Below are 55,837 nucleotides of genomic sequence, written 5' to 3'. Positions count from 1 at the left end.
GCAAGAAGGAAAACAAGTTCGGCATCTCCTGGGAGCGCGCCCGCGCCATCTATGCCCATGCCGCCAGGCTGCCGGGCATCGAGGTCACCGGCATCGACATGCATATCGGCAGCCAGATCACCGAGCTGCAGCCTTTCGACGACGCCTTCAAACTGCTGCACGACCTTGTCGCGACGCTGCGCGCCGACGGCCACACCATCCATCACGTCGATATCGGCGGCGGCCTCGGCATCCCCTACAAGGACGACAACAATCCGCCGCCGCTGCCGGATGCCTATGCGGCAATCGTCAAGAACCAGCTGCGCGGCCTGGACTGCAAGATCATCACCGAGCCCGGCCGCCTGATCGTCGGCAACGCCGGCATCCTCGTGACCGAAGTCCTCTATGTGAAGGATGGCGGCGAAAAGACCTTCGTCATCGTCGATGGTGCGATGAACGATCTCATCCGCCCGACGCTCTACGAGGCCTATCACGAGATCCGCCCCGTGACGATTTCGGCAGCCAACGCCCCCCGCATCCGCGCCGACGTGGTCGGTCCCGTCTGCGAGACCGGCGATTATCTGGCACTTGACCGCGAGATGGCAATGCCGAAGCCCGGCGACCTGATGGCCGTCAGCACTGCCGGCGCCTACGGCGCAGTCCAGGCCGGCACTTATAACAGCCGCCTGCTGGTGCCGGAAGTTCTGGTCAGGGGCAGCGATTTCCATACGATTCGCCCGCGCAGAACCTATGCTGAACTGATCAGCCTCGACTCCGTTCCGGCCTGGCTCGACTGAACAGGCCATCACTTTTTGGCGAATTAACGTGAAAAGCCGGTAATACCGGCCGCTCGCCCTCGCCTTCGCCACAAAGAGTGTTATCCTTTCGTTCATGAGCGTATTGCACTGCAATCGCCGGAAGCGCCCTCTGTTCCAGAACGCCAGATCGCGGAGACCGGACCGATGACAAGCCCCTCGCGGCAGAAGAAAGGTGCATTTGCGGTCCGTCCGTCGCTTGCCCGGCTGGTGACGACGAAACGCCTGCTGGCGCGCGTGGTGCTGTTTTTCGAGCAGCTGCTGCCGCCTTTGATGCCGGTACTGTCCGTCGTCGCCTTTTATCTCTGCGCTTCCTGGTTCGGCCTCTTCCGCAGCGCGCCGGACTGGCTGCGCATCCTGCTGCTGATTGCCTTTGCCGCCGCTTTTTTAGTTTCGCTTCTCCCGTTCCGCACCCTGCGCTGGCCGAGGGTGGGAGAAGCCGACCGCATGCTGGAAGAGCGCAACGGCCTGCCGCACCAGCCGGTTACTGTCCAGGAAGACGAGCCGGCCTTCGATACCCCCTTCGGCCGGGCGCTCTGGCGCGAGCACCAGACGCGCATGGCCGAAAAGATCGCAGCGCTCGATGCCGGACTGCCGCGGCCTGATATTGCCGCGCATGACCGTTTCGCGCTCCGCGCCGTCCCGGCGCTGCTGCTTGTCACTGCCTTCGGTTATTCGCTGTCGATCAACGGCGGCTCGATCCGCGACGCGTTGCAGGCAGCACCCGAGCAGGTGGTCAGCAATCCGGCGGTACGCATCGATGCCTGGGTGACACCGCCTTCTTATACCGGCCGCGCGCCAATTTATCTGACGGCCGATGGCAGCGAGCAGGCGCCGATCGGCATTCCGCAGTTTTCAGGCCTCACTGTCCGCGTCAGCGGCGGAAAGACGACCGAAAAGGTCGTGTTCCGCAAGGCGAACGGCGAGGCGCAGGATATTGCCGTGCAGGCCGATACCAAACCGCAACAAACGGTGGCATCAGGCAGCGAGCAACAGACGGCGGCACCCGTCGGACAAGCCCTCGCGCAGACGCATATGATGAAGCTGCAGGAGAACGGCGCACTCGAGGTCAATGGCCGCCGCTGGAGCTTCGACGTGCTCCCCGACAAGGCGCCGGAAATTGCTTTTGACGGCCTGCCGAAGCGCAGCGTCAACGGCGCGCTTGAAATCGGCTTCACCGTCAAGGACGATTACGGGGTCCAAGAGGCGCATGCGGAGATCGTTCCGGTCGAAACCGATCCGACGGCAACGCCGCTCTATCCGCTGCCGGAATACCGGCTGGATATTCCCCGCCGCAACGCCCGCGACGCCAAGGGCGTGACCAGCCGGAACCTGACCGAACATCCGCTTGCCGGCAAGCGCGTGCGCATCACCCTCGTCGCCAAGGATGCCGCCGGCCAGACCGGCCGCAGCCCACCGCACGAAATGACGCTGCCGTCGCGGCCCTTCAACGAGCCGCTTGCCGCAGCCGTCGCCGAGGAACGGCAGGTCTTTGCGCTCGATACGCGCAAGATGCCGCAGGCAATCGCGCTGAATGAGGCGCTGACCATCCGCCCCGAAGAGACCATCCCCAAGCTCACCAACTATCTGCTGCTCGAATCCGCCCTGGCGCGCATGAAGCTCGCAAAGAGCGAGGATGCGCTGAAGGATACCGCCCAATATCTTTGGGAGATCGCCCTCGGCATGGAGGATGGCGATCTTTCGCTGGCCGAGCGCAAGCTGCGCGAGGCCCAGCAGAACCTCGCCGATGCGTTGGATCGCAACGCTCCCGACGAGGAAATCAAGAAGCTGATGGATGAGCTGCGCAAGGCGATGCAGGACTATATGACCGAACTTGCAGAGCGCATGCAGAACGCGCCGATGCAGCAGAACCAGAATGCGCAGAACATCCTGCGCCAGCAGGATCTGGAACGGATGATGGACCAGATCGAGAATCTCGCTCGCTCCGGCAATCGTGACGCGGCCCAGCAGATGCTGTCGGAATTGCAGCGGATGATGAACAACCTGCAGGCGGGCCGTCCGCAGCGCGGCCAGCAGGGCCAGGAAAACAGCGAAGCCCGCAAGCAGATCGACAAGCTCGGCGAAATCCTGCGCGACCAGCAGAAGCTGATGGAACAGACCTTCCGACTCGACCAGCAGCTCAGGGACCGCATGCAGCGCGGTGAAACTGACATGGGCGAAAACGATCCGCTGCTCGACGAGATGAACCCCGGAGAGAACGGCGAGCCGCAGGACCAGCAGCAGGGCCAGCAAGGCAAGGAAGGCCAGCAACCCTCCGACCAGATGACGGCCGAGCAGCTGCGCGAGGCGCTGAAACAGCTGCGCGCCCAGCAGGATGCGCTCGGCAAGCAGCTCGGCGAATTGCAGAAGAGCCTTGGCGAGATGGGCATGAAGCCCGGCCCGGGCTTCGGCCAAGCGCAACGCGAAATGGAAGGTGCCGGCCGTGAACTCGGCCAGGGCCGCGGTCAACCGGCCGTCGAGGGCCAGGGCCGCGCGCTCGAAGCACTTCGCCAAGGCGCCCGCGACATGATGAACCAGATGATGCAGGCGCAGCAGGGTCAGCAGGGTCAAGGCCCGAACGGCCAGGTGGGCCAGGGCGACCAGAACGGTCGCGACCCGCTCGGCCGGCCACGCCGGACCCAGGGACCTGATTTCGGCGATAACGTGAAGGTGCCTGACGAAATCGACGTTCAACGGGCGCGAGAAATCCTCGACGCGATCCGCGAGAAACTCGGCAACAATCCGCCGCAGGAAATGGAACGGCGCTATCTCGAGCGGCTGCTGGACATCCAATAATCCTTCCGCCGCCGCACAATAGCAGGCGCGAACGGGATGGTTTTAGGCCGATCCGACCAAAATCTGAATCCCGTTCCAAATCAAGGAGGGTGAGCCGGATGCCGTCCGAAAACCGCTCACACTGTCGGCGTCATGCTTTAAGAGACGAGCGCCCGGGCGACTGCCTTGCGGATATCGGGAAGCGCGAATGGCTTGGCGACGACGTCGATGATCTTTTCGGCAAGATCGTCGGCCCGTTCGCGCTGTTCGGCATAACCGGTCATTAGCAGGATCTTCAGACCCGGGAAGGCGTCTTTTGCCTGATGGGCGAGTTCAATGCCGTCCATCACGGGCATGCGGATATCTGAAAGCAGCAGATCGTAGACCCCGTCCTTGAGCTTCTCCAGGCCTTCAGCCCCGTCGGCAGCCTCGTCGGTCTCGTGGCCGTCAAGCCGCAGGGCCCGGGCTACGAAGGACCGCAGGGAGTCCTCGTCTTCCGTAATCAGAATTCTTGCCATATGTGCATCGCTCCGTATCAGCCCCGTGACGGAAATCACCAGACTTTCCTTTTCGATCGGTAAAGATGAGGAAGCGATGGACGAGATGGTTAACAACCCGTCTCGAAGGCATTACAGCGCCGCGCGTCTTTAAGACGCGCAAAGGACGCTGTAACACTTTTAATTGCTGCATAATTTTATCCTTAAATCGATTCCGATTTAAGGAATTATGCAGTAGCTCAGGCGTCCCCGGTCACCACGCCGACGAAGGGCAGTTCGCGAAAGGCATAGGCGACATCCATGCCGTAGCCGACGACAAAATAGTCAGGGCATTCGAAGCCGACATAATCAGCCTCCAGCTTTTCCTTGCGCTTGACGCGCTTGTCGAGCAGCACGGCGATCGTGACGTTGCGCGCGCCACGTTCGAAGAGCAACTCCTTGGCAAAGAGCAGCGTCCGGCCGGATTCGAGGATATCGTCGATCAGCAGGACGTCGCGGCCATGCACGTCACTGTCGATATCCTTGACGATGCGCACGCCTTGCGAAACCGTGCCGATGCCGTAACTCGACAGCGTGATGAACTCGACCTCCGGGGCAAGCCCGCTATCATGCAGGGCGCGGATCAGGTCGGCGGCGAAGATGAAGGAGCCCTTGAGCACGGCAATGACGAGCAGGTCCTTGGTCGGGCCGCTGGCGATCTCCCGCGCCATCGAATGATTGCGCTCGGCGATCTGCTCGGCGGTGAAGAGCGGCTCGATATTTTTTCCGCGCACGACAGGCATAAGGGCTTGCTCCATGAAAAGAAGGGTAAGCCGTTAGCACATATGCGAGCCTGAAACAGCCTCGCCGGCTATGAAATTAGCGGGATTGGCGCGACCTGTGGCGCGAAAGTCGGCATTCCATGTCCTGTTACGTCTGTGGCAGGAAGGAAAGCCGGACTTCCGGCATTTTTCCGCCGGCATGCTGGACGCGAGCCGAGAAGCCCCGGCTCTGGCCGCCATAGATCACGTCGGCGGGCGGGTTGATGACGATGCTTGCGGTCAGCCGCTCGTCGGTCACGAGATCGGCACGGATCGGATGCACCGTTTGTGTGGCGCCGCTCTCGTTTTCGATGATGCCGTTGATGACGAGCACGCGCATGCCGTTCGCATCACGCGGCGTCACCGTGACATGGGTGAAATGCAGCGATGCTCCGGAGGTGGCTCGCTCGCCGGAAAGGCCGGAAAAACCACCCGCAAGCCCGAAGACGAGCACGACGAGCGCCAGCACCAGCGCTACGAAGCTCCGCATCGACGCGCGCTGCAGCCAGGATTCCACGGTCTGCAGAACGGAAGCAGCCATTGTCGGCATGAACGGCGGCGGTGCGGCGTTTGCGGCAGCCATACGCTTGCGGTTGTCGTTATAGGTCCTTGCATTGAATTCCCTGGGCCGAACTTTGCCGAGGGTGACGAATTCGGCGTCGGAGATATCGGCAGGACGCGCCGAGCGGTACCGACGGTTGGCAGGTTCCGGCGGCAGGAAATCATAGGCCTGGCCCGGCGTCCGGCGACTGAAGTAGGATGCTTCCATGGTGGCTGCCTCGCAGATGTCCACATGGTTTCGCTGCCAGGGGAAATCTTGGCATTGAAACGAATCCTGCTCAGTCGTAAATTTTAATAGTTAATGCTTCGCAAAGATCGCCATCAAACGGGCGTCTTTCCAGCAAAATTTACCGGCTGTTAACGGTGTTGGTTAACAAGTCGTGCGGTGAAACCCACAACAGACTGAGCTGCCCGTTGATCCACTTCGAGAATGTCGGTTTGCGCTATGGCATGGGCCCGGAAATCCTCCGGGACCTGACCTTCGACATTCCGAAGAAATCCTTTCAGTTCCTGACGGGTCCATCCGGCGCCGGCAAGACGTCGCTGCTGCGGATGCTTTTCATGTCGCTGCAGCCGACGCGCGGCCTGATCCGCATGTTCGGGCGCGACATTTCCGAAATCCCCCGCCCCGAACTGCCGCTGCTGCGCCGCCGCGTCGGCATCGTCTTCCAGGATTTCCGCCTCCTTGACCATCTCACCACCTATGAGAATGTCGCTTTGCCGTTACGGGTGCGTGGCAAGGATGAGAGCTCCTACAAGACCGACGTGCTGGAGCTTTTGAAATGGGTCGGCCTCGGCGAACGCATCAACGTGCTGCCGCCCGTACTCTCCGGCGGCGAGAAGCAGCGCGCCGCAATCGCCCGGGCGCTGATGGATCGGCCGGAAGTGCTGCTGGCCGACGAACCCACAGGCAATGTCGACCCGCCGATGGCCAAGCGCCTGCTCAACCTTTTCCTCGAGCTGAACCGCCTCGGCACGGCAGTCGTGATCGCCACGCATGACCTGGCGCTGATGGAGCAGGTAGAAGCCCGCCGCATGATCCTCTCAGAGGGACATCTCGATATTTATGACTGAGCCCCCGTCCAGAAACCCCGAGAGGGCGTCTGCCAAGACCCAGCAGAAGCGGCCGGAATTGCGCGTGCGCCCGACCGCGCCCATCCTGCCGCCTTCCAACATCCAGGGCAGCGCCTTGATGGTGGTGATATCGATCATGGCCTTTCTCGCCTGCCTGACGCTCGGCGGCGTCAGCATGGTGCGCTCGACGGCGGCAAGCTGGGAGAGCCAGATCTCCCGCGAGATCACCATTCAGATCAAGCCGGACGACAACCTCGACATGGAAAAGGCGCTGACCCAGGCGCGCGACCTGGCGCTGACCTTCGTCGGCACCAAGAGCGGCCAGATCGTCGACGAGGCGGCGACCGCTCGCCTGCTCGAACCCTGGCTCGGCCCCGGTCTCGATCTCAAGGATCTGCCCGTCCCCCGTCTCGTCATCATCACCATCGACGAGAGCAATCCGCCGGATTTCGCTTCGATGCGGGCGCTGCTGAAGGACAGTATCCCGCAGGCCACCCTTGACGATCACCGCACCTGGGTCGACCGGCTGGTGTCCATGGCGCACACGACTGTCATGATCGGCACCGGCATCCTGCTCTTGGTTTTCACGGCGATGGTGCTCACCGTCGTCTTCGCCACGCGCGGCGCGTTGTCGGGCAACCGTCACGTCGTCGAGGTGCTGCATTTCGTCGGAGCCGAAAGCTCCTTCGTCGCCACCGAATTCCAGAAGCATTTCCTGAAGATCAGCCTCAAGGGCTCGGCGATCGGCAGCGCGCTTGCCGCTCTCTTCTTCGCCACCGCCGGTTTCTGGCAAAGCCGCACCCTTGCCACCCCGGAGACCGACCAGGCGACCGCGCTTTTCGGCACCTTTTCCGTCGGCGTGCTCGGTTATGCCGGCATCTTCGCGACGATGATCGTCATCGCACTCCTGACCACCTTCACCGCGCGGCTGACCGTCATGCGGACGATCTACGAAATCGATACTCTACGCTCGGACCCGACACGCACCGACGGCATCGGAAGTTGATCGCGACCGTGCCGTTTTGCCATGAAAGCGTCTGTTCCGCGCCGCAATCAGCGTATAATCACGATTCATGACGATGGGACACACGACACCCAACCCGATTCATCAGGACCCGGAGCTTGATCGCCCGGCAGGTTTGCTGCCGCGGCGCGGGCCGATCCGCCGCCTGCTGCGCTGGGGCGGCTTTGCCTGCTTGCTGGCAATCGCCTTGGTGTTCGGGGGTTTTCTGCGTTTTGCCGATTCCGTGACGACGCTGAAGCCCCCGGCCGAACCGAAGGCGGATGCCATCGTGGTGCTGACGGGTGGTTACCAGCGCATCGACCAGGCCGTGGAGCTGCTGCAGCAGGGTGCCGGCAAGCGCTTGCTCATTTCCGGCGCCCACCCGACGACGACGCCGGCACAGATCCGCAAGATGACGCAGGGCCCGGCCGATCTCTTCTCCTGCTGTGTCGATATCGGCTACGATGCGATCGACACGATTGGCAATGCCGAGGAAGCTTCGAACTGGATTCACGCCAAGGGATACCGCAGCGTTCTGATCGTCACCAACAACTACCACATGCCGCGAAGCCTCGCCGAGCTCTCCTATGTCGATCCCGACATCGAGTTCATCGCTTATCCCGTGGTCAATTCGGATTTGAAGAGCCGCAACTGGTTCACCGACCCGAATGCGATGCGCGTCATGCTGGCCGAATATGTGAAGGTGCTGCTGACCGGCGCCCGCAACATCACCGGCTTCGGCCGCCACACCGGGCTGCGCTCGGCAGGCGTAGCCGCCTCAGACTGAGCTTTTACATCAGGGCAGCATCAAACGCTTTTTATGGCGGGCAATATCGTGTAGGCCGGTCGCGTGAGCATGCCTCGGGAAAGTTTCATGATCGCCCTGCGTTCCGTTCTCTTCAACACGATCTTCTACGCCAACCTCATCATCCAGATGATCGTGCTCTCGCCCTACTATTTCGTCGTGCAGCGCAAGATCGCCTATGCGATTCCCAAGAACTGGGCGCGCTCCAACCACTGGCTGATGCGGGTGATCGTCGGCACCACCTTCGAGATCGAGGGCCTGGAGAACCTGCCTGACGGCAGTTACATCCTGGCGCCGAAGCATCAGTCCTTCTGGGATACCTACGCACTGCTGCCCTGGCTGAAGGATCCGGTTTACATCCTGAAGCGCGAGCTGATGTGGATTCCGCTCTTCGGCTGGTATGCGAAGAAACAGCGCATGATCCCGGTCGATCGCGGCGCCCGCGGCAAGGTGATGGTGGAAGTGCTGAAGCGCACGAAGGAAGAGCTTTCAACCGGCCGCCAGCTCATCATCTATCCCGAGGGCACCCGCCGTCCGCCGGGCGCAGAGCCGCTCTATAAATACGGCATCGCCCGCATGTACCGCGACCTTAACCTCCCCGTCGTGCCGATCGCCATGCATCCCGGCCTCTTCTGGCCTCGGCGGAGCATTCGTCGTTATCCCGGCCATTTCAAGGTGAAGATCCTCCCGCCGATCATGCCGGGAATGGATCCGGACGCCTTTTTCGCCCATCTGATCGAGGTATCGGAGCGGGCAAGCGACGAGCTTCTGCTCGAAACCGTCGCGCAAAATCCGCATCTGCCGCTCCCGCCGACGGCGGCCGACAGACTGGTCGAGTTGCGCAAGCGGAACACGGCAACTGGCTGAGATCAGGCGGCGCGCAGCCGCTCCACTTCGTTGACGACCTGCTCCAGCCAATGGTCGCGAATGCCCATCTGCTTCAGATGCATCAGCGTGTTGAAGACATAGGCGTCATTCGGGCCAGACTGGCCTTTTGCTTCGTTCACCACCCGTGCCGCCGCAAGCGCATCGAGTGCGCCGGCATATTGCTCATGCTCGCGGTCGATGATGTAGGCGACCGCTTCCACCGGGCGCCGGCCGGCAAGCTGCAGCCGCACTCGGCGCTCCAGGTAGACATTGGTGACCAGCTCGCGGGCGCGGAGATAATCGATCACCTCATCCCATTTTTCCGGCGAAATGCGGAAAGCCATGCCGCGGCAGGCGCCACCCCTGTCGAGGCCGAGAACCAGGCCTGGATTGTCGCGGGTGCCGCGATGGACAAAGGAGCGGACGCAGAGCGAACGCCTGTAGCCGTATACCAGGGCCTCTGCCCGCTCCATGAACTCGAAGCCCGGATTCCACATCAGCGAACCGTAGCCAAATACCCAAAATTCGTCCATATCGCACGCCAGACCGGAATCACATTTGCGATTCACCATTGGAGAACATCATGGCAGCGTCAAGCCGATCCGGCAGCGGCAAGAAATTCTGGTTGCTGGGTGGAGGTATCCTCCTGGCGATCGCGATTTATACCGGCGGCTGGTTCTATGCGGCGTCGGCATTGAAGACCACGGTGCTGAAAGCGATTGCACCACGCGACCAGGCAGGCGTCAGTGGCGAATGCTCCGATATCGAATTCCGCGGCTATCCTTTCCGTATCGGCCTGTTCTGCTCCAAGATCGATGTCGACGACAATGTCAACGGCGTCTCCGCCACCTTCGGCGCGCTGCGCTCGGCAGCACAGGTCTATGCGCCCGGCGATATCGTCTGGGAACTGGATTCGCCGGCCGAAATCCGCACGAGCAACGGCCTTTCGATCTCGGCCCAATGGACGAACCTGCAGGCGAGTCTTGCGACCAGGCTGCAGGGCGTGGACCGCAGCTCGACCGTCATCGAAGGTCTGAAGGCGATGGCCGTCTCCTCCTACACCGGCCAGACCATGAGCTTCGATGCGGCTCGCACTGAAATCCATCTGCGCCAGAACGGCGCCGATCTCGACGGTGCGATCTCCGTGCAGAACGCCAACGCAGCGATCAAGGACAGGCCGCAGATCTTTCCGAAACTGTCGGCGAGCATCGATCTGACCGTCGTTGGCAAGGCCGGTCTGATCGACGGCAGCGACCGGAACGGCCTGAATGGTGCCACCGGCGACCTGCGCCGCATCGTCGCCGACATCGGCGACGGCAAGGTGATGACGCTCACCGGACCCTTCTCTTTCGACGAACAGGGCTTCCTCTCGGGAAAATTCAAGCTGGAAATCGAACAGCTCGGCCCCTGGGGGGACAGCCTGAAACAGGCCTTTCCGGATATCGCCTCGACCGTCAACACGGCGACGAAGCTCTTGAAGGCGCTTGCCGGCGGCGGCGACAAGGTCTCCGTCGATCTCGTCGTCGATCGCGGCAATGCCACCGTCAGCGGTTTTATCCCGCTCGGCCGGATTCCGCCGATCTGAATATCTCGCCTCAGGCTATCTGCTTGATGAAAAAGACTTTCGGCACCGCTTGCAGGCCGGGCAGCTCGATCGCGCCGGTTTCGAAAAATCCGTTGCGGCGATGCCAGTCCTGAGGCCGGCTTTCGTCGCATTCGCTCGACGTCATCAGCAGACGGGCGCCGTCGCCGCGCATGGCGTCTTCCCAAGCGAGAAACAGCGCCGTTCCAACGCCCGACCGGCGGTGGCCGGGCAGGACGCGGATCATTTCCATATAGGGAACCCTGCCCCAGAAACGGGAGAAGCGCAGGAAGCCGACGATCTCGCCGGCCTCCCTGGCAACCAGATATTCGCCGAGCGAGACACAGCGCGATACCCACGCTTCACCGGCGCTGGCATCCTCGCGTACCAGCCAGTCCATATCCGCCTGGCCAGCGCTTGCCACCTCCACCATCGCGGGCTGCTACTTCTTATCCAGCGCGTGGCGGCCGAAATCCGGCGCGTCGACATCCTGGCCGGCCTGGACGATCGAACGGCGGATGGCGCGTGTGCGGGTGAAGAGTTCAAAAATCTTGTCACCCTCGCCCCAGCGGATGGCGCGCTGCAGATAGGCGAGATCCTCCGAGAAACGCGCCAGCATTTCGAGGATCGCATCGCGATTATGCAGGCAGACGTCGCGCCACATCGTCGGGTCGGACGCAGCAAGGCGGGTGAAATCGCGAAAGCCCGAGGCGGAATATTTGATGACTTCCGACTCCGTCACCGTCTCCAGATCGTCAGCCGTACCGACGATATTGTAGGCGATGATATGCGGCAGGTGCGAGACGATGGCGAGCACCTTGTCGTGATGCTCGGCATCCATCTCGTCGACCTTCGAGCCCAGCGCTTCCCAGAAGCTGCGCAGCCGCTTCAGCGCCGCCTCGTCGGTACCGGCGACCGGCGTGAAGATGCACCAGCGGCCCTCGAAGAGGCCAGGGAAACCGGCATCCGGGCCGGATTTTTCGGTGCCGGCCAGCGGATGGCCGGGGATGAAATGCACATTATCAGGCATATGCGGCTGCATCTGCGCGATGACCGAGGCCTTTGTCGAACCGACGTCGGTAACGATCGCCCCGGGCTTCAGGCTTGCCGAGATCTCCTTCGCCACACTTTCCGAAGCGCCGACCGGCACCGAGACGATCACCAGATCGGCATCCCTGGCGGCATCCTGCGACGACGTCGTATAGCGGTCGCCGAGCCCGAGTTCTTCGGCGCGCTTCAGCGTATCGGCGCTGCGTGTGGCGACGACGATCTCCCTTGCAAGACCAAGCCGCCTGATGTCATAGGCGAGCGAAGAGCCGATCAGGCCGATGCCGATCAGCGCGATCCGATCGAACTGCACGCTCATGCCTGATGTCCCATGAATTCGGTGAGCGCGGCAATGACGCCGCGGTTGGCCTCTTCGGGACCGATGCTCATGCGCAGCGCGTTGGCGAAGCCATAGCCGCGCACGGCGCGCAGGATGTAACCGCGGCTCGTCAGGAATTCATCGGCATCCGCGGCGCGCTTGCCGTCGATCTCGGGGAAATGGATGAGGACGAAATTGGCAACCGACGGCGTCACCTTCAGGCCGATCGCTTCGAACGCCTGCGTGAGTCTCTCGACCCAAATCTGGTTGAAGGAGACGGCCTGCTGGATGAAGGCCTGGTCGCGGATGGCCGCGGCCCCGGCGGCAATTGCCGGTGCGTTCAAGTTGAACGGCGCGCGCACGCGGTTTAGCGCGTCGACAATCTCGGCCGGTGCATACATCCAGCCGACTCGCAGCGCCGCAAGGCCGTAGGCCTTCGAGAAGGTGCGGGTCATCACCACGTTGGCATTGGAGGACACGACCTCGATGCCGGCTTCATAATCATTGCGGCGCACATATTCTGCATAGGCGGCATCGAGCACGAGGACGACATGTTTCGGCAGTCCGGCCTGCAGGCGGCGGATCTCGCTGACGGAAACATAGGTGCCGGTGGGATTGCCGGGATTGGCGATGAAGACGATCTTCGTCTTCTCCGTCACCGCGGCAAGGATCGCATCGACATCGACGGTATAATCTTTCTCCTTGACGACGACGGGCGTAGCGCCTGCGCCCAGGATCTGGATCTTGTAGACGAGGAAGCCGTGCTCGGTGATGATGCCCTCGTCGCCGGCGCCGAGATAGACATGGCAGAGCAGGCCGAGCAGTTCGTCGGAACCGTTGCCGCAGAGGATGTTTGCCGGATTGAGGCCGTGCACAGCGGCGATCGCCTCGCGCAGTTCGATCGCCTGCCCGTCAGGATAACGTCCCAGATTGTCGGCAACCGCCTTGAAGGCCTCGATTGCCCTCGGGCTGGCGCCGAGCGGGGTTTCGTTGGACGACAGCTTGTAGACGCGGGCGACGCCCGGTGCATGTTCCTTGCCCGGCACATAGGCTGCGATATCGAGAATACCGGGACGCGGAACGGGCTTGCTCATCTCAACGCTCATGGGTTCGACCTTGGAATTGCCGGAAATCCGGGCTGAAAAACACCAAGTGGCATTAAAGCGGAATGCGATTGTTGTCGAGAGCTATGGGCGTGACACAAGCAGTTGGAGACCGCCGGGAGCAGCGTCAGCTTCTACATAATTCCTTAAATCGGAATCGATTTAAGGATAAAATTATGCAGCATTCAAAGTGCTACAGCGTCCTTTGCGCGTCTTAAAAGACCCGCGGCGCTGTCGTGCGTGTGGTCGGCACGCCATGCGGTGCGAGAACCGGCACGAAAACGCGGCGCGAGGCCCGCGCCGCCACCGGCAGCCCCTGATAGAGGCGCTTCTGCGCTTCGACGATGATGACGCCCGAGAATGCCGGCCACAGCGTTCGGCCGATCCGCTCGAAGGCGCGGCGAAGGCGCAATATGGTCCTGAGCTTCGAGGGCGGGAAGAACAGCGCTTCAGCCGTCGCGCCCGGCGTAAAATTCGTCTCGCGCAACAGATTTGTCAACTGACCGCGGGAATAGGGCCGGCCCGAACCGAAGGGCGTATGCTCCATGCGTGCCCAGACGCCGCGCCGGTTCGGCACGACGATGACCAACCGTCCGCCCGGCGCCAGCACCCGCCAGAGCTCCTTCAGCGTCTCACGCGGGCTTTCGGCGAATTCCAGCGAATGCACCATCAGCACCCGGTCGATCGAGGAGTCCGGCAGCGGCAGCTCCTCGTCGAAAATCAGCGCCGTCGTCGAGAGCAAGCCCATCGGCCAGTTCACCGCACCCTGCCCGGCCGGCATGAAAGCGAAGGTGCGTTCGGTATCGGCCTGGAAGCGGTCGAGGAAGGGCACGGCATAACCGAGGCCGACCAGACGCTCTTGCGGCAGCCGCACCCAGAGCGAGGACAGCGCCATGGCGATCGACTGCTCGGCAAGACGTCCGAGCTCGGAGTGATAGAACTGGCGTAAGTCGACGATATCGGCGTGCATTGCGACAAATGTTATCAGCGGGCGGTTGGACTTCAAGGCCGGAACCTCTACATTTCCGCGAGACTCCTGGGATAAGGGATTATTGAACGATGAAACCTTTGGAATTAGACGTTTTTCTCTGCCGCACCGACAATTTCGGCGTTCTCGTGCACGATCCGGAGACAGGCTTTACCGCGGCGATCGATGCACCGGAGGAGGCGCCGATCCTGGAAGCGGCGACACGTCGCGGCTGGAAAATCACCCATATCTTCACCACTCATCATCACACCGACCATGTCACCGCCAACCTGGCACTGAAGGAGCAGTTCGGCTGCGAGATCATCGGCCCGATCAACGAGGCCGTCGCCATTCCTGGCCTCGATCGGGCGATGGCCGATGGCGATAGCTTCCTGTTCGGCGATCACACGGTCAACGTCATCGAAACGCCCGGCCACACCGCCGGCCACATCTGCTATCACTTTGTCGACGATAAGCTGCTGTTTGCCGCCGACACGCTGTTTGCGCTCGGCTGCGGCCGGCTGTTCGAACGCCCGGCCGCCGATATGTGGCATTCCCTCCAGAAACTCGCCGTGTTGCCCGATGAGACCGCCGTCTATTTCGGCCATGAATACACATTGTCCAATGCCCGCTTCGCGCTGACCGTGGACCCCGACAATGAGCGCCTCAAAAGCCGTGCCGCCGAGATCGAGGCCTTGCGCGCCGACGGCAAATTCACCATCCCGACGACATTGGGGCTGGAAAAGGAAACCAACCCGTTCCTGCGCGCCGCCGACCCGGCGATCCGCCGCAATCTGATGATGGAAGGCAAGACCAACGAGGAAGTCTTTGCGGAAATCCGCAAACGCAAGGACCATTTCTGATGTCGCCCGAGAACATCATCCGCGAACTCGGCCTGCAGCCGCATCCCGAAGGTGGCTGGTACGTGCAGACATTCCGCGATACGGCGGGCGGAGAACGCGGCCATTCGACAGCGATCTATTATCTGCTGACCAGGGGACAGCGCTCGCACTGGCATCGTGTCCATGACGCGGCAGAGGTCTGGCACTATTATGCCGGCGCGCCGCTCTCGCTGCACCGCTCGGAAGACGGAACGGCGAGCGAGACCCTGACGCTCGGAACGAATCTTTCTGCCGGCGAGCGGCCGCAGGCAATCATTCCCGCCAATTGGTGGCAATCGGCCGAAACCCTTGGCGATTTCACCCTGGTCGGCTGCACCGTCTCGCCCGGCTTCGAATTTTCAAGCTTCGAGATGGCGCCACCCGGTTGGGAGCCCGGCGGTTGAGGCCTACTCCGCCGCAGCAGGCTGCGCCTGGCTCTTGCGACGGAACATGTCCTGTGCGGCGAGCACTGCCCCGCCGGTGACGAGCAGGCAGGCAAGGGCGATGCGCCAGTTCGGCTCGGCAAATCCGAACAGCACCAGAATAAGCGTCGAAAGCAGAGGTGCGGCATAACTTGCCGCGCCGAGAATCTGGATATCGCCGTTCTTGACGCCGTAGTCCCACGCGTAGAAGGCAGCACCGACCGGAAAGAGCCCGAGCCCGGCGACGGCGACCCATTCGAAAACCGTTGCCGGCCAGACGGTCGTCTCCAGGCCGAGATGGCAGAAGAACGACAGGATGGAGGTCGCAAGGCAGAAGCCGGTGACGACATCCGTGGAGACGGCGTCGAAACGCCGCGTCAGCAGCGAATAGCCGGACCATGTGAAGGCGCAGAGAAAGGCAGCGCCGTAACCGACGGCATAGGCGCCGTCGAAATCGATGCCGTTGCGGCTAACGATCAGGAAGGTGCCGCAAAGCCCGGCAAGCGCACCTGCCACATGATACCAGCGCAGCCGTTCGCCCGGCAGCAGCGCCGAACCGACGACGATCAGCAGTGGCCAGAGATAGGCGATCAGCCCCGCCTCCACTGCCGGCGCGTTCCGGAGCGCGGTAAAATAGAGGAAGTGATAACCGAACAGTCCTGAAATGCCCGTCATCCAGACCTTGGCCGGCTGCTTCAGCAGCGCCAGCCGCGAGGGATTGAGGGTAAGAACCACAAGGCCGGGAATGCTGCCGATCGCAAAGCAGACGGCCGAAAGCTGGAACGGCGGCATCTTGCCGGAGGCGGCGGTGAACAACGCCAGGAACGACCACATTAGAGTGGCCGTAAAACCGATCAACGTCGCGCGAAGCTTCACCTGTCCCCCCTTTCACGGAGGCAGAAGCCCCGTCAGCTGTTGCTGCCGTATTTGACGGCAGTGATCGTCACCATTCCATATTCGGTTGGAATGCGCACATAGACAGGAGCGTATACATTTGCCGCGTCCGACTTGGCAAACCAGATTTCCATCCGGTTACTCTTGCTGAGATAGTCGATGTCCTTGCGGCCTTTCTTGTAGCCCGAGCGCGGCACGAAGCGCACGCTGCAGACGGTTGCCTTGCCCTTGAAGCCATTGGTGGAAAAATCCTCGTCGCCCTTCGGCGACAGCACCAGATCCATGCGCGTCTCGCCGTCGAAGATCGGCAGCGTCTGCGAGCAGACCTTGGTATCGCCGGTGAAGACCAGGCCGGAGATCGGGTCGAGCACCGAGCGCATGTCGCGCGGCGAGACGTCGATCCAGTTCTTCGGACGCTTCGGCATCGGTGTCGTCGTCGCCGAGATGATGTTGCCGTTGCGGTAGCTGACCTCGTAGACGCGGGCCTTCCTCTTGCCGCTCTTGTAGTAGAGCGAATATTTCAACGCCTGCAGCCTGTTCTTGCGCACGACGCCGGTGACGCTGGTCTTGGCCGAAATCGTCGTGACGAGATCGGCAAGACCGGCAGAATTGATGTCGCCGGCGATCTTGTAGCTGTGGTCGTCCTCGATCTGCGTCAGGAACGCGGCGCGCGCGATCGGCAGGCCGGCGAGCGCCACCCGGTATTCCGTCCGATGCTGGATTTCGGCCGCCGATGCCGGTATGGCAAGAAGTGCGGCGATGGCCAAAATGAAAATCCGTCTGCCCGAATGAGCCATGGAAAAACCCTTGTCTTGCTGCGCGCTGGCGGGCCCTTGCTGAGCGCTCTATACTCCTGCCGCGAAGGGAAGAAAACAGCAGCTTTTTGACAGAATTGCGGGAAAGGCCAAGGTTTGGCTTGACGCGAGCAGCCTGTCTGACTATAGAACCGCAACTTTCCAATCATGCCCGTTGGATTGCGCGCCTGGCTTTGCCGGGAATGGCAATTCGATGGCCCGAGAAAAACAAGAATAGGTGTTCCATGTCCCGCGTGTGCGAATTGACCGGCAAGGCCGTCCTGACTGGTAACAATGTCAGCCATGCCAACAACAAGACCAAGCGCCGGTTCCTGCCGAACCTGTGCCAGGTAACGCTGATTTCCGACGCTCTCAACCAGCGTTATCGTCTTCGCGTTTCGGCTGCCGCTCTTCGCTCCGTCGAGCATCGTGGCGGCCTCGATGCCTTCCTGCTGAAGGCCAGCGAAAACGAACTGTCGATGCGCGCTCGCCTGCTGCGCCGTCAGATCGCCAAGAAGACCGCTGAAGCCGCTGCTGCTGCGTAAGCTTCTGCCCTTCTTTCATACGGCTTCAAAAGGCTTGAACGGATAATACCGGACAAGCCTTTTGCTTTGCCGGTTTGCTCCTCCAACTGGTGGCATCACCCAGAATAAAAAAATGCTGAAGACCCGCTATACCATTGCCTATGTCGCGCTGATGACGCTCGTCGTCGTTGCCTCCAACTTCCTCGTCCAGTTTCCGCTGAACGCCGAAGTCGCCGGCATCAACCTCGCGGACATCCTGACCTGGGGCGCTTTCTCCTATCCGATCGCCTTCCTCATCACCGATCTGACCAACCGCCAGTTCGGCCCGCAGGCAGCCCGCAAGGTCGTCTTTGCCGGCTTCGTCGTCGGCGTGACGCTCTCCTTCTTCACCTCGGTGCCGCGCATCGCCATCGCCTCCGGCTCGGCCTATCTCGCTGGCCAGCTGCTCGATATCGCCGTCTTCAACCGCCTCCGCCGCCAGGCCTGGTGGCGCGCGCCGCTGGTCGGCTCGCTGATCGGCTCGGCGCTCGATACGGTGATGTTCTTCTCGCTGTCCTTCGCCGCCTTTTTCATCTTCCTCGGCCCGAATGATCCCTTTGCGCTGGAAGCGGCCCCCATCCTCGGTGTCTTCGCCACCGAGGCTCCACGCTGGATTTCCTGGGCGATCGGCGATTTCGCTGTGAAGATGATCGTCGGCCTCGTCATGCTGCTGCCCTACGGCGCGCTGATGAACGTGCTGCGGCCGATGCGGGCTGCTCGCGCCAGCTAATTGAAGTTACGGACGCCGCCGGACCGCGCCGGCGGCGAGGGCCGGATGCAGCAGCACCTCTGCCGTCAGATCGTCGATACCTAGCGATGAATCGAGCCGCAGCACCGGCGCTGTCTGTGTTTCCAGCCATTGCTCATGTGCCGCAAGGCTGCGGCGTTCGGGACCGGCCGTATCGTAACTCGCCGCCCATTCCAGGAATTCCCCGCTTTTTACGGCCATGTCGCCGCCCGGCCCGATCCTGTTTCCATATCGGGCAATCTCCCGCGCGCGGATGCGCGCCATCCGCAGCTCCGCCTCGATCCTGAGGAATATGATCAGATGGTAAAGCGGCTCGAGCGGCCTTCCCCATTTCAGCGCCGATCCGGAGAGGATCCAGCCTTCGTGCCGCGCCACCTCATCAAGCAGCAGCTCGATGCGCTCGTCGGCGTTCCTCGGCGTCGTGAACGGCGGATCGGTCGGTAACCAGAAGAAATCGTCGGTGTCGAGATGGGCGATATCGAGCTGTTCGGCAAGCGCACGGCCGAGTGATGTCGTGCCGGAACCGGACGCGCCCATGACATGAATATGCACCACGAACTTCCCTCCGAGGCTGTTTTCCCGATGTCACGGGGATAGCCGAGGCATATGACAACGCTCTAACATTTTGAATCTACGCATCGTGCTTTCCGAAAATCGATTCCGATTTTCGGGCCGATGGCTAGGATCAATTCCGCTTCCGGGAATTCGGCGCTGACCACGCGGCCTCTTCCGAAAGCCGGAATTCCAGCATCAGATTGCGCTGCAGGATCGAATGATTGTCGTCCGACACCAGAATGATATGGGTCGTGCCGTCGGCGGCCTGGAAAGCATCGAGCCCTTCCATATTGTCGATCTGCGAGTTGAAATTGCCCTCCAGCAGCAAGTCGCCGTCAACGACGGCGCCGGGCCTGATGTCGGCGCCCTTGATGCGCCGAAGGCGCATGCCGATGCCTTCGGCCATGTTGAAGCGGCGCTCCAGCAGCAGCAGGTCGCCGTTCGGCAGGAAGGCACCGTCGGTGATGTCGAAGCTGCCGTCCCGCTTAACCGAGAAACGGCCTTTCAGCGGCCCGCTGAGAATGGCCGCCAGCCGGTTGCCGTCGCTGTCGAGACCCCGTTCGGAAACGACGACCACGCCGCCCCGTAGCGGGCTGGATGCCGGCGCCGCGGTGATCGTTTCGATGCCGCGGTTGTCGCTCAGCATTCTCCGCGGGATCAGGATCGGCAAAGTGGCGATCGCTCCCGAGCCGGCAAAGCCGGGATCGGGATAGACATCGACGCGATGAGCCTGCTCGAAGGAGACCAGGATCCGGTCGCCGTCGAGCGCCAGGCCCTCGGCATCCATATGTCCCTTGCCTTCGAAGCTGCGCCCAGCGCTGTTCTTCATCGGCGTGATCTCGACATCCGAAAGGCCGGAAAGCCTGCCCTTGACGTCGCGCTCGATGCCACCGGTCAACCACTGGCCGGTATCGAGCACGACGACGAAATGTTTTTGGTCCGGCCGGAAACGGATGGAGGAGAGCGAGCCGAACAGCGCTCTGCTGGAGACCATCTCCAGCCCGCCGAGAAATTCCAGCGATCCGAATTGCGTCTCCGAAGAGCCGATCCTGAAATCGGAGATTTGCCGGCTAATGACAGGCACGTCGTCGCCGGCCCATGACGAGGAAGCGCCGGCTGCGATACAGAGCGCGATCGACGCCGCACGGCAGAGGCGCTTGACCGTCATTCTTCCCGCGATGTCAGCCGGCACGGCGTATCCGGCCGCCGCGCGGCTGGACGGATTGGTCCTCGAACAGTGAAGCAAGCTGCTCGGTCATCGCACCTGCAAGCTCGTCCGCATCGACGATGGTCACGGCACGGCGATAATAGCGCGTCACGTCGTGGCCGATGCCGATCGCCAGCAGTTCGACAGGCGAGCGCGTCTCGATCTGTTCGATGACGGCGCGCAGGTGCCGCTCCAGATAATTGCCCGGATTGACCGACAGCGTCGAATCGTCCACCGGCGCGCCGTCCGAGATCATCATCAGGATGCGGCGCTGCTCGCGGCGCGCGAGCAGGCGATTATGCGCCCAGATCAGCGCCTCGCCGTCGATATTTTCCTTGAGCAGCCCCTCGCGCATCATCAGCCCGAGATTGGCGCGCGCGCGCCGCCACGGCGCGTCGGCCGACTTGTAGATGATATGACGCAGGTCGTTGAGACGGCCTGGCGTCTGCGGCTTGCCACCGGCAAGCCAATTTTCACGCGCCTGCCCGCCCTTCCAGGCCTTGGTCGTAAAGCCCAGGATCTCGACCTTGACGCCGCAGCGCTCCAGCGTGCGGGCAAGAATGTCGGCGCAGGTGGCGGCAACCGTGATCGGCCGGCCGCGCATCGAGCCGGAATTGTCGATGAGCAGGGTAACGACGGTATCGCGGAACTGGGTGTCGCGCTCCATCTTGAAGGAGAGCGCCTGCATCGGATCGATGATGATACGCTGCAGCCGCGCCGGATCGAGATAGCCCTCTTCCAGGTCGAAATCCCAGGAGCGGTTCTGCTGCGCCATTAGGCGGCGCTGCAGCCGGTTGGCGAGACGGCCGACTGCGCCTTGCAGATGCGCCAGCTGTTTGTCGAGGAAGGCGCGCAGGCGCTCCAGCTCGGCGGCGTCGCAAAGTTCCTCGGCGGTGATGATCTCGTCGAATTCTTCGGTGAAGACGTGATAGTCGACCTTTTCGTTGAAATCGGCGAAGGGCGTATTCGGCCGGCGGGTCTCGCCCGGCGTTTCCGAATCGTCCTCGCCTTCTTCCATCATGTCGTCGTCGGAAATTTCGGCGCCTTCGGTTTCGCCGTCCTCCATCTGCTCGTCGGCAACTTCACTGTCCTCGACGGGGGCGGCGTCGGTGCCGGCATCCTCGTCGACCTCGTCCTGGTCCTGTTCGTCGCCGCTCGACTGGTCTTCCTGCTCCGACTGGTCGTCATTGTCGGCGTCGCTGTCATCGTCGCCGTATTCCTCGGCCATTTCCATGGCCGACAGCATGTTGCGGATGACCTTGGCGAAGGCCTGCTGGTCGTTGATCGCGCTCGACAGATTGTCGAGCTCGGACCCTGCCTTGTCCTCGATAAAGTCGCGCCAAAGGTCGAGCACCTTGCCGGCGGAGGCCGGCGGGCGCTGGCCGGTCAGCTTCTCGCGCACCATCATCGCAACCGCTTCGCCGACCGGTGCGTCTTCCTGGCGCTCGATGCCGGTAAAATTCGCCTTCGAATATTTCTCATCCGTCATGGAGCGCAGGTTAGACGCCATGCCCTCCATGCGCAGCGCGCCGATCGATTCGACACGCGCCTGCTCGACCACATCGAAGATCGCCCGGGCATCCGAGCCCTGTGGCGCCATCGTCGCATGCACCTTCTCGTCATGGCAGGCGAGCCGCAGCGCCATCGAATCGCCGAGACCACGAGTGACCGCCAGCTCATGCGCTGTCGGCCGCTTGGAAAGTTCCGGCAGCCGAATGCGCTCGCCGGCCATCCCTGGCCGTTCATTGGCGAAGGTCACCTCGACGTCGCCGTCGCCGGCGATCGAGCGCACGCAGCCGGTTATCGCCCGGCGCAATGGCTCGACGTCGACAGGCGCGCCGGGTTTTGCTTTCGAATTGTCACCGCGAGCTGCCATGATCGGTCGGTCTCAAGCTCCGAGAACGATATTGGCGGCACTTTCCTTCAGCTCGACGCCGAAGGCCCGCTGATAGTGCTCGGCGACCAGCGGACGCTCCAGCTCGTCGCACTTGTTGAGGAATGTGACGCGGAAGGCGAAGGCGAGATCGCCGAAGATCTCGGCGTTTTCGGCCCAGGTGATGACCGTGCGCGGGCTCATCACGGTGGACAGATCACCGTTCATGAAGGCAGCGCGCGTCAGGTCGGCGACGCGCACCATCTTCGACACGGTCTCGCGGCCGCCCTTGTCCTTGCCGAAGCTCTTCACCTTGGCGGAAACGATATTCACTTCATGATCATGCGGCAGATAGTTCAGCGTGGTGACGATCGACCAGCGGTCCATCTGCGCCTGGTTGATCTGCTGCGTGCCGTGATAGAGGCCGGTCGTGTCACCGAGGCCGATCGTGTTCGCAGTCGCAAACAGACGGAAGGCCGGGTGCGGCCGAATGACGCGGCTCTGGTCGAGCAGCGTCAGGCGGCCGGAGGATTCGAGCACGCGCTGGATGACGAACATCACATCGGGACGGCCGGCGTCATATTCGTCGAAGACGAGCGCAACATTGTGCTGATAGGCCCAGGGCAGGATGCCGTCTTTGAATTCGGTGACCTGCAGCCCGTCCTTGACGACGATCGCATCCTTGCCGACGAGATCGATACGGCTGACATGGCTGTCGAGGTTGATGCGCACGCAAGGCCAGTTGAGCCGCGCCGCCACCTGCTCGATATGCGAGGACTTGCCCGTGCCGTGATAGCCGGAGATCATCACGCGGCGGTTATGGGCGAAGCCAGCGAGAATGGCGAGCGTCGTGTCGCGGTCGAACAGGTAGTCGGTATCGAGGTCCGGCACATAGGCGTCGCCCTTGCTGTAGGCGGGAACGCGGATGTCGGAATCGATGCCGAAGGCCTCGCGAACCGAAACGGTGGTATCGGGCAGTTCTGATATATCCAGGTCGATCTTGCTCATCATGTCTCCAAGGCGGGTGATGCCACCCGGCCATACTGTCTCAGGCCATGTCGCAACCCAGACGCCGCGTTTTTTATTCCGCGCCCGTCCAGGTCGGAACGTCGGCGATACTTCTCCGGGACTGAAACGAAACCTCGGCGGGATAATGACCGCGTGCGAGCATTCTTGAAAGAGTCCCGGACAAGAAACGCCGCGTCCGGAAGGTCGGCGGAGGCGATGTCGGGAAAACGCACAAATATGAGCCGCGTTTGCCTGCGGCCTCAGCCGATTGGGACCATACCCGATTGAAGCCCAAGAGCAAGGACGGGAATTAACAAAAACCGTTCTGCTTCAACAATTGATAGGCCTGGATGACCGCGCGGAAACGCTCCTCCGAGCCGCGGTCGCCGCCATTGGCATCCGGATGGTGTTTCTTCACCAGTTCCTTGTAGCGGCTCTTGATCTCCGCCGATGTCGCATTGGCATCGAGGCCCATCGTTTCGAAGGCCTTGGTCTCAAGCGATTTCAGCTTGCGCGCCTGGGGGAAACGCGGTCCGCTGCCCTTGCCGCCTTCCTTGACGAAGCCGAAGGGATCGCGAACGCGGGTATAGGCGCCGGAGCGGATCTCCGAATGCAGCGGACTGTCCTTCGCCGCCTTGTTGACGCCGACCGTCCATGTCGGCCGATGGCCGGTGATCGCCTCTTTCTGGTAACGCGCGATCTCGCCGTCCGAAAGACCGGAGAAATAATTGTAGCCCTTGTTGTATTCCTTGACGTGCTCGAAGCAGAACAAGAAGAACTGGCCTTCCGCATTGCGGCCGACGGGAGCGCGATGCGCCCCCTTCTTGTCGCACCCGTCCCATTGACAGGTAGGCGGCGCCTGCTCTGTCTCCGGTTCGCGTTTGCGGCGTGTTCGGATGCGATCGAAATATTTGGAATCAAGTCTCATGACGGCGCTAATTATGAGGCTGTCGCGAAGCGACAACAAGAATTGACAAACGGGAATGTTGCAGGCTTGGTAGGAACCCTTTTCGCGAACCAGCAAGACCGGATGATGACCCTGCGAACCCGCATCGAAGAAAAACTTGTTAAAGCCTTCGCGCCCGAACGCCTGAGCGTCATCGACGAAAGCCATCTGCATGCCGGCCACCAGCCTGATATGTCAGGCACCGGCGAAACCCATATGCGGGTGAGGATCGTTTCCGGAAAATTCGCCGGCATGTCGCGGCTGGCGCGCCACCGGGCGATCACCGACCTGTTGAAACCGGAGCTCGATGCCGGCCTGCATGCGCTGGCCGTTGAACCGGCTGCACCTGATGAACCGACCCGCTGGTAGCGGCACCGAAGCCTATATGGATATTCGCCGCCTAAAACCCAAGCCGAATTAGGCTGGCTTTGCGCCGTCTTCCCCGGCCGGGCGGATGCGCAGCTTGGTGATGCGGTTCTTCTCGCGCTTCATGACGACGAAACGCTTGCCGTAGAAGGTGAAGGCCTGGCGCTCTTCCGGGATGGTCATCGATTCGTGGATGACGAGGCCGGCGATCGTCGTCGCTTCCTCATCGGGCAGGTTCCAGTCGAGCGCCCGGTTCAGGTCGCGGATCGGCACGCCGCCGTCGACGACGACGGAACCGTCGGCTTCCTGACGCACGCCCTGTATCTCGATATCGTGCTCGTCGGAAATGTCACCGACGATTTCCTCGAGAATATCCTCCAGCGTGACGATGCCCTGCACCTCGCCATATTCGTCGACGACGACGGCGAAATGCTGCTTGCGCCGCAGGAAGGCGTTGAGCTGGTCCTCGAGGTTGGTGCTGTCGGGCACGAACCACGGCTTCTGCGCGATCTTCACGATATCGAGGTTCTGCGGCTCCATGTTCGGCTCGGCGAGCGCCCGCAGCAGATCCTTGGCGTGGACGACGCCGATGATGTTGTCGATCGTGCCGCGCCACAATGGCATACGCGTGTAGGGACTTTCGAGGATGACGCGCACCACCGCTTCCGGCGCATCGTCGGCATTGATCGCCCGCATCGCGGTGCGGTGGACCATGATGTCGGAGAGTTCGAGCTCGCTGAGATCGAGCACGCCGCCGAGGCGGTCACGGTCGGCCTTCACCACCGATCCCTCGCGGTGCAGGAGATCGACGGCGCCGCGCAGTTCCTCATGCGCCGTCAGCATCGATGTCTCGCGTGAGAGATTGATGCCGAACAGCGAAAGAATCTGCCGCACGATTGCATTGACGAAGGAGGAAACCGGGCCGACGACGGCAACGAAGAGCCTGGCCGGCAGCGCGATGGCGAGTGCGAAGCGCTCAGGCGCCGAAATCGCCCAGCTCTTCGGCAGCACTTCGGCGAAGATGACCAGGATGACGGTCATTGCCAGCGTCGCCAGCGCCACGCCGGAACTGCCGAACAGCCCGAGGAAGAGGCTGGTGGCAATCGATGAGGACAGGATATTGGCAAGATTGTTGCCGATGAGCAGCGCGCCGATCAACCGGTCGCGCCGCTCGATCAGCTGCCGGACGAAGCCGGCACGTTCGTCGCCGTTGACCTCGAGCGTATGAATACGGCTGCGCGAAACGGCGGTCAGCGCGGTCTCGGAGCCGGAAAAGAAGGCGGACATGAGCACCAGCGCCGTGATCGAAAGGATCTCCGGCCAGTATGTCGAAAGAAATGCCAGAGCGCCTTCGGCCGACATCAGGCGTGTTTTTCCTGAAGAAAGCTGATCACTTCGGACGCCGGAACATCGTCGGCGACGAAAGACTGGCCGACGCCGCGCGTCAGGATGAAGGTGAGCTTGCCGCTCTTGACCTTCTTGTCCTGGGCGATCGCGTCCATCAGCGTTTCGGCGGGCGGCAGTTCGCCCGGAATGTCGGACATGCGGGTCGGCAGGCCGACCTCCTTCAGATGCCGCTCGACGCGCCGCGCATCGTCGGGGCTTGCAAGGTTCATCCGTGCTGAGAATTCGTGCGCCAGCACCATGCCGATCGAAACGCCCTCGCCATGCACGAGGCGGGAGCTGTCATAGGCGGTCGCCGCTTCCAGTGCGTGGCCGAAGGTATGGCCGAGATTGAGCAGCGCCCGCTGACCATTCTCACGCTCGTCGGCAACGACGACATCAGCCTTTGCCTGGCAGCTTGCGGCAATCGCCTCGATGCGCGCGGAGCCGCCTGCGAAAACCGCCTTCCAGTTCGCTTCCAGCCAGGCAAAGAAATCCGGCTTGTCGATCAGTCCATATTTCGCGACCTCGGCGTAACCTGCGCGGAATTCGCGCTCACTCAGCGAATTCAGCACATCCGTATCGGCCAGAACTAGGTCCGGCTGATGGAAGACGCCGATCAGATTCTTGCCGTGGCGGGAATTGATGCCGGTCTTGCCGCCGACGGAGGAATCGACCTGCGACAGCAGCGAGGTCGGTACCTGCACGAAGCGCACGCCGCGGCGGACGATGCCGGCCGCAAATCCCGAAAGATCGCCGATGACGCCGCCGCCCAGCGCGATGACGTAATCGTTACGCTCGACGCGCGCCTCAAGCACCTTGTCGCAGGCCGTGATCAGATGTTCGAAGCTCTTGGTCTTCTCGCCGGCAGGCAGGACGACCTCAGCCGAGGCGATACCTGCTTCATCCAGACTTGCGACAAGTGCTTTGAGATAGAGCGGCGCGACATTTTCATCGGTGACAACAGCCGCCTTGCGGCCCTTGAGGCGAGAGGCGATCTCGGCGCCGGCCCGCACAATCAGCCCCGGCCCGATCAGGATGTCGTAGGCGCGCTCGCCGAGCGGCACATGCACCGTTCGGATGGCGGAGGCGGAGGTTATCGCATTCATGACGCTGCACTTTCCTTCTGAGCTTCGATCAAGGCCTTTAAGACTTCGTCGGCCATGATTTCCTTGCGGACGTCGCGCGAAAGCACGGTCAGATCGGCCTGCGCATAGATCGGATAACGCGCATTCATCAGGCCCTCGAGCGTCTGCTTCGGATTTTCGGTCTTGAGCAGCGGCCGCGTGTCGCGTTTGGCGACCCGGTCCCAGAGCACGTCGAGATCGGCCTTCAGCCAGACGGAAAGGCCGCCCTTCTTGATATGCTTGCGCGTTCGGTCGTTGATGAAGGCGCCGCCTCCGGTGGAGACGACACGCTGCCCGCTCTTCAGCAGCCGCTTGATCACCCGCGCTTCCAGCGCCCGGAACTCCTGCTCGCCATAGGCGGCGAAAAGCTCGGCGATCGTCATGCGCGACACCCGCTCGATCTCGAGATCGCTGTCGATGAAGGGAATGGCGAGCTGGCTGGCGACGATGCGCCCGACAGAGGATTTGCCGGCGCCCATCAGGCCGACAAGGATGAGATTGCGTGAACCGAGCGCGGCACGAGCTCTGTCTTTCAAGCTGTCAGCAACGGTCAGCAGTTGTTCACTCATCGGTCCATTCACACTTTGTTTGCAAACGGTATCGACAAATGCAGGTGGAGCGTCAAGTCGCAGGCAAGGGAATCATGGCTTGAATACCGCTTCTTGCACTTGCAGATAGGCTTCTTATAACAGAAGCAGCATGAAGGAGTTACCTGATGCCGACCCTGTTCCGCTTCCTGTTCGTCTGCGCGATCCTCGCCGGGGCGGTCTACGGAGCGATGCTGGCGCTTGTGACCTTCGTGGAGCCCGAGCCGCGCGACGTGACGATCCGCATCCCGTCCGAGCGGGTCAATCCGCCCGCCACGGGCGCAATCGACACGACCAGGAAGTGACCGGCATGGTGGATCTCGGCCGCGTCCATGTGGAATCCTTCCTGGAGATGATGAGCGCCGAGCGGGGTGCTGCCGCCAATACGCTGCAATCCTATGAACGCGATCTCGACGACATCAGAACCTTCCTGAAGGAGCGCAGCATCCGGCTCACCGAAGCCGCCTCCGCCGATCTCGCCGCCTATCTCTCCTCGCTCGCCCGAAAGGGCTTCAAACCCTCGTCCCAGGCGCGCCGGCTTGCCGCCATGCGGCAATTCTACAAATTCCTCTACGCCGAGGGACTGAGGACCGACGACCCCACCGGCATACTCGATGCGCCGAAGAAGGGCCGTCCGCTGCCGAAGACGATGGGCGTCGAAGAGGTCGGCAGGCTGCTTTCGCAAGCCGAGGCCGAGGCGGAGGATGCAAGCCCGGGCCAGCTGCAGCGCCTGCGCATGCTGGCACTGCTGGAATTGCTCTATGCCACCGGAATGCGGGTCAGCGAACTCGTCTCGCTTCCAGCCCGCGTGCTCGATCAGGAAGGCCGTTTCCTGATGATCCGCGGCAAGGGCAACAAGGAGCGGCTGGTGCCGCTGTCGCAATCGGCGATATCAGCCCTGAAATCCTACGGGCGCCTGCTGGCGGCCGAAAATGCAGCGGCGAAGGAGCCGCAGGAAAGCCCCTGGCTGTTTCCCTCCGTCTCGAAGGAAGGATACCTGCCGCGCCAGGTTTTTGCCCGCGACCTCAAGAACCTGGCGATCCGCGCCGGCCTGACGCCGTCGCTGATCTCGCCGCATGTCATGCGCCACGCCTTTGCCAGCCACCTGCTGGCCAACGGCGCCGATCTGCGCGTCGTACAGGAACTCCTCGGCCATTCGGACATTTCGACCACACAGATCTACACACATGTCCTGGAAGAGAGGCTGCAGCAGCTTGTCCAGACGCATCACCCCCTTGCCAAACAGGCGAAAAAGCACGAATAGGACCGGCGACAAGGGGCGGAGCCAGGAAAACGCCCCGGGCACAAGGAACGGAAACGCACCTCATGCACAATTATCTCGACTTCGAAAAGCCGATCTCCGACCTCGAAGGCAAGATCATCGAGCTGAAGAAGCTCGCAACGGAAGACGAGAGCATCGACACCACCGATGAGATCGGCAGGCTGGAGGTTCGCGTCCGCGACGCGATCGTCGAAATCTATTCCAAGCTCAATCCCTGGCAGAAGACGCAGGTCGCCCGCCATCCGCAGCGCCCGCATTTTGTCGATTACGCCAAGACGCTGTTCCAGGAATTCACGCCGCTTGCCGGCGACCGCAAATTTTCCGAGGATGCCGCGATCCAGGCGGGCCTTGCCCGTTTCCGCGGCCAGCCCGTCGCCGTCATCGGCCAGGAAAAGGGCAATGATACCAAGAGCCGCCTGAAGCACAATTTCGGCAGCCCCCGCCCGGAAGGCTACCGCAAGGCGATCCGCATTCTTGAAATGGCCGATCGTTTCGGCCTGCCGGTGATTTCGCTGGTGGATACGGCAGGCGCCTATCCCGGCGTCGGCGCCGAAGAGCGCGGCCAGGCCGAGGCGATCGCCCGCTCGACGGAAATGTGCCTCGGCGTCAAGGTTCCCCTGGTTTCCGTCGTCATCGGCGAAGGCGGCTCGGGCGGCGCCATCGCCATCGCCACCGGCAATAAGGTCTACATGCTCGAGCATTCGATCTACAGCGTCATCTCGCCGGAAGGAGCCGCCTCCATTCTCTGGCGCGATTCCACCCGCGCCCGGGAAGCGGCGACCAACATGAAGATCACCGCCGAGGACTTGAAATCGCTCGGCGTCATCGACGGCATCATTTCCGAGCCGCTCGGCGGCGCACATCGCGATCCCGACAGCGTGATAGCAGCAACCGGTGACGTGATCGCCAGTGCTCTGGCCGAAATGGCGTCCCGCTCGGGCGAGCAGCTGCGCAACGACCGCCGCCAGAAATTCCTCGCCATGGGCCGCAATCTCTAACGGACATTCGGCTCTTCACCGATTGGGGCCAAATCTTGGCCACATTGATGTTATCTGTAGCATTCGCGCTTGCGGGGATGTTCCAGGCACGTCATAGGCTGGTAAGGACTTGTAAAGTATAAGCCGTCTATGATTCCGTTTGATGCCGGACTCCATGGGCGGACCGGGTCGCATTATCTTTATGGGCTAGTTGGGATGCGCATACGTCATTTTGCCTATATTTCCCTCATGGCGCTGGCTCTGTCCGGCTGCAATGACGCGTTGGAAACCGCGCAGGTCGATCTTTCCAAGGTCAAGAACAAGGTCGAGCAGCCGCTTCCCAGCCATATCCTCGCTCAGATGTCCGCCAAGGGCATGGACCGCAATTCGCCGATCATGATCCGCATCTTCAAGGAAGAAGGTGCCATGGAGATCTGGAAGGCGAAGACCGACAACCGTTTCGACAAGATCGCCGATTACAAGATCTGCGCCTGGTCTGGCCGTCTCGGCCCGAAGGTAAAGACCGGCGACCGGCAGGCGCCGGAAGGTTTCTACGACCTGACGCGCGCCAACCTGAATCCCAATTCCAAATATTATCTGGCGATCAACACCGGCTTTCCGAACCGCTACGACGCGGCGAACGGCCGCACCGGCTCCGATCTGATGATCCACGGCGCCTGCTCCTCCTCCGGCTGCTATTCGATGACCGACCAGCAGGTGCTGGAGATCTACGCCTTCGCCCGCGACGCCTTCAAGGGCGGCCAGTCGACCGTGCAGCTGCAGGCCTTCCCCTTCCGCATGACGGCGGAAAACATGGTCAAGCACCGCCTCGACAGCAGTTATGACTTCTGGAAGATGCTGAAGGTCGGCTACGACAATTTCGAAGTGACGAAGCGCCCGCCTGAGGTGAACGTCTGCGAGAAGAAATACGTCTTCAATCAGCAGGCAACCGACGGCGGCGCCTTCAATGCCGCCGGCAAGTGCCCTGTTATGTCGACGCCGCCGGCGCTGACCGCCGCCCTTGCCGCCTACGGCAAGACCTACGATGCCGATTATGCCAAGGCGATGAGCAAATTTGACGGCATGGCCTGGTACGATCCCACGGAAGCCGAGCGCAAGGCCGTGGTCGCCAAGCTGCGCAAGGGCCGTGAACTTGCTTACGCTCCGACCGGCACCTCGCTGGAAGCCGGTCGCATGGTCAAGGTCGCCGAACTTGAAGACCTGATGGCCAAGCGCACCGCGCAGGGCCTCGCCGCCAAAACCGCGCCGGGCGCCACGCCTGCAGCCCCTGCCCAGCCTCAGGCAACAGCCGTCGCTGCCGCGACACCCGCGGTCGTGCCGGTGCCGATGCAGAACCCGCTGGCCTTTGCGGCGCCCGAACCGCAGGAAACGGCAGACGCCACGGCAAAGAAGCCGTTCTGGAAATTCTGGGCGAGGAACTGAACGGCTTGAACCCCGTTCTCTACGATCTTCGCGGCCTGAAATGCCCACTCCCCGTGATCAAGACACGCAAGAAGCTCGCCGCCATGGCGAGCGGCACGCTCATTCGCGTCGACACCACCGATCCGCTTGCTGTGATCGACATGCCGCACTTCTGCAATGAGGACGGCCACGAACTGGTCGAGACGGAAAAGACCGAAAGCGGCCACCGCTTCCTGATCCGCAAGCGCTGAAGCGCGTCTCCCAAACCAGTAAGCAGCTCTAAAAGAGCCACGCGGTTGGGTATCTGACCCATGCTCTTTGCGGCGCATATCTTGCCGAAGCATGGGACCAGCAAACCATCGGGCAAAACCAGCGTAATTAAACGAGCCTGACGGTTCACGATAGGCTTCACCGTCAGCTGCCGTCCGCGCCTCCGACCTTGCCTGCTCGCGCTTTCACAGCGTCGACAGGAGAGCAAGCAGCGGCGAAAATTCATCATACAACTACACAGCTTTTGTATGTTGACATTATACTTTACAGGTTCTAGCCATAGTGAGCCGTTGGAGGAACGGCAAGAATAGAGGAGGCTACCGATCCAAGTCTTCTGTTCCGCGAGAAGAGCGACAGAGTTCGCGTGCAGAGGTATGCAACTGCTTCATCGGATCCGATGGGCACGTTGAGCCATGTTCCTATGTCTCGATGAGCATCTTCCAACGCGCGCAACCTTTCGGGCCGGACCATCAGTGCCCGATTGTGGAAATATCGCTGGAAGGCGAAGCGCACAGAGGACCTTCCTCTAAGTCGCAAAGCCGGGATACCGACTCTGAGAATTAATCGTCATGCAAAACGGGAGGAGAGCATGAAAAACTTTGTTAAACTGGCGGCCAGTCTTATGGTTGCCGCTTCATTCATGAGCGGCGCGGCCAGCGCTCAAACGGTGCTGAAATCGTCCGATACGCATCCGGACGGCTATCCGACAGTCGAAGGCGTCAAATATTTTGGCGAGCTGTTGAAGGAGCGCACGCAGGGCCGTTATTCCCTCGAAGTGTATCATTCCGCCCAGCTCGGCGAGGAGAAGGACACGATCGAGCAGGTGCGCTCCGGCGTCATCGAGCTGAACCGTGTGTCAATGGCGCCCTTCAACGGCACCGTGAAGGAATCGATCGTTCCAGCTCTGCCCTATATCTTCCGGTCGGAAGAGCACATGCACAAGGTCATGGACGGCGCCATCGGCGACCAGATCAAGAAGGCGTTCGAACCGGCCGGTCTCGCGGTGCTTGCCTTCTACGATGCCGGCGCGCGCTCGTTTTACAACAAGACGAAGCCGATCAATTCGGTTGCCGACATGAAAGGTCTGAAGTTCCGCGTCATCCAGTCCGATATCTTCGTCGACATGGTGGCGGCCCTCGGCGCCAATGCCACGCCGATGCCCTATGGAGAGGTCTATTCGGGGATCGAAACGGGCGTCATCGACGGCGCGGAAAACAACTTCCCGAGCTATGACACCGCCAAGCACGCCGAAGTGGCGAAGAACTATTCGCTGGACGAGCACACGATCCTGCCGGAAGTGTTCGTCATGAACAAGGCGGCGTTCGACAAGCTGACGCCGGAGGATCAGGCGGTCTTCAAACAGGCGGCCAAGGACAGCGTCGCCAAGCAGCGCGAGCTGTGGTCAGCCAAGGTCGCTGAATCGCGCGCCAACGTCGAAAAGCTCGGCGCTCAGATCACCATGCCGGACAAGCAGGGGTTCATCGACGCCATGGCCCCGGTTTACGAAAAGCACGTGAAAGATGACGTGCTGAAGAAGATGGTCGAGGATGTAAAGGCTGTGCAATAGCCATAGCCTGCCTTCCTTTTTGCAGAAAGCGGCGTCGGTTATCGGGGTGGACAATTATCGCCACCCCGGTTCACCCGCCGCTTCGTGCACATCTTTCTCGTTTCCTCCCGCCAAGGGAGAGTGAGCGCCCAATTTCGACGAGGCCCTTATGTCGAACAACCTGACACCCGTCGTCAATTTTCTGACACGCCTGAGCAACGCCGCCCTTTGGCTGGCGGGCACCGGCTTGGTGCTGATGACGGTCTTTGTCGCCTGGCAGGTGTTTTGCCGCTATGTGCTGAACGACTCGCCGAGTTGGACGGAGCCGGGCTCGGTCATGCTGATGAGCTGGTTCATCTTCCTCGGCGCCGCCGTCGGCATCCGAGAGAATAATCATCTTGGTTTCGACGTGCTGCTTTATGTGCTGCCGAAATCCGGCAAGCGCGTCCTGCGCATGATCTCGGACGTCGTCATTCTCGCCTTTGGCGCCGGCATGGTCTGGTACGGCGGCGCGCTCATAAGCCTGACCTGGAACACAACCTTGCCTTCGCTAGGTATCTCAGGCGCGTTCGACTATCTGCCGCTCGCAGGCGGCGGCGTGCTTGCCGTCATCTTCTCGCTGGAGCGCATCGTGCTCCGCCTCGCCGGCGAACCGATTGACGATGCGCTGGATGAGATTCTGCCGGCGGAGATCGCCGTCGAGATCGAAAACATCAATGCCGATCCGAACGTCAAATTGAAAGTCTAGCACGATGGAACTCTGGATCCTGTTCGGTGTTTTCACCACCTTGATGCTGATAGGCACGCCGATCGCCTTCTGCCTCGGCGTCTCCAGCTTCGCCACGGTGCTCTACATGGGCCTGCCGCCGCTGGTCATCTTCCAGCGGCTGAATTCCGGCATGAGCGTATTTTCGCTCCTCGCCATCCCCTTTTTCATCTACGCCGGCGACCTGATGGTGCGCGGCGGCATCGCCAGCCGCATCGTCGCCTTCGCCGCTTCCCTGGTCGGCCACGTACGCGGCGGCCTCGGCCAGGTCAACATCGTCACCGCCACACTGTTCGGCGGCATCTCCGGTTCGGCGGTGGCAGAAGCCGCAGCCGTCGGCGGCCTGATGATCCCGCAGATGAAGCAGCGCGGCTATGGCGCCGATTATGCGGTGAACGTCACTTCAATGGCAGCGCTGATCGCGCTGCTCCTGCCGCCCTCCCACAACATGATCATCTATTCGATCTCCGCCGGCGGCAAGATCTCCATCGCCGACCTGTTCACCGCCGGCGTGTTGCCCGGAATATTGCTTGCGGTCGCGCTCATGGTGACCGCTTACATCGTTGCGCGCTCGCGCGGCTATCCGACAGAACCCTTTCCGGGCTTTGTCATGGTGGCTCATTTGCTCGCGGTCGCACTCCCCGGGCTGCTGCTGATCGCCATCATCTTCGGCGGAGTGAGGTCCGGCATCTTCACTGCGACGGAAAGCTCTTGCATCGCGGTGCTCTACGCGCTGCTGATAACCCTCCTGGTCTACCGGCAGATGAGCTGGAGAGACTTCGTGCACGCCACGCAGGGTGCCGTTCGCACGACGGCAATGGTGCTTTTGATTATCGGCACAGCCGCCGCCTTCTCCTGGTTGATGGCCTTCCTCAAGGTGCCTGCCTCGCTGGTGATCTGGATGAAGAGCGTCGCCGACGACCCGCTGACGGTGCTGCTCCTGCTCAATGTCCTCATGCTTGTGCTCGGCACTTTTATGGACATGGGGCCGACCATCATCATCTGCACGCCGATCTTTCTGCCGGTGGCGCAAGCCTACGGTGTCGACCCGGTGCACTTCGGCGTCATCATGATCCTGAATTTCGGCATAGGGCTGAACACGCCTCCAGTCGGCGCGGTGCAATTCGTGGCTTGTGCAGTCGGCAAGATCTCTGTCTGGGAGGCCATGCGCTCGATCTGGCCGTTCTACGGTGCGGGCATCGTGGTGCTCGGGCTGGTCACCTACATCCCGGCGATTTCGCTGTGGCTGCCGAGCGTGTTCAAATAGGAGTGCGAGATGGCGACCGACACCGCCGTAGATTTCAGGGTCGAGCGAAGGCCGAAACTCTCCGAAGGCGTCGTTTCGGCCATCCGCGCTCAGGTCGTGTCCGGAGTATACGCGCCCGGCCAAAAGCTGCCGACGGAGACCCGGATGGGCGAACTCTTCGGCGTCAGCCGCACCGTTGTCCGTGAGGCGATTGCAACCCTTGCCGCCGACGGCCTCGTCGAGGCGCGGCAAGGCGCCGGCGTCTTCGTCAAAAACCATCCGACGATTGCCTTCGGTTCGATCAGCGGCGATGTCGGCAACAAGGTTTCCCATGCGCTCAACATTATCGAGGTGCGCATGGGGCTGGAAATCGAGAGCGCGGGGCTTGCGGCGCTACGGCGCAATGCGGCCCAGGAAGCGCAGATTCAGGAAGCATTCTTCGAATTCGACCGGCTGCTCAAGCGCGGCGAAGCAACCGGCAAGAGCGACTTCGCTTTCCACCGAGAAATCGCGGCTGCCACCAATAATTCATATTATGTCGAAGTTCTCGATGCGCTTGGCATGCGGGCCATCCCCTGCGACGTCGCCTCGCCCTGGGGTACGGACAGCACGCTGTCGCGTAACTATCAGGAAGGCCTGCAGCGCGAGCATCTGGCGATTTTGAAGGCGATTTCCGCCGGGGACGCAGAAGCCGCCCGCGCCGCCATGCGCGCCCATCTGGCGGCAAGCCAGGAGCGCTATCGCACCCTTCTCAGCGGTCAGCAGGCCAAGTGGATGTCAAGCATTCTTAAACGCAAGACCTGAAGAAGCTCGCGCGGCGACAAAAATCAACGGTTTAAATCCGCATGCCGGGGATGGCGAGCGGATTGTCCGACAGCACCGCACGATCGGGCATATCGATGCGCGGCTTGCCGAGGAAGGCGTCGAAGAGATCCTTCACGAAGGCTTCCGGTAGATCCCGGGTGATCAGCACCATGCGCGTGCGCCGGTCTTCCCCCGGCCAGGCGGGAAGCCGCACCGGCGGATGAAAGATGCTCTGCACCCCATGCAGCACCAGCGGCCGATCCGGGCGGTCGGAAACGGACACGATCGCCTTCATCCTCAGCAGCTTCTCGCCATGGGCCGAACGCAGAAGATCGATGAACATATCGAGTGCCATTGGATCGATCGGCTTTTCCTCGATAATCGAGAAAGAGCGGATCGAGGCATCGTGACGGTTGACGTCATGTGGATCCTGGTGCGCATGATCATGATGGTGATGATGACCATGACCGTGATGCGCCTCGTGTGCATCCTCGTCCTGCAGCCAGCGGCCGACATCGGCGATCTTCGTCGCCGGATCGTAGAGCCCGTTGACCAGCACCGCGGCACTGCCCGCTTCGGCGCTGTCGGCATCCATCATCGTCGCACGCGGATTGAGCGCCCGCAGCCGCTTTTCCAACCCCTCCGTTGCCTCGGCCATCGCCTTTTTCGAGACGATCAGCCGGTCGGCGACCGCCGCCTGCTTGCGCGCTTCCTCGTGATTGCCGAGCGTCTGCAGCCCATTCACCGCGTCCACGACGGTGACGACGCCGTCGAGCTCGAAATTGGTGGCAATGACGGGATTGCCCATGATCGCCTGCATGACCGGTGCAGGATCGGCAAGGCCCGTCGTCTCGATGACGACGCGCTTGACCGGCTTGACGCGGCCCGTCTGCACGGCGTCCATCAGGTTCGCCAGCGTATCGACAAGCTCGCCGCGCACGGTGCAGCAGAGGCAGCCATCGGACAGCTCGATGATCGAATCGCCGGAACTTTCGACCAGAAGATGATCGATGCCGACATCGCCGAATTCGTTAATGATGACGGCCGCATCCTTCATCACGGGATCTTTGAGGATGCGGTTGAGCAGCGTCGATTTGCCGGCGCCGAGAAAGCCGGTCAGGATGGTGACCGGAATCCTGTCGTTGAGCGCGCTCATGTCATTTTACCTTAAAGCTTAGAAGGATGTCGGGCGCGGCATCGGCACCGGCACGTTGGCGATCGCTCCCGCGGTATCGCCCCGCGCCATTTTTTCCGGCTGCGCGGCCGGCTGCGGATCCTGGCCCGGAATGAGGCCGGCAAAGACGAATTGCGGATCGTGATCCATCGGCTGGATATAGGGTGACAGCACCTTCATGCGGCCGACCTCGTCGCGCGTTTCGCTGCGCACCTTGGCGCCCTTGGCGCTGCAGATATCGGCACTGATGTCGGTAACCTGGTCCTGTCCCGACCCGTAGGGTCTCAGCGAACCCAATGTGTCGTTGCTGGCAGGCTGGGTGGTGAAACCCTTCTGCAAAAGGTTGGCCGTCGCATCGGCGCGCGCTGCAAGGCTATCGGTGCCGAGCACGACGGAGATCAGCGTGCGGCCGTTGCGCGTCGCCGAACCGATCTGGTTGAAGCCCGAGGCGCAGATGAAGCCGGTCTTCATGCCGTCCGCGCCGGCGAAACGGCCGATCAGCATGTTGAGGTTCGGCACGTTCTGCTGGCCGGTGGTAAAACCTTCCAGCGAGAAATAACCGGTATATTGCGGAAAATCGCGGCGCAGCGCCACCGTCAGCACCGCCAGGTCGCGTGCCGTCGTATACTGGCCCTTGCCGGGCAAGCCGTTCGGATTGACGAAGTGCGAATCCGTCATGCCGAGCTTCAGCGCCTCGCCATTCATCCGCGTCACGAAGCCTTCCTGCGTGCCGCCGATGGCTTCGGCAACCGCGACCGACACATCGTTGGCCGACTTCACCAGCAGGATCTTCAATGCGCTGTCGAGCGTCAGCTTCTGGCCCGGCTTGAAATACATTTTGGCGGCCGGCTGCGCGGCGGCGCGTTTGCTGATGACGACGGGCGTATCGAGGCTGATCTGACCGGCGCGGATTGCGTCGAACACGGTATAGACCGTCATCAGTTTGGTCAGCGAGGCCGGATACCATTTGCGGAAGGCTTCTTCATGCTCGAGCACGCGGCCGGTCTGCACATCGACGAGAATGTGCGGATTGGCCTGGGCGAGCGGAACCGAGGCCAGAAAAACGGCAGTCGCCGCTGACACGAAAGAAAGCGGCCGCAAGGCAGCAAACAAACAGAAGTGGCTCGTCGACACGGTTCGTCCTTAGGATATCAGGAAAATCTCGAAATCTTCCCCTATTTAGCCTATATGGCTATGACATGGCAAAGGTCATTGACTAAGTAATTTCCACAGCCTCACACCCTTGTGATGCGATGAAAGATTGTCGAGATTTCATAACAGGAACGCCGATATGCCGATATTGAACAGAGCCGCGGAGTTGCAGGACGAGGTCGCCGAATGGCGCCGCCATATTCATGCCCGGCCAGAACTCCTCTTCGCGGTGGAAAATACGGCTGCCTTCGTCGCCGAAAAACTCAAGGAATTCGGCGTCGACGAGATCGTCACCGGCATCGGCCGCACCGGTGTCGTCGGCCTGATCAAGGGCAAGGGCGAAGGCCGCCGCACGGTCGGCCTGCGCGCCGACATGGACGCCCTGCCGCTCACCGAAATCACCGGCAAGCCCTGGGCTTCGAAGACGCCGGGCAAGATGCATGCCTGCGGCCATGACGGCCACACCGCCATGCTGCTCGGCGCCGCGAAATACCTGGCCGAGACTCGCAACTTCAACGGCAATGTCGCCGTCATCTTCCAGCCCGCCGAAGAAGGCGGCGGCGGCGGCAATCTGATGGTCAAGGACGGCATGATGGAGCGCTTCGATATCGAAGAGGTCTACGGCATGCACAATCTGCCGGGCCTGCCTGTCGGCCAGTTCGCTACCCGCAAAGGCGCCATCATGGCGGCGACCGACGAATTCACCGTCACCATCAAGGGCCGTGGCGGCCACGCCGCCCAGCCGCATAAGACCATCGACCCGATCGCCATCGGCGCCCAGATCATCGCCAACCTGCAGATGATCGCCTCGCGCACCGCCGATCCGCTGCGCTCGGTCGTCGTCTCGGTGACCAAGTTCAATGCCGGTTTCGCCCATAACGTCATTCCGAACGACGCGACCTTCGCCGGTACGGTTCGCACCCTCGACCCCGAGGTGCGCACGCTCGCCGAAACCCGGTTCCGGCAAATCATCGAGGGCCTGGTCGCGGCTCACGGCGCCGAGGCCGAAATCAGCTTCCATCGCAACTATCCCGTCACCGTCAACCACCCCGACGAGACCGAACATGCGGTCGCCACCGCCAGCGCCATTGCCGGCGAAGGCAACGTCAACGCCGAGATCGATCCGATGATGGGCGGCGAGGATTTCTCCTACATGCTGAACGCCCGCCCCGGTGCCTTCATCTTCATCGGCAACGGCGACAGCGCCGGCCTCCACAACCCGGCCTACGACTTTAACGACGAAGCCATCGCCCACGGCATCTCCTATTGGGTCCGCCTTGCCGAACAGCGCCTCGGTCTCTAGCTACAATTAAGGCTTGGCTTCCCGCCAAGCCTTTTGTATGCATGGCGTGCAAGTGGTCCCGTAGCTCAGCAGGATAGAGCACCAGATTCCTAATCTGGGGGTCGCGCGTTCGAATCGCGCCGGGATCACCAGTCAATCGGATGGTTATCTCCCTTGAGAGGACGCACGTTCCTGCAGACATGCAAGAACGCAATAATGATGTCATGAGAAACCGGCTTTGATCGGTAATAGCGAGGCCAAGTGTCGCGCTGAGGCCGCACGACCGAGTTCTTGGGACGAAGAAATTGGCGATCGATTAGACTCGTTCAACTGGCTAGTTTTTCAACATCGGCGTCGATCCACGGTCAGTTCGCTCAAAATGGACGATCGCGTCTCAGCGCAGACCGCCCCACCGAAAAAGCACTCGGGCCAGAACCACTGGATCAGGACGATCAACGGAATATTTGCGCAATCAGTGTCGAGCCGGGCGCAAATCTGCGCACATCGGAGCACGTTATCGTAAAGTGGATACAACCACCATAGCGAATTAACCACCCTAAATTGAAAGCAGTCTCTGCGATAGCCGCGCCAGCGTAAGCGGTCATGGTCCAGCCATGCGAAGCCTTCGGCACGGCTGCCTCGGTATATCAACCCATAAGAATGGCACGCTTCTTGCCTTGCTTAGTGTAGGGCCGAGCAAAACATGCTCGGCGGAAGCCCGCAAATGCCCACAAAAGGCGGACGAATTCCCGGGCATCGAGAATAGGCCGGTCGACGGCCAGGAGCAGATGACAACATATTCGATCGTTCTAGGACGCGAACGCCATGTCTTTCAGGATCTGAAATCGGTATTGGCTTGCGCTTCGCCGCTGAAATCGGGTGACGTGCTGGCCGGGATCGCAGCGTCCAGCAACGAGCGGCGGGTGGCCGCCCGCTACCTGCTCGCGGATATGCCTCTCAAAACTTTCCTGGAAGACCTCGTCATTCCATATGAGACCGACGAGGTCAGTCGGCTGATCGTCGACCGCCATGACTGGATGGCATTCGCACCGGTATCTCATATGACGGTCGGTGAGTTTCGCGATTGGCTTCTCTCTTATGATGCGACCTCCGAAAAACTGCTTGCCATCGCATCGGGCCTCACCCCCGAAATGGTCGCGGCGGTCTCCAAGATCATGCGCAACCATGATCTGATCACCGTCGCCGGCAAATGCCGGGTGGTCACTGCCTTTCGCTCCACGATCGGTCTGCCCGGCCGACTATCGAGCCGTCTTCAGCCCAATCATCCCACCGATGATCCTGAAGGCGTCGCCGGCTCGACGCTCGATGGACTTCTCTATGGGATCGGCGATGCGGTGATCGGCATCAACCCGGCGACCGACAATCTTGAGGCCTGCACAAGATTGATGGTTCTTTTCGACCGGCTGCGCCAACGGTTCGAGATCCCGACCCAATCCTGCGTGTTGACCCATGTTACCACGTCAATCAAGGCAATCGAGGCCGGCGCGCCGCTCGATCTGGTGTTCCAGTCAATCGCCGGCTCGGAGGCTGCCAACAAGGGTTTCGGCGTCGATCTCGCCGTCCTCAGGGAAGGCCAGCAGGCAGCACTTTCCATGAAGCGCGGCACGGTCGGAAACAATGTCATGTATCTGGAGACCGGCCAGGGCAGCGCGCTCTCGGCGGACGCCCATCACGGTGTTGACGAACAGACGATCGAGACGCGGGCCTATGCCGTTGCACGTGAACTCAATCCGCTGCTCGTCAATACGGTGGTCGGCTTCATTGGCCCCGAATATCTTTTCGACGCCAAGCAAATTATCCGCGCCGGGCTCGAAGATCACTTCTGCGGCAAACTGCTTGGCGTGCCGATGGGGGTCGACGTCTGCTACACGAACCATGCGGAAGCAGACCAGGACGATATGGACAATCTGATGGTGTTGCTGACTGTCGCGGGCGTCAGTTTTCTCATCGCGGTGCCCGGCGCCGATGACGTCATGCTCAATTATCAGAGCCTTTCCTACCACGATATTGTCGGCCTCAGGCACCAGTTCAATCGTCCTCCCGCCCCGGAATTCGAAGCCTGGCTTCATCGTATGGGCATGCTTGACCACACGGGTCGCCTTGCACCGGCCAGCGCCTCGGGCACTTTCTCTCGCAATCTCTTGAGCTACAGGGCATCGGCATGAGTTCCATCGAACGAGATCCATTTGCGCGGTTCCGCAACGCCACACGCGCCCGGATTGGGCTTGGCAGGGCGGGCGACGCCTTGCCGACATCGGCAATTCTCGATTTCCAGCTTGCCCATGCCCGGGCGCGGGATGCCGTGCATGGTCAAGTGGATTTTGTCGCCCTTGCCAAGGAACTTGCGCCCGTGGCCACGGTCCATATCCGGTCTCGCGCCAAAGACCGCACGATCTATCTGGCACGTCCGGATCTCGGCCGTCGGACCCATGCAGCCGACCTGCCAGGCCCAGGCGATCGCTATGACATCGCCTTCATCATCGCAGATGGGCTTTCGGCCTCGGCGGTCGAGCACCATGCGGTGCCGTTGTTCAAGGCATGCATGAAGCGTCTTGGGGACTTCAGTGTCGCCCCGGTGATATTGGGCGAGCAGGCGCGCGTGGCATTTGGTGATGAAGCGGCGGCGGCGTTTGGTGCGGAAGTTGCCATCGTGCTGATCGGCGAGAGACCGGGGCTAAGCGTGCCTGACAGTCTCGGCGCCTACATCACGTTCCGCCCGCAATCGGGACGGCGTGACAGCGAGCGCAACTGTATTTCGAATATTCATGCCGACGGGCTCAGCTACGAGGTCGCAGCGGACAAGATCGTTTGGATTGTCCGGGAGGCGCTTCGTTTGCAACTGACCGGTGTCGATCTCAAGGAAAATGCCGAAGGCGCCATAGAAGCGCTGCCACACCAAGAAGCATAAAAGTTCAATCTACAAAAAAGGGGAACAATCATGTCAAATTCTCAACCGACGCTCGCCAAGAGCCTGACCGGGCTGCACTTATGGGGGCTTGCCGTCGGCCTCGTCATCTCGGGCGAATATTTCGGCTGGAGCTATGGCTGGGCGGCCGCCGGCACTCTCGGCTTCTTGATCACCACGATCCTGATCGCCGTGATGTACACCACCTTTATCTTTTCCTTCACGGAATTGACGACGGCCATTCCGCATGCCGGCGGCCCTTTTGCATATGCGCTCAGGGCTTTCGGCCCACTCGGCGGCTTCGTTGCGGGCTTTGCGACATTGGTTGAATTCGTCTTCGCCCCTCCGGCCATCGCGCTCGCCATCGGCGCCTATCTCAATGTGCAGTTCCCGGGGCTCGATCCGAAAATGGCGGCTGTCGGCGCCTATATCATTTTCATGGCGCTCAATATCGTCGGAGTTACCATCGCGGCAACCTTCGAACTCCTTATCACCATTCTGGCGATCGCCGAACTGCTGATCTTTATGGGTGTCGTCGCGCCGGGCTTCTCTTTTGCCAATTTCGCGGCCAATGGCTGGGCTGGCGCCCCTGAATTCTCGGTCGGTGCCATTGGAGGCATCTTTGCCGCCATTCCATTTGCCATCTGGTTTTTCCTGGCGATCGAAGGCGCGGCGATGGCGGCTGAGGAGACCAAGAACCCCACCCGCACCGTTCCCATTGCCTATATTGCGGGTATTCTGACACTCGTCTTCCTCGCCTTCGGCACCATGATCTTCGCCGGTGGCGTCGGCGACTGGCGTGCGCTGTCCAACATCAACGATCCGCTACCGCAGGCGATGAAGGCGGTCGTGGGCGAATCCTCCGGTTGGCTGCATATGCTGGTCTGGATCGGCCTGTTCGGCCTGATTGCTTCCTTTCACGGCATCATCATGGGCTATTCCAGGCAGATTTTTGCGCTGGGCCGCGCCGGCTACCTCCCGGAAGCCCTCGCAAAAATCCACCCGAAATTCCGCACGCCTTATCTCGCAGTCCTTGCAGGTGGCGCCGTCGGCATCGCAGCCATCTTTTCCGACAGCCTGATCCAGATCGGCGGCTTGCCGCTGACCGCCAATATTGTCACCATGTCGGTGTTCGGCGCGATCATCATGTACATCGTCTCGATGGCGTCGCTGTTTAAACTGCGTCAGGCCGAACCTGAACTCGCCCGACCCTTCAGGGCCTGGGGTTATCCCGTGGTGCCAGCCATTGCCCTCGGACTCGCCCTCGTCGCGCTGGCGGCGATGATCTACTACAACTTCATGATCTTTGTGATCTTCCTCGCGATGGGCGGGGTGGCATTCGGCATTTGGCGTTTGCTTTCAGGTGGCATCATCAAGGAAGCGGCAGCGTCCACGTAACAAGGCTCTCTGGCCCGATCACCGGGAAGGCGACGCACGAACCGGTTCCGATTAATGTCGACGGCCCCGCCACAGTGTGGCGGGGTCATTTCAACACAAAGCTGACTGATATCATTACGTTCCGGGGCCAATGCCACGTTCGCCACCGGTTCACCGCACCTGACGATGGACGCGCCGTGTCCTCGTGACCCGCCGCACCCCCAATCCCAGCAACGCCGCCACGAGCCAACCTCCGACAAAGCCGATCGAGCCCCAGACAAGACCCGCAAAGCTGACGGGGACGCCGGGCACGAAGTCGCGCCAGGTATTGGCGAAAACGACGTCATCGGCATTTCCCAGCAGTACAAAGGGCTTGGCGACGGGTGCCGCGGTGCCGAGGCGGAGCTGCTGCGACAGCAGCGTTTCGTAGCGCGTGATTGTGCTCTGCATCGAGACGCCACGGTCGCGCAGGAAATCGTCGGGTGATTGGGTATAGGCGCTTAGCGCCTGCTGGCGATCGAGATGGTGCTCGGTGGCTTGGCGGTTGAAATCCTCGACGATGACGCGCAATTCGTCGATCGCGCCGCCGATCCGCTGGCGGTATTGCTGCGCAAATTCCGGCGCCTGCGAAAAAACCGTGCCGCCGGCAAGCCCGGCCACAATGGCGATGATCCTTGCAATCAGTCCCATGATCCCATCAGTCCCATTGGTGCCTCCGGCTATCCCCCAGCGCTAACGATCCGGCGCGCCAAAGGTTTCTGCCGTCGACATCGGTAACCCGATGTGATTGAACCAGCGTCACTTCCGGCGAGTTGATGCCATGACCAACTCAGAAGGAGAGGCTTGTCATGAAACAGATTATCCTTGCCTGCACGCTCGCCGCTTCCGCAATGCCGTCCCAGGCGGCAAGTGACGATCACCACGGATGACGCGCGTTCCAATTATCGCCATTCGGACAGGCCCAATTATCGCCCTCACATGAGGGCGCGCCACGTCTCCCGCGATTGCTTCACCAAGTGGAAAAGATCCGCCGCCACGGCCACACGATCGTCAAGGAAACCCGGATCTGCCGATAAGGCAAATCCAATCAGGAAAAGCCCGGCCGATCCTCCCCAGTCGGGCTTTTCATCTGATTTCGCCCTGATCGCACCGACGAGGAACTTCGCCATATCAGCTGCGTTTATCGCGAAACAGGAGTATTCGCCATGCGTATCAAGATGACTCTTTTGGCAATCGCCTATGTCGCCGTCAGCGCCGTGCTGCTCGCCATCGCCTACCAGCCGCAGGGATCGGGCGCCGCGCAGAAAACGGATCGTCTGGCCGGCTCGTCCTTCCTCGTCGAACGCTTCGCCGGTTGATCAGCTAAGCGCCGGCTGATAGGCGACGACGTGGAAATAGTCCTCGTCCGGCAGGGTCTGGCCCTGGGAGCGGCCAGCCTTCTCGTTAATGCGTACCATCGAGCGAGGATCCGCCGAGCAGAATCCGGTTCTGCACCGCATGCACGCCCTCAACCGCCTTGGCGACCGCGGTTGCCCGTTCGATTTCGCCAACCGTGCCGACGGTGCCGCTCAGCACGATCTGGTCGTTCTCCATCGTCACCTCAACATCGGAGGCATCGATGCCGCCGGCGATCGCCAGCGCATTGGCAACGGCCGCTTCGACCGACGCACGATTGGCGATCTCTATTTCCATCTCGGGTTCGAGCCCGTGAAATGTCTGCTCCTTGAAAACCATGATCCGTTCCTCCGTGAAAACCTCGTAGGAAACGCTGATCGGCGGAGTTTGGTTCAGCACCGCTACCACTGCACGCGATAGCGGAGATTGACGCTGCCCGCCTCACCCCCTGAAAATGGATTGCTGACTGAGGCATCGAGATTGAGGTTCGGCAGAATGGCCTGGCTGACCCCCACCGTGCTCGAGAAGTCGCCGCTCGCATTGCTGACGCCTGTCCCTGCCGAAAGCGCGGTTCCCGTCCAGGGATGAATCAGCTTCAGCGCCTGCGATGCCGTCACCGAAGCCTGCCGGGCCTCGACCGCGTCATATTGCACGCTGATGGATCGGCTCGATTGCATGTCGAGCGAATCGGAGAGGATCCAGCTGCGCGAGCGGCTGAGGGTTAGCGCGCCGCTGCCGCGCAGCGTATCGACGCTGACGCTGGCACCCCGCTCTGACCGGCCTGCCGGGGTAACGCTCGTTCTGGTGATCCTGCCCCAAAGCATTGCCTGTTCGGAATCGGGCAGCAGCGCTCCGCCTTTGGTCGAGGCCAGCGCGATGTCGGCGCCAGCGCTGGTTTCCCATTCCGCCGGCAGGCGAAAACCCACGGTCGCCTTGTAGGACCGGTCCGAAAGCTTGGCCGGCGACCAGATCAGCAAGTCGTCCGCCTTCGCTGCGGCTGTGAGCGAGGGTAGGATGGCGAAAAAGATGCATGCTAATTTGAATGTCGTCATGAAGTTCAGAACGTTTTGACCTGTCACAGGGCTGCGGCGCGGAGTGGACGCAGCAGCGCATATGAAAGCGTTCGCGACGAACGCAATGAGGGATCACGGCCAAGCCGTCCATCCCGGTTTCATCCTCGATTTAATGTATGGCTCAAAGGCCGGCGGCACCGAGTGCCTGTTCTTCGATGGACGCCACAGCGCCCCGACTTGCCATGCGACCGTGACCGGCCGCGGCGGAGCGATTCCGTCAGCAATGTTATAAGGATCACATCCGGCGGCCGCTCTGTAAACCCCTCAAGGGTTGAAATCTGCTGCACCGCACACTTGCCGCCCCCTCCAAAGCCTAGTAGAGCCTGAGCCTACGAGAGAAATTTTCGCGAAATACCACATGATAACCGGCAAAAGCGCGCCGCGGCGCCTCAGCATCTTCGGTTCGACGGGTTCGATCGGCCAGAATACACTCAATGTCGTCGATCACCTGGGCGGACGGGAGAACTTCGAAATCTCCGTGTTGACAGGCAACAGCAATGTCGAATTGCTGGCTCGACAGGCGAAATTATCCGGCGCGCGGCTGGCAGTGACGGCAAATGACCGCCATTACGAATCACTGAAGAGCGCACTTTCCGGCACCGGCATCGCGGTCGCCTCGGGAAAATCCGGCCTGATGGAAGCCGCCGACCGCGAGGCCGACTGGGTCATGGCGGCCATCGTCGGCACTGCGGGTCTGGCGCCGACCCTTGCCGCCGCCCGCCGCGGCGCCGATATCGCCCTTGCCAACAAGGAATGCCTGGTATCGGCCGGCGATCTCTTCATCGCAGCGATCCGGGCGGGCGGTGGCAGACTGCTTCCGGTCGACAGCGAGCACAACGCGATTTTCCAGGTGCTGGAAGAGAACCAGCGCCACGCCGTCGAGCGGGTCATCCTGACGGCGTCGGGCGGCCCCTTCCGCACCGCCTCGCTGCGTGACATGGCGGATGTGACGGTGGAAACCGCGCGCGCCCACCCGAACTGGTCGATGGGCTTGAAGATCTCGATCGACAGCGCCTCGATGTTCAACAAGGCGCTGGAGATGATCGAAGCCCGACACCTTTTCAGCCTCAGACCCGAACAGATCGAGGTCATTTTCCATCCGCAATCGATCATCCACTCCATGGTCGGCTATTCCGATGGGTCGGTGCTGGCGCAGCTCGGCGCGCCGGATATGCGCACCGCCATCGGTTATGCCCTGTCCTTTCCGCACCGGCCGAACCTGCCGGTCGAGCGGCTGGATTTCGCCAAGCTCGCCAGGCTGGATTTCGAGGCACCGGATGAGGTGCGGTTTCCAGCGCTGCGGCTCGCGCGCCTGGCGATGACGCGCGGCGGTGTTCAGGGCGCGGTGCTGAACGGCGCCAAGGAAGTGGCGCTCGAAGCCTTCATCGAAGGGCGGCTCTCCTTCCTCGCCATGGCCGAGGTCACCGAAAGGGTCATGGACGATCTGGCCGGCCTGCCGCCGGCTGCCGCCATGGACGATGTCTTCGCCGCCGACAGGGAAGCCCGGCAAAGGGCGGCGGAGCTCATGACACTAGCGATCGCCGAGTGAAGTACAGGAAGGGCCGATCGCCGAGTGGTCGCCGGCCTGTGATCCTGACCGTCGCGATTAGCGCAACCGGTTCCCACCCTCGTCGAACAACCGGCAATCCGACGGTTCAAACAGCAGGCTCACCTGCTCGCCCGCCGCGATACTGATGGGTGAGCGATGCTCGACGGTCAGCGACTGGCCATCGGCAAGCTGGCAATAGAGATATTGCGTTCCCCCGAGATATTCCGAAAAATCGACCTTGGCCGTCAGGCTGCCCGATTGGTCGGAGGCCACCTTCAGATGCTCCGGCCGCAGGCCGAGCGTCACCGCGCCACCAACCGGCTTGTCCGCCGGCGGCAGGCCGCTTTCGATCTGCCGGCCGGCGACTTCGACCAGGCCTCCCTCACCCCAGCGGGCATTGAGCAGGTTCATCCTCGGCGAGCCGATGAAGCCCGCCACGAAGGTATTCGAGGGATTCTCGTAGATTTCCCGCGGCGTTCCCGCCTGTTCGACGCGGCCGTCGCGCAGCACGACGATCTTGTCGGCGAGCGTCATCGCCTCCGTCTGGTCGTGCGTGACATAGATCATCGTGTTGCCGAGTTCGCGGTGGAGGCGGGCGATCTCGATGCGCATCGAAACGCGCAGTTCCGCATCGAGATTGGACAGCGGCTCGTCGAACAGGAAGACGTCGGGCTTGCGCACGATCGCCCGGCCGATCGCCACACGCTGCCGCTGGCCGCCGGAAAGCTGTCCCGGCCGCCGGTCGAGAAGATGGTCGATCTTCAGGATCGCGGAAGCGGCCTTGACGCGCGTCTCGATCTCCGCAGCATTCGTGCGCGCCATCTTCAAGCCGAAGGCCAGGTTGTCGCGCACGCTCATATGCGGATAGAGCGCGTAGGACTGGAAGACCATGGCGATGCCGCGCTCGGATGGATCGAGATCGGTGACGATACGCCCCTTGATCTCGACCTCCCCGTCGGTCACGTCTTCCAGGCCGGCGATCATGCGCAGAAGCGTCGATTTTCCGCAGCCGGAAGGGCCGACGAAGACGACGAATTCGCCCTCCGCGATCGTCAGGTCGATCCCGTGGACCACCTGCAGATTGCCATAGCTTTTTCGCACGTCCTGGAGCACGACGCTCTTGTTACCCATACCGTTCGTCATCCCCAAAAAGACCTATCTGTCCGACTGGACCCAGACGAGCATCTCTCCGGGTGCGCGGTTGTCCCAGAGATGGTAGGGCACGAAACGCGCGGTGGCGACCTGCCTTTCGGCCGGCGCCTTGCGGTAGAGCGCTGTTCCCCAATTCGATGTTTCCTCGCGCTCGACCTTGAGATCGAGGGCGATGGCATCATTGAGATCCTTCAGCACGACGGTTTCGGCTGTGGAGAGCTCACGCGGCAGGACGATGGCATTGAGGTCTTCGCCATTGTCCGTTGTTTCCAGACAATAGACCAGCGGGCCGCGCATCAATGCGACGCGGCCGGCGTCCTGGCGCACCTTTGGGTTGGCATATTGCGGCCGAAGTGCCAGCGGCAGGTAGAGGGCGACACGATCGCCCGCGGCCCACTCACGATCGATCCTGGCATATCCGTCGTGCATATTGGCGTTGAGATCGAGCATCTCTCCATTAACGCTGAGGGTTGCACCTTCAGCCCAGTCCGGAATGCGCAGCGACAGCGCAAACCGCGCCGGTTTTTCCAGCCTGGTCGTAAAGGCGACAGCACCGTCCCACGGATAGTTGGTGGTCTGCCCGAGCTCCACCTCGGCGCCGTTGGCAAGCTTCAGCCTTGCGGTGCTCTCGCCATAGAGGTGCACGGCAATCTCATTATCCGAAACGGCGTACATGTAGGAGCCGATCGAGGTCACCAGCCGGGCGAGGTTGGGCGGGCAGCAGGGGCAATGGTGCCACTTCCACCGGTGGTGCTTGCCGGCACTTTCGAGCGGATTGTCGTAGAAGAATGTCTTGCCGTCGGTCGAAAGCCCCGGCAGCGCGCCATTGTAAAGCGCCTGCTCCATGATGTCGGCATAGCGCCGATCCGGACCGCGGCCGAGCATGCGGCTTGCCCAGAACACCAGGCCGACCGAGGCGCAGGTCTCCGCATAGGCGGTATCATTCGGCAGATCGAAATAATCGGTGAAACCTTCGTTGGACGCCGCCGGCCCGATACCGCCGGTGATATACATCTGCTTGGTCGTCAGATCGTCCCAAAGCGTTTCCAGAGCAGCCGTCAGGCTGTCGTCCTTGTATTCGGTGGCGATGTCGGCCATGCCCGAATAGAGGTACATGGCGCGCACGGCGTGGCCGACGACCTTTGTCTGCGCGCGCACCGGCTGGTGCGCCTGCGCATATTCATAGGTTTTCTGGTGGTACTCGGAGACGTCGCGCCCATCGCGGCTTGCCTCGGCGGTGAAGAAATGCGGTTCGGTGCCGCGTTCGTCGATGAAGTATTTCGATAGGTCGAGATATTTCTTCTCATCCGTCACGCGGGCGAGCTTGACCAGCGCGAGCTCGACTTCCTCATGGCCGCAATAGCCTGATATCTGACCTTCGCCATGACCGAAAATCTTGATCATGTAATCGGCATAGCGGCACATGATGTCGAGCAGCTTGCGTTTGCCGGTCGCCTGATAGTAGGCGACCGCGGCTTCCATCAGATGGCCGGCGCAATAGAGTTCGTGATGGTCGCGCAGATTGGTCCAGCGGCGGTTCGGCTCGACGCGCTGGAACCAGGCGTTCAGATAGCCGTCCTCGTCCTGCAGCTTCTCATACATGTCGATGATCTCGTCAGCCCGCGCCTCGAGCTTCGGGTTTGGCCGGCGATAGAGCGAATAGGCGATCGTCTCGATCGATTTCCCGAGGTCGGAATCCCAAAACATCTGCGTCGTGCCGCCCCATGGCTGAATGGGAATGACGACCCCGGGGCTCGGCTGGCCGACGTCGATCGCCTTGAGCATGCCGGCCTCGACGCAGCGGTCGAGCAGGGTCTCGGCAGTGGAATTGCAGACGGCATCCTGCCATTTGCCCCAGAATCCACCGAGCTCCACATCGGGAACGGCGACGGGACGAAACTGGCGGTCATTGCTTGGTTTGTTCATGGGTTCCACTTTCTCTAAGATCATTTCACCGCGCCGGCCATCAACCCGCGCATGTAGTAGCGTTGCAGGAGCAGGAAGACGATCAGGCAAGGGATCGTCATGACGACGACACCGGCCTGGACCGCTCCCCAATTGATGGCGCCGAGCCGTCCGGCGCGAACCGCCGTCATCAGCACCGGCAGGGTGTATTTCTCATTGCTGGAGAGCAGCACGAGTGCTGCGAGAAACTCGTTCCAGGCATTGAGGAAGGCAAAGATCGCGACCGTCGCGACACCGGGAAGCACCAACGGCAGAAGAACCCGGACCAAGAGCCTGAGGTCGCGCGCGCCGTCGATGCGCGCGGCCTCTTCGATCTCCTTCGGCACGGCATCGAAGGCGTTGCGCATCATGAACACCGAGAAGGGCAGTTGCAGCGTCACATAGACGAGCGTCAGCCCAAGCAGCGAATTGTTGAGGCCGAGCTTTGCAAGGATGATGAAGAGCGGCGTCAGGATCGATTGGAACGGGATCATCAGCGTCGCGATGATCAGCACGAAGAGCGCGTTCTTCATCGGGAATCGATACCGCGAGAAGCCGTAGCCGGCGAGCAGGCTGACGGCGACGGTCAGCACAACGGTGGCGACCGAAACGAACAGCGAATTGATCATGTGCCGCCAGATGCCGGCGCCGAACGTGTCGAGCAGCGCGTAGGAATCGATGCTGACGCCGGAGGTCGGCCACGGCGGCAAGGGTGGCAGGCTGGCCTCCGTGCCATGCCGGAAGGACGACAACAGCGTGATCACGAAGGGGGCGAGAAAGAAGATCGAGATAGCGATGCCGGTCAGATGATAGGCCGACTTCGTCCGGACCTTGCGTGCGCGGCGTTCCCTTGACGTGGTCATGGACGCTCCTCCCCGACACGAAGCAGCCAGAGCTGCACGATGCTGATCGCCACCAGGATGGCGAGAAGCACGATCGAGAGTGCTGCGCCATAACCGAGATTGAACGACACGAAGGACTGATTGAAAATGTAGTAGACTACCGAGATCATTTTGTTCTGCGGACCGCCTGACGTCATGATGTAGAACTGGTCGAAGGCAAGGATCGAACCGGTGACGGAGACGATCAGCGCCAGAGCGATCGTCTTGCGCATCAGCGGCAGCGTCAGATGCCGGAAACGCTGCCAGCGGCCGGCGCCGTCGATGCGGGCGGCCTCCGTCAGCTCCGACGGAATAGCCTGAAGCCCGGTCAGGAGAATGATCATCGTGAACCCGGCGATCTTCCAGACGACCATCACCACGATCGTCAGAAAGGCGGTGTCGAAGGTCGCGAGAAGATTGGGGCTCTTTTCGACGAGGCCGAGCGCCTTCAAGGCCGGGCCGATGAAGCCGCTATCGACATTGGCGAGCCAGACCCACAGCAGCGAGGCGGTCGCAAGGCCGACCACGACGGGCAGGAAGATGATCGTCCGGTAGGCGCCGACGAACTGCCGCTCCTTTTCGACGAAGATTGCCAGCGGAAAGGCGATCGCGAAGATCGCGATGGTGACGATCACGGTGTAATAGGCCGTGAAATTCAGCGCCGTCATGAAACGGGTATCGTTGGCCATGCGGAAATAATTGTTGAAGCCGATCCAGCGCGAAGCCCCCATCAGCGGCCAGTTATGCAGGCTCATCCATCCGGTGAAGAGAACCGGCATGATGAAGAAGACGATGACCAGCGCCATGGCCGGCGCGATGTAGACGAAGCCGCGCCAGTTCGATCGGCCCCGTCGCCTGCGCCGAGGCAATAGAATTTCTGAACCGGAACCGGTCATCAAAACGCTCCGCATCTGTCGAGTGGGATTGGCCGGGAAGCTGCCACCGCTCCCCGGCCGCGGCCGAGGGAGAGTTTACTGGCCGCTATCGATGATCGATTGCATTTCCGATTGCGCACTCGAAAACGCGCCGTCGACGTCGTCGCCGAAGATCGCGGCGTTGGTAAAGCTGGCCCATGGCCCGTTGGCGCTGTTGATCAGGTCGTTGAACTGCAGCGTATAGGGTGTCTTGGCGACGCCAATCGCCTTCAGGCCGACCTGCATGCGTGGATCGAGGCCCTCAAGCACCTTGTCGGCGATATCGCCGCGCGTCGGCAGGCTGCCATACTTCGCCATGATCTTCTGGCCGTCCATCGAATACACATATTCGAGGAACTCCTTCACCGCGTCGATCTTCTTCGTGCCCTTGGTGATGACGAAGTTGTCGCCGCCGGCAAAGGACGAAGGCTTCCCGTCGACGCCAGGAATGAGGGTCACGCCAAAGTTGATATCGGGATGCTCGGTCACCAGCGTGCCGATGGCAAAGGCGCCAAGGCTCTGCTGGCCGATCTTGCCGTTGGTGAAGGTCAGGAAGTTCGCGCCGTTGTCGCTGGCGGCTCCCGCCGGCACGAGGTCCTTCTTGATCATGTTGCGGTAGATATCGACGGCCTTGCGCATCTGAGGCGTATCGAGAGTCGCCGTCTTGCTGTCGGCCGACAGGATATCCGCGCCCGCACCCCAGACCAGCGGCGTGAAGGTGAAGATCATGCAGCCGCCGCAGCCGCCGCCGGAGAAATAGAAGCCGTAGGTATCGTCACCCAGCGCCCGGATCTTCTCGGCATTGGCGGTAATTTCGTCCCAATTCGCCGGTGCCTTTTCCGGGTCGAGACCGGCCTTCTTGTAGAGATCCTTGTTCCAGGCAAAGACGGAGGTCTCGACTGAAAGCGGCAGGCCGTAAATCCGATCCTGATAGGTGCCGAGGCGAACATGCGATGGCGAAAGCGAGTTGAAATAGGGCAGAGACTTTGCCCAGTCCGTCAGGTCTTCCAGCTGGCCGGCCGCGGCAAAGGCAGGGTTATAGATGAGATCCATCGACAGCGCGTCCGGCGCCTGTCCGCCGGCGATCGCCGTCGCATATTTCTGCACGAGTTCGGAGAACGGCACCTCGGTCATCACGACCTTGTTCTCGTGACCGGAATTATACGCCTCGACGACCTTCTTGAAGGCGTCGCCGATCCCCGAGCGAACCCACATTTCGACATTTTCGGCAGCCGACGCGGCCGACACCAGACATAAGGTAGCGATGCTGGTCGCCGCCAAAAGACGCTTGATCATGACACTCCTCCCGATATGGCGCATCTCCTCGCGCCTTTGCTCATTCTCTTGTTCTCATCCCCGGGGGCTTTACCCCCCGCATGACTGCCGGACGATCAGCCGGCACGGCAATTTCCTCACTCCCGGTTCGACAGGCCGTCCTTCCGCAAGCGCGAGCACCGTCAAACCGGCTTGCCGCCCGAGTTCCTTCAGTTCCATGTCCACCGTCGTCAGCGGCGGCCGCGTCTGGGCCGCGACAATCTCCCAATTGTCGAAGCCGATGACCGAGACGTCCTGCGGCACCTTGACGCCGCGCTCGCGCAACGCATCCACCGCGCCGCGGGCGATCTGGTCATTGCCGCAGAAGAGCGCATCCGGTTTTTCTCCCGGTCTCTTCCAAAGCTGCTCGACCGCCTCATGCCCCCAGCTTTCCGACCAGACGCCGTAGAGCACCGGCTCGCGGTGACCGGCCACCTCGTGATAGGCGCCGGCACGCTCCCGCACCGAGAAGAACTCCTCCGGCCCGGTGATGTGCGCAATCCGCCGCCGTCCGATCTTCACGAGCCATTCCACCGCCAGTCTCGCACCCTGTTCGTCGTCCGACCGGAAGGTGACACTGTTCTGCGCCCCCTCCGTAAATGCGTAGACGACAGGCACATGCAAATTCGACAGATCGACAGGCAGGCGCCGATCCAGGCGTTTTCCAGTTGCGATGATGCCGTCGACCTGTTTGTCCAGCATCGCATCGACATGGATCTGGGCGAGCGCCGGATCGTCTTCGATGGCGCACAGGAAGACCGAAACGCCGTGATCGACGAGAGCATCCGAGATACCCGCCATGACAGGCAGCGTGAAACGGCCGTAAGTATCGTTCGTCAGCAGCCCGATGGTGAAGCTGCGCTTGCTGAGAAGACCTCTCGCCAGCGCGTTCGGCCGGTATCCGATCTCGGCGGCTATCCGTTTCACCCGTTCGCGCGTTTCCGACCCCATCCGACCCGTATCATTGAGAGCCTTCGACGCCGTCGAGATGCTCACCGCGGCAGCCGCCGCCACCTCGTGGATGGTGATCCTGCCTCTTTTTCCTCCCGATATGTTCAGAACGTCCTCCTTCTGAAGTGATCTGAGAAAAGCTTTTACCAATCTCTATGTCAAGTGAGAAAAGGTTTTCTCACGCGACCCCAAGGCTCGGATCGTCAACGCAGTTTGCGGGAGGGGCAAGCGCGGGGAAAGATCGATGCGCATCGGTCAGGCCGATTGCGATGTGCCATCGGTGTTGAGACCAAGCGTGGAGCGGATGATCTTGGACGGGCAAGGGAGGTCTGCTGCGGCGTCTTGCGGGAGCAAGACCGATCGCTGTCAGAGCCTCCAGTGGAGGCCCTGAATTACGGTTCGAACCGAGCGATCATCGAAAAATCAGGCGACGTGTCTTGCGAGCGCGCAACGCGACCAGAGCGAATGCAGCGCCTCGACCAGATGGGCGATATCGGCGTCGGAATGCAGCGGCGTCGGCGTGATGCGCAGGCGCTCCGTCTTCTTCGGCACTGTCGGATAGTTGATCGGCTGAACGTAGACGCCGCAATTGTCGAGCAGCAGATCGGAGATCCACTTGCACTTGGCCGCATCGCCGACCAGCACCGGCACGATATGGCTCGGATTGGGCATATGCGGAATGCCACGCTGGTCGAGCAGTGCTCTCAGCTTGCGGACACGGTCCTGATGGCGGGCGCGCTCGAACTGGCTGACCTTCAGATGCTGGATCGAGGCAACCGCGCCGGCAGCAAGTGCCGGCGGCAGCGCCGTGGTGAAGATGAAGCCGGAGGCAAACGAGCGGATGAAATCGCAAAGCGCCGTCGAAGCGGCGATATAGCCGCCCATCACCCCG

56 protein-coding genes, 1 tRNA gene and 2 pseudogenes (1 of these 59 cut by a window edge) are annotated in these 55,837 nt (G+C 61.5%); 29 read left to right on the top strand and 30 right to left on the bottom strand.

Annotated elements, in window-relative coordinates:
- Both lysA and RWJ89_RS30740 read left to right on the top strand, forming a co-directional pair.
- A protein-coding gene (gene lysA, locus RWJ89_RS30745) for a diaminopimelate decarboxylase (RefSeq protein ID WP_011653712.1) crosses the window boundary here: on the top strand, positions 1-776 show its 3' portion. It extends 493 nt beyond the left edge of the window; the window shows 776 of its 1,269 coding nt (coding positions 494-1,269); the start codon falls outside the window, past its left edge; the stop codon is at positions 774-776.
- Positions 777-941: 165 nt separating this feature from the next.
- On the top strand, positions 942-3,590 hold the full coding sequence (locus tag RWJ89_RS30740) for a TIGR02302 family protein (RefSeq protein ID WP_222062721.1): 2,649 nt from the start codon (positions 942-944) through the stop codon (positions 3,588-3,590).
- 137 nt (positions 3,591-3,727) lie between these two features.
- Here RWJ89_RS30740 and RWJ89_RS30735 read toward each other — a convergent pair whose 3' ends face one another.
- From RWJ89_RS30735 to RWJ89_RS30725, 3 genes are all read right to left on the bottom strand, one after another.
- On the bottom strand, positions 3,728-4,087 hold the full coding sequence (locus RWJ89_RS30735; protein ID WP_020665298.1) for a response regulator: 360 nt from the start codon (positions 4,085-4,087) through the stop codon (positions 3,728-3,730).
- A gap of 218 nt (positions 4,088-4,305) precedes the next feature.
- Entirely contained in the window at positions 4,306-4,848 is a 543-nt protein-coding gene (hpt, locus tag RWJ89_RS30730; RefSeq protein WP_003543314.1) for a hypoxanthine phosphoribosyltransferase, read from the bottom strand.
- 127 nt (positions 4,849-4,975) lie between these two features.
- On the bottom strand, positions 4,976-5,635 hold the full coding sequence (locus tag RWJ89_RS30725) for a hypothetical protein (RefSeq protein ID WP_222062719.1): 660 nt from the start codon (positions 5,633-5,635) through the stop codon (positions 4,976-4,978).
- A 206-nt stretch (positions 5,636-5,841) separates the two neighbouring features.
- Between RWJ89_RS30725 and ftsE the strand changes: the two genes are divergently transcribed.
- The 4 genes from ftsE (at position 5,842) to RWJ89_RS30705 (ending at position 9,176) form a co-directional block, all read left to right on the top strand.
- Positions 5,842-6,501 (top strand): cell division ATP-binding protein FtsE, encoded by a 660-nt coding sequence (ftsE, locus tag RWJ89_RS30720; RefSeq protein WP_003543317.1) that lies wholly within the window; start codon positions 5,842-5,844, stop codon positions 6,499-6,501.
- Positions 6,494-7,507 carry a cell division protein FtsX gene (locus tag RWJ89_RS30715; protein ID WP_131640815.1) on the top strand — a complete coding sequence of 338 codons (1,014 nt, stop codon included), beginning with the start codon at positions 6,494-6,496 and terminating at the stop codon, positions 7,505-7,507. The genes ftsE and RWJ89_RS30715 overlap by 8 nt, the downstream gene beginning before the upstream one ends.
- Positions 7,508-7,580: 73 nt before the next feature.
- Entirely contained in the window at positions 7,581-8,291 is a 711-nt protein-coding gene (locus RWJ89_RS30710; RefSeq protein WP_131663281.1) for a YdcF family protein, read from the top strand.
- Positions 8,292-8,378: 87 nt separating this feature from the next.
- On the top strand, positions 8,379-9,176 hold the full coding sequence (locus RWJ89_RS30705) for a lysophospholipid acyltransferase family protein (RefSeq protein WP_168284965.1): 798 nt from the start codon (positions 8,379-8,381) through the stop codon (positions 9,174-9,176).
- A gap of 2 nt (positions 9,177-9,178) precedes the next feature.
- Here RWJ89_RS30705 and RWJ89_RS30700 read toward each other — a convergent pair whose 3' ends face one another.
- Positions 9,179-9,709 carry a gamma-glutamylcyclotransferase gene (locus tag RWJ89_RS30700; protein ID WP_168284966.1) on the bottom strand — a complete coding sequence of 177 codons (531 nt, stop codon included), beginning with the start codon at positions 9,707-9,709 and terminating at the stop codon, positions 9,179-9,181.
- A gap of 50 nt (positions 9,710-9,759) precedes the next feature.
- Between RWJ89_RS30700 and RWJ89_RS30695 the strand changes: the two genes are divergently transcribed.
- A complete protein-coding gene (locus RWJ89_RS30695) occupies positions 9,760-10,761 on the top strand; it encodes a DUF2125 domain-containing protein (protein WP_168284967.1) in 1,002 nt (333 codons plus the stop codon).
- A 10-nt stretch (positions 10,762-10,771) separates the two neighbouring features.
- Here the strand turns inward: RWJ89_RS30695 and RWJ89_RS30690 are convergent, their stop codons facing one another.
- The 4 genes from RWJ89_RS30690 to RWJ89_RS30675 form a co-directional block, all read right to left on the bottom strand.
- Positions 10,772-11,191, bottom strand: coding sequence for a GNAT family N-acetyltransferase (locus RWJ89_RS30690; protein ID WP_316031925.1), 420 nt, complete (start codon positions 11,189-11,191; stop codon positions 10,772-10,774).
- Positions 11,192-11,200: 9 nt separating this feature from the next.
- Positions 11,201-12,124: a prephenate/arogenate dehydrogenase family protein gene (locus tag RWJ89_RS30685; protein ID WP_168284969.1), complete on the bottom strand. Its 924-nt coding sequence runs from the start codon at positions 12,122-12,124 to the stop codon at positions 11,201-11,203.
- Positions 12,121-13,218 (bottom strand): histidinol-phosphate transaminase, encoded by a 1,098-nt coding sequence (hisC, locus tag RWJ89_RS30680; RefSeq protein ID WP_206116968.1) that lies wholly within the window; start codon positions 13,216-13,218, stop codon positions 12,121-12,123. The genes RWJ89_RS30685 and hisC overlap by 4 nt, the downstream gene beginning before the upstream one ends.
- Positions 13,219-13,441: 223 nt before the next feature.
- Positions 13,442-14,233, bottom strand: a complete 792-nt coding sequence (locus RWJ89_RS30675) for a class I SAM-dependent methyltransferase (protein ID WP_131663274.1) — start codon at positions 14,231-14,233, stop codon at positions 13,442-13,444.
- Positions 14,234-14,286: 53 nt separating this feature from the next.
- Between RWJ89_RS30675 and gloB the strand changes: the two genes are divergently transcribed.
- Both gloB and RWJ89_RS30665 read left to right on the top strand, forming a co-directional pair.
- Positions 14,287-15,057, top strand: a complete 771-nt coding sequence (gloB, locus tag RWJ89_RS30670; RefSeq protein WP_131663273.1) for a hydroxyacylglutathione hydrolase — start codon at positions 14,287-14,289, stop codon at positions 15,055-15,057.
- Positions 15,057-15,479, top strand: a complete 423-nt coding sequence (locus RWJ89_RS30665; RefSeq protein ID WP_316031924.1) for a cupin domain-containing protein — start codon at positions 15,057-15,059, stop codon at positions 15,477-15,479. The genes gloB and RWJ89_RS30665 overlap by 1 nt, the downstream gene beginning before the upstream one ends.
- Positions 15,480-15,482: 3 nt before the next feature.
- On the opposite strand, the gene yddG is transcribed toward RWJ89_RS30665, so the two are convergent.
- Together yddG and RWJ89_RS30655 are read right to left on the bottom strand one after the other, a co-directional pair.
- Positions 15,483-16,373: an aromatic amino acid exporter YddG gene (yddG, locus tag RWJ89_RS30660; protein ID WP_316031923.1), complete on the bottom strand. Its 891-nt coding sequence runs from the start codon at positions 16,371-16,373 to the stop codon at positions 15,483-15,485.
- Between the two features lie 32 nt (positions 16,374-16,405).
- A complete protein-coding gene (locus RWJ89_RS30655) occupies positions 16,406-17,188 on the bottom strand; it encodes a DUF3108 domain-containing protein (RefSeq protein ID WP_020051844.1) in 783 nt (260 codons plus the stop codon).
- Between the two features lie 242 nt (positions 17,189-17,430).
- Between RWJ89_RS30655 and rpmB the strand changes: the two genes are divergently transcribed.
- Both rpmB and RWJ89_RS30645 read left to right on the top strand, forming a co-directional pair.
- The gene (gene rpmB / locus RWJ89_RS30650; RefSeq protein WP_027666808.1) at positions 17,431-17,730 is read left to right on the top strand and encodes a 50S ribosomal protein L28; all 300 of its coding nucleotides are present in this window, start codon (positions 17,431-17,433) and stop codon (positions 17,728-17,730) included.
- Between the two features lie 112 nt (positions 17,731-17,842).
- Positions 17,843-18,478 (top strand): VUT family protein, encoded by a 636-nt coding sequence (locus RWJ89_RS30645; RefSeq protein WP_077977777.1) that lies wholly within the window; start codon positions 17,843-17,845, stop codon positions 18,476-18,478.
- Positions 18,479-18,484: 6 nt separating this feature from the next.
- On the opposite strand, the gene RWJ89_RS30640 is transcribed toward RWJ89_RS30645, so the two are convergent.
- The 5 genes from RWJ89_RS30640 to RWJ89_RS30620 all read right to left on the bottom strand — a co-directional run bounded on the left by RWJ89_RS30640 (position 18,485) and on the right by RWJ89_RS30620 (position 24,067).
- Positions 18,485-19,051, bottom strand: a complete 567-nt coding sequence (locus RWJ89_RS30640; protein WP_168284972.1) for an ATP-binding protein — start codon at positions 19,049-19,051, stop codon at positions 18,485-18,487.
- Positions 19,052-19,181: 130 nt separating this feature from the next.
- Positions 19,182-20,219, bottom strand: coding sequence for an esterase-like activity of phytase family protein (locus tag RWJ89_RS30635; protein WP_131663269.1), 1,038 nt, complete (start codon positions 20,217-20,219; stop codon positions 19,182-19,184).
- Between the two features lie 13 nt (positions 20,220-20,232).
- Complete coding sequence (gene cobT, locus RWJ89_RS30630) at positions 20,233-22,134, bottom strand: cobaltochelatase subunit CobT (protein WP_168284973.1); 1,902 nt, start codon at positions 22,132-22,134, stop codon at positions 20,233-20,235.
- A gap of 12 nt (positions 22,135-22,146) precedes the next feature.
- Complete coding sequence (gene cobS / locus RWJ89_RS30625; RefSeq protein ID WP_003543345.1) at positions 22,147-23,139, bottom strand: cobaltochelatase subunit CobS; 993 nt, start codon at positions 23,137-23,139, stop codon at positions 22,147-22,149.
- Between the two features lie 310 nt (positions 23,140-23,449).
- Entirely contained in the window at positions 23,450-24,067 is a 618-nt protein-coding gene (locus RWJ89_RS30620; protein WP_011653732.1) for a J domain-containing protein, read from the bottom strand.
- Between the two features lie 102 nt (positions 24,068-24,169).
- On the opposite strand from RWJ89_RS30620, the gene RWJ89_RS30615 reads away from it, so the two are divergent.
- Positions 24,170-24,454 (top strand): BolA family protein, encoded by a 285-nt coding sequence (locus RWJ89_RS30615; RefSeq protein WP_027666811.1) that lies wholly within the window; start codon positions 24,170-24,172, stop codon positions 24,452-24,454.
- Positions 24,455-24,502: 48 nt separating this feature from the next.
- Here the strand turns inward: RWJ89_RS30615 and RWJ89_RS30610 are convergent, their stop codons facing one another.
- From RWJ89_RS30610 to RWJ89_RS30600, 3 genes are read right to left on the bottom strand one after another with little or no spacing between them, the layout of a single operon-like run.
- Positions 24,503-25,813: an HlyC/CorC family transporter gene (locus tag RWJ89_RS30610; protein ID WP_168284974.1), complete on the bottom strand. Its 1,311-nt coding sequence runs from the start codon at positions 25,811-25,813 to the stop codon at positions 24,503-24,505.
- Positions 25,813-26,943: a 3-dehydroquinate synthase gene (gene aroB / locus RWJ89_RS30605; RefSeq protein WP_168284975.1), complete on the bottom strand. Its 1,131-nt coding sequence runs from the start codon at positions 26,941-26,943 to the stop codon at positions 25,813-25,815. The genes RWJ89_RS30610 and aroB overlap by 1 nt, the downstream gene beginning before the upstream one ends.
- Positions 26,940-27,530 carry a shikimate kinase gene (locus RWJ89_RS30600; protein WP_077977781.1) on the bottom strand — a complete coding sequence of 197 codons (591 nt, stop codon included), beginning with the start codon at positions 27,528-27,530 and terminating at the stop codon, positions 26,940-26,942. The genes aroB and RWJ89_RS30600 overlap by 4 nt, the downstream gene beginning before the upstream one ends.
- A 146-nt stretch (positions 27,531-27,676) precedes the next feature.
- On the opposite strand from RWJ89_RS30600, the gene RWJ89_RS30595 reads away from it, so the two are divergent.
- From RWJ89_RS30595 to RWJ89_RS30555, 9 genes are all read left to right on the top strand, one after another.
- A complete protein-coding gene (locus RWJ89_RS30595; RefSeq protein WP_025396223.1) occupies positions 27,677-27,853 on the top strand; it encodes a hypothetical protein in 177 nt (58 codons plus the stop codon).
- 5 nt (positions 27,854-27,858) lie between these two features.
- On the top strand, positions 27,859-28,812 hold the full coding sequence (gene xerD, locus RWJ89_RS30590; RefSeq protein ID WP_168293542.1) for a site-specific tyrosine recombinase XerD: 954 nt from the start codon (positions 27,859-27,861) through the stop codon (positions 28,810-28,812).
- 62 nt (positions 28,813-28,874) lie between these two features.
- On the top strand, positions 28,875-29,828 hold the full coding sequence (locus tag RWJ89_RS30585) for an acetyl-CoA carboxylase carboxyltransferase subunit alpha (protein ID WP_017962320.1): 954 nt from the start codon (positions 28,875-28,877) through the stop codon (positions 29,826-29,828).
- 195 nt (positions 29,829-30,023) lie between these two features.
- Entirely contained in the window at positions 30,024-31,250 is a 1,227-nt protein-coding gene (locus RWJ89_RS30580) for a murein L,D-transpeptidase family protein (protein ID WP_316031922.1), read from the top strand.
- A 5-nt stretch (positions 31,251-31,255) separates the two neighbouring features.
- The gene (locus RWJ89_RS30575) at positions 31,256-31,480 is read left to right on the top strand and encodes a sulfurtransferase TusA family protein (RefSeq protein ID WP_017989572.1); all 225 of its coding nucleotides are present in this window, start codon (positions 31,256-31,258) and stop codon (positions 31,478-31,480) included.
- Between the two features lie 608 nt (positions 31,481-32,088).
- Positions 32,089-33,066, top strand: a complete 978-nt coding sequence (locus RWJ89_RS30570; protein ID WP_316031921.1) for a TRAP transporter substrate-binding protein — start codon at positions 32,089-32,091, stop codon at positions 33,064-33,066.
- Between the two features lie 148 nt (positions 33,067-33,214).
- Positions 33,215-33,793 (top strand): TRAP transporter small permease, encoded by a 579-nt coding sequence (locus tag RWJ89_RS30565; RefSeq protein WP_011653741.1) that lies wholly within the window; start codon positions 33,215-33,217, stop codon positions 33,791-33,793.
- A gap of 4 nt (positions 33,794-33,797) precedes the next feature.
- Entirely contained in the window at positions 33,798-35,078 is a 1,281-nt protein-coding gene (locus RWJ89_RS30560) for a TRAP transporter large permease (protein WP_131663260.1), read from the top strand.
- A 9-nt stretch (positions 35,079-35,087) separates the two neighbouring features.
- Positions 35,088-35,861 (top strand): FadR/GntR family transcriptional regulator, encoded by a 774-nt coding sequence (locus RWJ89_RS30555; RefSeq protein WP_131663259.1) that lies wholly within the window; start codon positions 35,088-35,090, stop codon positions 35,859-35,861.
- Between the two features lie 31 nt (positions 35,862-35,892).
- Here the strand turns inward: RWJ89_RS30555 and RWJ89_RS30550 are convergent, their stop codons facing one another.
- Positions 35,893-37,017, bottom strand: coding sequence for a CobW family GTP-binding protein (locus RWJ89_RS30550; protein ID WP_168284979.1), 1,125 nt, complete (start codon positions 37,015-37,017; stop codon positions 35,893-35,895).
- Positions 37,018-37,035: 18 nt separating this feature from the next.
- Positions 37,036-38,169, bottom strand: a complete 1,134-nt coding sequence (locus RWJ89_RS30545; RefSeq protein ID WP_316031920.1) for a D-alanyl-D-alanine carboxypeptidase family protein — start codon at positions 38,167-38,169, stop codon at positions 37,036-37,038.
- A gap of 157 nt (positions 38,170-38,326) precedes the next feature.
- Between RWJ89_RS30545 and RWJ89_RS30540 the strand changes: the two genes are divergently transcribed.
- From RWJ89_RS30540 to eat, 5 genes are all read left to right on the top strand, one after another.
- Positions 38,327-39,490 (top strand): M20 aminoacylase family protein, encoded by a 1,164-nt coding sequence (locus tag RWJ89_RS30540; RefSeq protein WP_131619931.1) that lies wholly within the window; start codon positions 38,327-38,329, stop codon positions 39,488-39,490.
- Positions 39,491-39,544: 54 nt separating this feature from the next.
- Positions 39,545-39,621: transfer RNA gene (locus RWJ89_RS30535), tRNA-Arg, on the top strand.
- Between the two features lie 636 nt (positions 39,622-40,257).
- On the top strand, positions 40,258-41,655 hold the full coding sequence (locus RWJ89_RS30530; protein WP_316031919.1) for an ethanolamine ammonia-lyase subunit EutB: 1,398 nt from the start codon (positions 40,258-40,260) through the stop codon (positions 41,653-41,655).
- The gene (gene eutC, locus RWJ89_RS30525) at positions 41,652-42,398 is read left to right on the top strand and encodes an ethanolamine ammonia-lyase subunit EutC (RefSeq protein ID WP_168284981.1); all 747 of its coding nucleotides are present in this window, start codon (positions 41,652-41,654) and stop codon (positions 42,396-42,398) included. Before RWJ89_RS30530 ends, eutC begins: the two co-directional genes overlap by 4 nt.
- Before the next feature lie 30 nt (positions 42,399-42,428).
- Complete coding sequence (gene eat, locus RWJ89_RS30520) at positions 42,429-43,793, top strand: ethanolamine permease (protein WP_168284982.1); 1,365 nt, start codon at positions 42,429-42,431, stop codon at positions 43,791-43,793.
- Positions 43,794-43,943: 150 nt separating this feature from the next.
- On the opposite strand, the gene RWJ89_RS30515 is transcribed toward eat, so the two are convergent.
- Positions 43,944-44,462, bottom strand: a complete 519-nt coding sequence (locus tag RWJ89_RS30515) for a DUF2937 family protein (RefSeq protein ID WP_168284983.1) — start codon at positions 44,460-44,462, stop codon at positions 43,944-43,946.
- A 158-nt stretch (positions 44,463-44,620) separates the two neighbouring features.
- On the opposite strand from RWJ89_RS30515, the pseudogene RWJ89_RS30510 reads away from it, so the two are divergent.
- Both RWJ89_RS30510 and RWJ89_RS30505 read left to right on the top strand, forming a co-directional pair.
- A pseudogene (locus RWJ89_RS30510) lies at positions 44,621-44,848 on the top strand (hypothetical protein).
- Between the two features lie 129 nt (positions 44,849-44,977).
- The gene (locus tag RWJ89_RS30505) at positions 44,978-45,130 is read left to right on the top strand and encodes a hypothetical protein (protein WP_020051933.1); all 153 of its coding nucleotides are present in this window, start codon (positions 44,978-44,980) and stop codon (positions 45,128-45,130) included.
- 85 nt (positions 45,131-45,215) lie between these two features.
- Here RWJ89_RS30505 and RWJ89_RS30500 read toward each other — a convergent pair whose 3' ends face one another.
- Together RWJ89_RS30500 and RWJ89_RS30495 are read right to left on the bottom strand one after the other, a co-directional pair.
- Entirely contained in the window at positions 45,216-45,506 is a 291-nt protein-coding gene (locus tag RWJ89_RS30500; RefSeq protein ID WP_026265482.1) for a BON domain-containing protein, read from the bottom strand.
- A 62-nt stretch (positions 45,507-45,568) separates the two neighbouring features.
- Positions 45,569-46,280, bottom strand: a pseudogene (locus tag RWJ89_RS30495) (hypothetical protein).
- Between the two features lie 318 nt (positions 46,281-46,598).
- On the opposite strand from RWJ89_RS30495, the gene dxr reads away from it, so the two are divergent.
- Positions 46,599-47,789, top strand: coding sequence for a 1-deoxy-D-xylulose-5-phosphate reductoisomerase (gene dxr, locus RWJ89_RS30490; protein WP_168284984.1), 1,191 nt, complete (start codon positions 46,599-46,601; stop codon positions 47,787-47,789).
- Positions 47,790-47,846: 57 nt separating this feature from the next.
- Here the strand turns inward: dxr and RWJ89_RS30485 are convergent, their stop codons facing one another.
- The 7 genes from RWJ89_RS30485 to RWJ89_RS30455 form a co-directional block, all read right to left on the bottom strand.
- Positions 47,847-48,920: an ABC transporter ATP-binding protein gene (locus RWJ89_RS30485; RefSeq protein ID WP_206116970.1), complete on the bottom strand. Its 1,074-nt coding sequence runs from the start codon at positions 48,918-48,920 to the stop codon at positions 47,847-47,849.
- A 24-nt stretch (positions 48,921-48,944) separates the two neighbouring features.
- Positions 48,945-50,867, bottom strand: coding sequence for a glycoside hydrolase family 127 protein (locus RWJ89_RS30480; protein WP_316031918.1), 1,923 nt, complete (start codon positions 50,865-50,867; stop codon positions 48,945-48,947).
- 20 nt (positions 50,868-50,887) lie between these two features.
- Positions 50,888-51,748, bottom strand: coding sequence for a carbohydrate ABC transporter permease (locus RWJ89_RS30475; RefSeq protein ID WP_221947893.1), 861 nt, complete (start codon positions 51,746-51,748; stop codon positions 50,888-50,890).
- Complete coding sequence (locus tag RWJ89_RS30470) at positions 51,745-52,662, bottom strand: carbohydrate ABC transporter permease (protein ID WP_222000696.1); 918 nt, start codon at positions 52,660-52,662, stop codon at positions 51,745-51,747. The genes RWJ89_RS30475 and RWJ89_RS30470 overlap by 4 nt, the downstream gene beginning before the upstream one ends.
- Before the next feature lie 75 nt (positions 52,663-52,737).
- Positions 52,738-53,976, bottom strand: a complete 1,239-nt coding sequence (locus RWJ89_RS30465) for an ABC transporter substrate-binding protein (protein ID WP_017962338.1) — start codon at positions 53,974-53,976, stop codon at positions 52,738-52,740.
- Between the two features lie 69 nt (positions 53,977-54,045).
- Positions 54,046-55,008 (bottom strand): LacI family DNA-binding transcriptional regulator, encoded by a 963-nt coding sequence (locus RWJ89_RS30460; protein WP_168344750.1) that lies wholly within the window; start codon positions 55,006-55,008, stop codon positions 54,046-54,048.
- 360 nt (positions 55,009-55,368) lie between these two features.
- The coding region (locus tag RWJ89_RS30455) for an aminotransferase class I/II-fold pyridoxal phosphate-dependent enzyme (RefSeq protein ID WP_316031849.1) at positions 55,369-55,837 on the bottom strand (469 nt) is incomplete at its 5' end.

The organism is Rhizobium sp. 10PS4 (assembly GCF_032464805.1).
In the GTDB taxonomy this organism is placed as follows: domain Bacteria; phylum Pseudomonadota; class Alphaproteobacteria; order Rhizobiales; family Rhizobiaceae; genus Rhizobium; species Rhizobium laguerreae.
The sequence above is the reverse complement of the archived record's forward strand: the minus strand, read 5'-3'. Positions and strand labels throughout refer to the sequence as shown.

Excerpts from the sequence above, each read along its gene's own strand:
- RWJ89_RS30715 (WP_131640815.1), top strand. The coding sequence starts at position 6,494 with ATGACTGAGCCCCCGTCCAGAAACCCCGAGAGGGCGTCTGCCAAGACC.
- cobT (WP_168284973.1), bottom strand. The coding sequence starts at position 22,134 with ATGGCAGCTCGCGGTGACAATTCGAAAGCAAAACCCGGCGCGCCTGTC.
- hpt (WP_003543314.1), bottom strand. The coding sequence starts at position 4,848 with ATGCCTGTCGTGCGCGGAAAAAATATCGAGCCGCTCTTCACCGCCGAG.
- gloB (WP_131663273.1), top strand. The coding sequence starts at position 14,287 with ATGAAACCTTTGGAATTAGACGTTTTTCTCTGCCGCACCGACAATTTC.
- RWJ89_RS30550 (WP_168284979.1), bottom strand. The coding sequence starts at position 37,017 with ATGAGCGCGCTCAACGACAGGATTCCGGTCACCATCCTGACCGGCTTT.
- RWJ89_RS30540 (WP_131619931.1), top strand. The coding sequence starts at position 38,327 with ATGCCGATATTGAACAGAGCCGCGGAGTTGCAGGACGAGGTCGCCGAA.
- RWJ89_RS30700 (WP_168284966.1), bottom strand. The coding sequence starts at position 9,709 with ATGGACGAATTTTGGGTATTTGGCTACGGTTCGCTGATGTGGAATCCG.
- RWJ89_RS30705 (WP_168284965.1), top strand. The coding sequence starts at position 8,379 with ATGATCGCCCTGCGTTCCGTTCTCTTCAACACGATCTTCTACGCCAAC.
- RWJ89_RS30695 (WP_168284967.1), top strand. The coding sequence starts at position 9,760 with ATGGCAGCGTCAAGCCGATCCGGCAGCGGCAAGAAATTCTGGTTGCTG.
- dxr (WP_168284984.1), top strand. The coding sequence starts at position 46,599 with ATGATAACCGGCAAAAGCGCGCCGCGGCGCCTCAGCATCTTCGGTTCG.
- RWJ89_RS30580 (WP_316031922.1), top strand. The coding sequence starts at position 30,024 with ATGCGCATACGTCATTTTGCCTATATTTCCCTCATGGCGCTGGCTCTG.
- RWJ89_RS30500 (WP_026265482.1), bottom strand. The coding sequence starts at position 45,506 with ATGGTTTTCAAGGAGCAGACATTTCACGGGCTCGAACCCGAGATGGAA.
- RWJ89_RS30685 (WP_168284969.1), bottom strand. The coding sequence starts at position 12,124 with ATGAGCGTGCAGTTCGATCGGATCGCGCTGATCGGCATCGGCCTGATC.
- aroB (WP_168284975.1), bottom strand. The coding sequence starts at position 26,943 with ATGAATGCGATAACCTCCGCCTCCGCCATCCGAACGGTGCATGTGCCG.
- RWJ89_RS30465 (WP_017962338.1), bottom strand. The coding sequence starts at position 53,976 with ATGATCAAGCGTCTTTTGGCGGCGACCAGCATCGCTACCTTATGTCTG.
- rpmB (WP_027666808.1), top strand. The coding sequence starts at position 17,431 with ATGTCCCGCGTGTGCGAATTGACCGGCAAGGCCGTCCTGACTGGTAAC.
- RWJ89_RS30485 (WP_206116970.1), bottom strand. The coding sequence starts at position 48,920 with ATGGGTAACAAGAGCGTCGTGCTCCAGGACGTGCGAAAAAGCTATGGC.
- RWJ89_RS30665 (WP_316031924.1), top strand. The coding sequence starts at position 15,057 with ATGTCGCCCGAGAACATCATCCGCGAACTCGGCCTGCAGCCGCATCCC.
- RWJ89_RS30690 (WP_316031925.1), bottom strand. The coding sequence starts at position 11,191 with ATGGTGGAGGTGGCAAGCGCTGGCCAGGCGGATATGGACTGGCTGGTA.
- RWJ89_RS30620 (WP_011653732.1), bottom strand. The coding sequence starts at position 24,067 with ATGAGACTTGATTCCAAATATTTCGATCGCATCCGAACACGCCGCAAA.
- RWJ89_RS30470 (WP_222000696.1), bottom strand. The coding sequence starts at position 52,662 with ATGACCGGTTCCGGTTCAGAAATTCTATTGCCTCGGCGCAGGCGACGG.
- RWJ89_RS30505 (WP_020051933.1), top strand. The coding sequence starts at position 44,978 with ATGCGTATCAAGATGACTCTTTTGGCAATCGCCTATGTCGCCGTCAGC.
- RWJ89_RS30595 (WP_025396223.1), top strand. The coding sequence starts at position 27,677 with ATGCCGACCCTGTTCCGCTTCCTGTTCGTCTGCGCGATCCTCGCCGGG.
- RWJ89_RS30635 (WP_131663269.1), bottom strand. The coding sequence starts at position 20,219 with ATGACGGTCAAGCGCCTCTGCCGTGCGGCGTCGATCGCGCTCTGTATC.
- RWJ89_RS30600 (WP_077977781.1), bottom strand. The coding sequence starts at position 27,530 with ATGAGTGAACAACTGCTGACCGTTGCTGACAGCTTGAAAGACAGAGCT.
- RWJ89_RS30645 (WP_077977777.1), top strand. The coding sequence starts at position 17,843 with ATGCTGAAGACCCGCTATACCATTGCCTATGTCGCGCTGATGACGCTC.
- RWJ89_RS30480 (WP_316031918.1), bottom strand. The coding sequence starts at position 50,867 with ATGAACAAACCAAGCAATGACCGCCAGTTTCGTCCCGTCGCCGTTCCC.
- RWJ89_RS30565 (WP_011653741.1), top strand. The coding sequence starts at position 33,215 with ATGTCGAACAACCTGACACCCGTCGTCAATTTTCTGACACGCCTGAGC.
- xerD (WP_168293542.1), top strand. The coding sequence starts at position 27,859 with ATGGTGGATCTCGGCCGCGTCCATGTGGAATCCTTCCTGGAGATGATG.
- RWJ89_RS30530 (WP_316031919.1), top strand. The coding sequence starts at position 40,258 with ATGACAACATATTCGATCGTTCTAGGACGCGAACGCCATGTCTTTCAG.
- RWJ89_RS30475 (WP_221947893.1), bottom strand. The coding sequence starts at position 51,748 with ATGACCACGTCAAGGGAACGCCGCGCACGCAAGGTCCGGACGAAGTCG.
- eat (WP_168284982.1), top strand. The coding sequence starts at position 42,429 with ATGTCAAATTCTCAACCGACGCTCGCCAAGAGCCTGACCGGGCTGCAC.
- RWJ89_RS30740 (WP_222062721.1), top strand. The coding sequence starts at position 942 with ATGACAAGCCCCTCGCGGCAGAAGAAAGGTGCATTTGCGGTCCGTCCG.
- RWJ89_RS30725 (WP_222062719.1), bottom strand. The coding sequence starts at position 5,635 with ATGGAAGCATCCTACTTCAGTCGCCGGACGCCGGGCCAGGCCTATGAT.
- cobS (WP_003543345.1), bottom strand. The coding sequence starts at position 23,139 with ATGAGCAAGATCGACCTGGATATATCAGAACTGCCCGATACCACCGTT.
- RWJ89_RS30560 (WP_131663260.1), top strand. The coding sequence starts at position 33,798 with ATGGAACTCTGGATCCTGTTCGGTGTTTTCACCACCTTGATGCTGATA.
- RWJ89_RS30615 (WP_027666811.1), top strand. The coding sequence starts at position 24,170 with ATGATGACCCTGCGAACCCGCATCGAAGAAAAACTTGTTAAAGCCTTC.
- RWJ89_RS30555 (WP_131663259.1), top strand. The coding sequence starts at position 35,088 with ATGGCGACCGACACCGCCGTAGATTTCAGGGTCGAGCGAAGGCCGAAA.
- eutC (WP_168284981.1), top strand. The coding sequence starts at position 41,652 with ATGAGTTCCATCGAACGAGATCCATTTGCGCGGTTCCGCAACGCCACA.
- RWJ89_RS30515 (WP_168284983.1), bottom strand. The coding sequence starts at position 44,462 with ATGGGACTGATTGCAAGGATCATCGCCATTGTGGCCGGGCTTGCCGGC.
- RWJ89_RS30570 (WP_316031921.1), top strand. The coding sequence starts at position 32,089 with ATGAAAAACTTTGTTAAACTGGCGGCCAGTCTTATGGTTGCCGCTTCA.
- RWJ89_RS30585 (WP_017962320.1), top strand. The coding sequence starts at position 28,875 with ATGCACAATTATCTCGACTTCGAAAAGCCGATCTCCGACCTCGAAGGC.
- RWJ89_RS30610 (WP_168284974.1), bottom strand. The coding sequence starts at position 25,813 with ATGTCGGCCGAAGGCGCTCTGGCATTTCTTTCGACATACTGGCCGGAG.
- hisC (WP_206116968.1), bottom strand. The coding sequence starts at position 13,218 with ATGAGCAAGCCCGTTCCGCGTCCCGGTATTCTCGATATCGCAGCCTAT.
- RWJ89_RS30655 (WP_020051844.1), bottom strand. The coding sequence starts at position 17,188 with ATGGCTCATTCGGGCAGACGGATTTTCATTTTGGCCATCGCCGCACTT.
- RWJ89_RS30710 (WP_131663281.1), top strand. The coding sequence starts at position 7,581 with ATGGGACACACGACACCCAACCCGATTCATCAGGACCCGGAGCTTGAT.
- RWJ89_RS30735 (WP_020665298.1), bottom strand. The coding sequence starts at position 4,087 with ATGGCAAGAATTCTGATTACGGAAGACGAGGACTCCCTGCGGTCCTTC.